The organism is Collimonas sp. OK412 (genome assembly GCF_900112135.1).
Lineage (GTDB): Bacteria > Pseudomonadota > Gammaproteobacteria > Burkholderiales > Burkholderiaceae_D > Collimonas > Collimonas rhizosphaerae.
This window is the reverse complement of sequence record NZ_FOLC01000019.1, coordinates 57,487-105,430: the sequence shown is the minus strand read 5'-3', so window position 1 is coordinate 105,430 and position 47,944 is coordinate 57,487. Positions and strand designations below refer to the sequence as shown.

Annotated in this window: 46 protein-coding genes (1 of these 46 cut by a window edge); 18 read left to right on the top strand and 28 right to left on the bottom strand. The window is 59.3% G+C overall.

Annotated features, from left to right (window positions below; all coding sequences use genetic code 11):
- On the top strand, window positions 1–323 hold a 323-nt coding region (locus tag BM062_RS18475), incomplete at its 5' end, for a transposase (RefSeq protein WP_139220108.1).
- Window positions 324–386: 63 nt separating this feature from the next.
- Here BM062_RS18475 and BM062_RS18470 read toward each other — a convergent pair.
- Window positions 387–2,462: a Kelch repeat-containing protein gene (locus tag BM062_RS18470; RefSeq protein ID WP_092399510.1), complete on the bottom strand. Its 2,076-nt coding sequence runs from the start codon at window positions 2,460–2,462 to the stop codon at window positions 387–389.
- A gap of 183 nt (window positions 2,463–2,645) precedes the next feature.
- Complete coding sequence (locus BM062_RS18465; RefSeq protein ID WP_092399508.1) at window positions 2,646–3,134, bottom strand: GFA family protein; 489 nt, start codon at window positions 3,132–3,134, stop codon at window positions 2,646–2,648.
- Between the two features lie 248 nt (window positions 3,135–3,382).
- On the opposite strand from BM062_RS18465, the gene BM062_RS18460 reads away from it, so the two are divergent.
- The 4 genes from BM062_RS18460 to BM062_RS18445 all read left to right on the top strand — a co-directional run bounded on the left by BM062_RS18460 (window position 3,383) and on the right by BM062_RS18445 (window position 8,310).
- Complete coding sequence (locus BM062_RS18460; protein ID WP_092399506.1) at window positions 3,383–3,694, top strand: hypothetical protein; 312 nt, start codon at window positions 3,383–3,385, stop codon at window positions 3,692–3,694.
- Window positions 3,695–3,950: 256 nt separating this feature from the next.
- A complete protein-coding gene (locus BM062_RS18455) occupies window positions 3,951–4,247 on the top strand; it encodes a hypothetical protein (protein WP_092399504.1) in 297 nt (98 codons plus the stop codon).
- Window positions 4,248–4,420: 173 nt separating this feature from the next.
- On the top strand, window positions 4,421–6,058 hold the full coding sequence (locus tag BM062_RS18450) for a VRR-NUC domain-containing protein (protein WP_175501077.1): 1,638 nt from the start codon (window positions 4,421–4,423) through the stop codon (window positions 6,056–6,058).
- On the top strand, window positions 6,037–8,310 hold the full coding sequence (locus BM062_RS18445; RefSeq protein ID WP_092399500.1) for an ATP-dependent DNA helicase: 2,274 nt from the start codon (window positions 6,037–6,039) through the stop codon (window positions 8,308–8,310). Before BM062_RS18450 ends, BM062_RS18445 begins: the two co-directional genes overlap by 22 nt.
- Window positions 8,311–8,331: 21 nt before the next feature.
- Here the strand turns inward: BM062_RS18445 and BM062_RS18440 are convergent, their stop codons facing one another.
- The 8 genes from BM062_RS18440 to BM062_RS18405 all read right to left on the bottom strand — a co-directional run bounded on the left by BM062_RS18440 (window position 8,332) and on the right by BM062_RS18405 (window position 16,798).
- A complete protein-coding gene (locus BM062_RS18440) occupies window positions 8,332–10,155 on the bottom strand; it encodes a phospholipase D-like domain-containing protein (protein WP_254785149.1) in 1,824 nt (607 codons plus the stop codon).
- A gap of 193 nt (window positions 10,156–10,348) precedes the next feature.
- Window positions 10,349–11,143, bottom strand: a complete 795-nt coding sequence (locus tag BM062_RS18435; RefSeq protein ID WP_092399496.1) for a phosphate/phosphite/phosphonate ABC transporter substrate-binding protein — start codon at window positions 11,141–11,143, stop codon at window positions 10,349–10,351.
- The gene (locus BM062_RS18430) at window positions 11,140–11,904 is read right to left on the bottom strand and encodes an ABC transporter permease (protein ID WP_092399494.1); all 765 of its coding nucleotides are present in this window, start codon (window positions 11,902–11,904) and stop codon (window positions 11,140–11,142) included. The genes BM062_RS18435 and BM062_RS18430 overlap by 4 nt, the downstream gene beginning before the upstream one ends.
- Window positions 11,901–12,833 carry an ABC transporter ATP-binding protein gene (locus tag BM062_RS18425; RefSeq protein WP_092399492.1) on the bottom strand — a complete coding sequence of 311 codons (933 nt, stop codon included), beginning with the start codon at window positions 12,831–12,833 and terminating at the stop codon, window positions 11,901–11,903. The genes BM062_RS18430 and BM062_RS18425 overlap by 4 nt, the downstream gene beginning before the upstream one ends.
- On the bottom strand, window positions 12,826–14,031 hold the full coding sequence (locus tag BM062_RS18420; protein WP_092399490.1) for an ABC transporter permease: 1,206 nt from the start codon (window positions 14,029–14,031) through the stop codon (window positions 12,826–12,828). The genes BM062_RS18425 and BM062_RS18420 overlap by 8 nt, the downstream gene beginning before the upstream one ends.
- Entirely contained in the window at window positions 14,028–14,957 is a 930-nt protein-coding gene (locus BM062_RS18415; protein ID WP_092399488.1) for a glycine betaine ABC transporter substrate-binding protein OsmF, read from the bottom strand. Before BM062_RS18415 ends, BM062_RS18420 begins: the two co-directional genes overlap by 4 nt.
- 31 nt (window positions 14,958–14,988) lie before the next feature.
- Window positions 14,989–15,960, bottom strand: a complete 972-nt coding sequence (locus BM062_RS18410; protein WP_254785148.1) for a fatty acid desaturase — start codon at window positions 15,958–15,960, stop codon at window positions 14,989–14,991.
- A gap of 277 nt (window positions 15,961–16,237) precedes the next feature.
- Complete coding sequence (locus BM062_RS18405; protein ID WP_092399484.1) at window positions 16,238–16,798, bottom strand: cupin domain-containing protein; 561 nt, start codon at window positions 16,796–16,798, stop codon at window positions 16,238–16,240.
- Between the two features lie 135 nt (window positions 16,799–16,933).
- Between BM062_RS18405 and BM062_RS18400 the strand changes: the two genes are divergently transcribed.
- From BM062_RS18400 to BM062_RS18385, 4 genes are all read left to right on the top strand, one after another.
- The gene (locus BM062_RS18400) at window positions 16,934–17,368 is read left to right on the top strand and encodes a YeeE/YedE family protein (protein WP_092399530.1); all 435 of its coding nucleotides are present in this window, start codon (window positions 16,934–16,936) and stop codon (window positions 17,366–17,368) included.
- 10 nt (window positions 17,369–17,378) lie between these two features.
- Window positions 17,379–17,804 (top strand): DUF6691 family protein, encoded by a 426-nt coding sequence (locus tag BM062_RS18395; RefSeq protein ID WP_092399482.1) that lies wholly within the window; start codon window positions 17,379–17,381, stop codon window positions 17,802–17,804.
- Window positions 17,805–18,093: 289 nt separating this feature from the next.
- Entirely contained in the window at window positions 18,094–20,562 is a 2,469-nt protein-coding gene (locus BM062_RS18390; protein WP_254785147.1) for a pilus assembly protein TadG-related protein, read from the top strand.
- Window positions 20,563–20,582: 20 nt separating this feature from the next.
- On the top strand, window positions 20,583–21,734 hold the full coding sequence (locus BM062_RS18385; protein WP_139220107.1) for a hypothetical protein: 1,152 nt from the start codon (window positions 20,583–20,585) through the stop codon (window positions 21,732–21,734).
- Between the two features lie 195 nt (window positions 21,735–21,929).
- Here the strand turns inward: BM062_RS18385 and BM062_RS25655 are convergent, their stop codons facing one another.
- Window positions 21,930–24,104, bottom strand: coding sequence for an eCIS core domain-containing protein (locus BM062_RS25655; protein WP_175501076.1), 2,175 nt, complete (start codon window positions 24,102–24,104; stop codon window positions 21,930–21,932).
- Window positions 24,105–24,420: 316 nt separating this feature from the next.
- Between BM062_RS25655 and BM062_RS18375 the strand changes: the two genes are divergently transcribed.
- Complete coding sequence (locus BM062_RS18375; protein WP_139220106.1) at window positions 24,421–26,400, top strand: hypothetical protein; 1,980 nt, start codon at window positions 24,421–24,423, stop codon at window positions 26,398–26,400.
- A gap of 167 nt (window positions 26,401–26,567) precedes the next feature.
- On the opposite strand, the gene BM062_RS18370 is transcribed toward BM062_RS18375, so the two are convergent.
- Complete coding sequence (locus BM062_RS18370; protein ID WP_371326607.1) at window positions 26,568–27,062, bottom strand: SgcJ/EcaC family oxidoreductase; 495 nt, start codon at window positions 27,060–27,062, stop codon at window positions 26,568–26,570.
- 477 nt (window positions 27,063–27,539) lie between these two features.
- Here BM062_RS18370 and BM062_RS18365 point away from each other — a divergent pair, with 477 nt between their 5' ends.
- A complete protein-coding gene (locus BM062_RS18365; protein ID WP_092399477.1) occupies window positions 27,540–28,781 on the top strand; it encodes an alginate lyase family protein in 1,242 nt (413 codons plus the stop codon).
- A gap of 59 nt (window positions 28,782–28,840) precedes the next feature.
- A complete protein-coding gene (locus BM062_RS18360) occupies window positions 28,841–31,111 on the top strand; it encodes a carbohydrate-binding protein (protein WP_139220105.1) in 2,271 nt (756 codons plus the stop codon).
- Window positions 31,112–31,114: 3 nt separating this feature from the next.
- Here BM062_RS18360 and BM062_RS26265 read toward each other — a convergent pair whose 3' ends face one another.
- Window positions 31,115–31,219: an aromatic-ring hydroxylase C-terminal domain-containing protein gene (locus BM062_RS26265; protein ID WP_371326606.1), complete on the bottom strand. Its 105-nt coding sequence runs from the start codon at window positions 31,217–31,219 to the stop codon at window positions 31,115–31,117.
- A 204-nt stretch (window positions 31,220–31,423) separates the two neighbouring features.
- Entirely contained in the window at window positions 31,424–32,368 is a 945-nt protein-coding gene (locus BM062_RS18350) for a LysR family transcriptional regulator (protein WP_092399473.1), read from the bottom strand.
- Window positions 32,369–32,473: 105 nt separating this feature from the next.
- Between BM062_RS18350 and pcaD the strand changes: the two genes are divergently transcribed.
- Complete coding sequence (gene pcaD / locus BM062_RS18345; RefSeq protein WP_092399471.1) at window positions 32,474–33,265, top strand: 3-oxoadipate enol-lactonase; 792 nt, start codon at window positions 32,474–32,476, stop codon at window positions 33,263–33,265.
- 35 nt (window positions 33,266–33,300) lie between these two features.
- Here pcaD and BM062_RS18340 read toward each other — a convergent pair whose 3' ends face one another.
- The 11 genes from BM062_RS18340 to BM062_RS25650 form a co-directional block, all read right to left on the bottom strand.
- Window positions 33,301–34,623, bottom strand: a complete 1,323-nt coding sequence (locus BM062_RS18340) for an FUSC family protein (protein ID WP_254785153.1) — start codon at window positions 34,621–34,623, stop codon at window positions 33,301–33,303.
- 102 nt (window positions 34,624–34,725) lie between these two features.
- Window positions 34,726–35,355, bottom strand: a complete 630-nt coding sequence (locus BM062_RS18335) for a glutathione S-transferase family protein (RefSeq protein ID WP_175501078.1) — start codon at window positions 35,353–35,355, stop codon at window positions 34,726–34,728.
- A 168-nt stretch (window positions 35,356–35,523) separates the two neighbouring features.
- Complete coding sequence (locus BM062_RS18330) at window positions 35,524–36,096, bottom strand: DUF6529 family protein (protein ID WP_092399465.1); 573 nt, start codon at window positions 36,094–36,096, stop codon at window positions 35,524–35,526.
- Window positions 36,097–36,160: 64 nt separating this feature from the next.
- Complete coding sequence (locus tag BM062_RS18325; RefSeq protein WP_092399463.1) at window positions 36,161–36,859, bottom strand: CDGSH iron-sulfur domain-containing protein; 699 nt, start codon at window positions 36,857–36,859, stop codon at window positions 36,161–36,163.
- 19 nt (window positions 36,860–36,878) lie between these two features.
- Entirely contained in the window at window positions 36,879–37,262 is a 384-nt protein-coding gene (locus BM062_RS18320; RefSeq protein ID WP_092399461.1) for a cupredoxin domain-containing protein, read from the bottom strand.
- A gap of 3 nt (window positions 37,263–37,265) precedes the next feature.
- Complete coding sequence (locus BM062_RS18315; protein WP_092399459.1) at window positions 37,266–38,171, bottom strand: metallophosphoesterase family protein; 906 nt, start codon at window positions 38,169–38,171, stop codon at window positions 37,266–37,268.
- A gap of 80 nt (window positions 38,172–38,251) precedes the next feature.
- Window positions 38,252–38,641 (bottom strand): c-type cytochrome, encoded by a 390-nt coding sequence (locus BM062_RS18310; RefSeq protein WP_217647609.1) that lies wholly within the window; start codon window positions 38,639–38,641, stop codon window positions 38,252–38,254.
- A gap of 107 nt (window positions 38,642–38,748) precedes the next feature.
- Window positions 38,749–39,453 carry an anti-sigma factor family protein gene (locus tag BM062_RS18305; RefSeq protein WP_092399457.1) on the bottom strand — a complete coding sequence of 235 codons (705 nt, stop codon included), beginning with the start codon at window positions 39,451–39,453 and terminating at the stop codon, window positions 38,749–38,751.
- On the bottom strand, window positions 39,453–40,082 hold the full coding sequence (locus tag BM062_RS18300) for an RNA polymerase sigma factor (RefSeq protein WP_092399455.1): 630 nt from the start codon (window positions 40,080–40,082) through the stop codon (window positions 39,453–39,455). Before BM062_RS18300 ends, BM062_RS18305 begins: the two co-directional genes overlap by 1 nt.
- A 335-nt stretch (window positions 40,083–40,417) precedes the next feature.
- Window positions 40,418–40,930 carry a dethiobiotin synthetase gene (locus BM062_RS18295; protein WP_254785146.1) on the bottom strand — a complete coding sequence of 171 codons (513 nt, stop codon included), beginning with the start codon at window positions 40,928–40,930 and terminating at the stop codon, window positions 40,418–40,420.
- 103 nt (window positions 40,931–41,033) lie between these two features.
- Window positions 41,034–41,171, bottom strand: a complete 138-nt coding sequence (locus tag BM062_RS25650; protein WP_175501073.1) for a hypothetical protein — start codon at window positions 41,169–41,171, stop codon at window positions 41,034–41,036.
- Window positions 41,172–42,169: 998 nt separating this feature from the next.
- Here BM062_RS25650 and BM062_RS18285 point away from each other — a divergent pair.
- From BM062_RS18285 to BM062_RS18270, 5 genes are all read left to right on the top strand, one after another.
- Window positions 42,170–43,483 carry an ATP-dependent helicase gene (locus BM062_RS18285; RefSeq protein ID WP_175501072.1) on the top strand — a complete coding sequence of 438 codons (1,314 nt, stop codon included), beginning with the start codon at window positions 42,170–42,172 and terminating at the stop codon, window positions 43,481–43,483.
- 87 nt (window positions 43,484–43,570) lie between these two features.
- Window positions 43,571–44,062: a hypothetical protein gene (locus BM062_RS18280; protein ID WP_092399447.1), complete on the top strand. Its 492-nt coding sequence runs from the start codon at window positions 43,571–43,573 to the stop codon at window positions 44,060–44,062.
- Entirely contained in the window at window positions 44,063–44,548 is a 486-nt protein-coding gene (locus BM062_RS25645; RefSeq protein ID WP_175501071.1) for a DUF7665 family protein, read from the top strand.
- Window positions 44,502–45,023 (top strand): Mov34/MPN/PAD-1 family protein, encoded by a 522-nt coding sequence (locus BM062_RS18275; protein ID WP_175501070.1) that lies wholly within the window; start codon window positions 44,502–44,504, stop codon window positions 45,021–45,023. The genes BM062_RS25645 and BM062_RS18275 overlap by 47 nt, the downstream gene beginning before the upstream one ends.
- A 2-nt stretch (window positions 45,024–45,025) precedes the next feature.
- Window positions 45,026–46,411 carry a ubiquitin-activating E1 family protein gene (locus BM062_RS18270; protein ID WP_092399443.1) on the top strand — a complete coding sequence of 462 codons (1,386 nt, stop codon included), beginning with the start codon at window positions 45,026–45,028 and terminating at the stop codon, window positions 46,409–46,411.
- Between the two features lie 310 nt (window positions 46,412–46,721).
- Here the strand turns inward: BM062_RS18270 and BM062_RS18265 are convergent, their stop codons facing one another.
- The 3 genes from BM062_RS18265 to BM062_RS18260 all read right to left on the bottom strand — a co-directional run.
- Entirely contained in the window at window positions 46,722–47,459 is a 738-nt protein-coding gene (locus tag BM062_RS18265; RefSeq protein ID WP_092399441.1) for a DUF5677 domain-containing protein, read from the bottom strand.
- A 9-nt stretch (window positions 47,460–47,468) separates the two neighbouring features.
- Entirely contained in the window at window positions 47,469–47,750 is a 282-nt protein-coding gene (locus BM062_RS25225) for a hypothetical protein (RefSeq protein ID WP_139220104.1), read from the bottom strand.
- A 97-nt stretch (window positions 47,751–47,847) separates the two neighbouring features.
- Window positions 47,848–47,944, bottom strand: partial view of an HNH endonuclease gene (locus BM062_RS18260; protein ID WP_092399439.1) — the 3' portion only. It continues 545 nt past the right edge of the window; 97 of the gene's 642 nt are visible here — the last part of the coding sequence; its start codon lies off the right edge, out of view — the gene reads right to left on this strand; its stop codon occupies window positions 47,848–47,850.

Below are 47,944 nucleotides of genomic sequence, written 5' to 3'. Positions count from 1 at the left end.
CCAATACCGACCGCTTCGGCAATGCCAGAAAAGCGGTGGCGTTTGCGGGGTTAGATCCTCGTCACCACGAATCTGGTAGCAGCGTGAAGGCAAAGCCACGCATGTCCAAGGTGGGGCATACATTTCTGCGCAAGGCCCTCTATATGCCTGCTATGGTCACTCTCTACAGAACCGCCTGGGGGAAAACATTCCGCGCACGCCTTGCAGCATCAGGAAAACCACCTATGTTGATTATCGGCGCCATGATGCGCAAACTCATTCATGTCGCCTTCGGAGTGCTCAAATCACAAAAATCTTTCGATGCTTCCTTGCATATCACTTGACGCGAATAACAGTATCTACCGGGTACGCCTTACAGTGTTCACCTTTGAAAGTGGTGGATTAAATTACGGGGTATAGAGTTCCATTCGATTGGTAAAGCCTCCTGCGATCAGTACCTTGCCGTTTTTCAGTGCGATCGCCGTGGGATAGGCGTGAGAGGTATTGAGGTTTCCGGTTCTTTCCCAGGTATTAGTATTTGAGTTGTAAAGTTCTGCCATGAGAGTCGCTCCGTAGCCGCCGGCAGCGAGTACATTACCGTCTTCCAGCCGCACTTGAGAATGATCGGGGCGAGCATAATTCATTGGAGAAGCTGGCCGCCACTCACCGAGATTTGGATCATAAAGTTCCGCTGTCTTCAACTGATAGTCCGCAGCATGGAGACTATCGTAGCCGCCGGCGACCAGAATCTCTCCATTTTCCAGCTCAGTCATGGCGTGATCGCGGCGAGGGCCAGTCATGGGGTCTGTTGACGTCCATGTATCGGCATCTGGATCATAAAGCTCCGCCGTAGCTTGAACCGAGTATACCGAGGGATTGGATAGTCCCCCGGCGACCAGAACTTTGCCAGTTTTCAGCAACACAGCGGTGTGACCCCTAGTACGAGAGTTCTCCATCAACGTTTTGGTGAACTCCCAGCTGTCGGTGCTGGGATCATAAATTTCTGCCGTGTTATCGGTGCCGAAATATCCTCCCCCAACAACCAATACATTGCCATCTGGCAGCAAGGTTGCGGTGTGTTCGGCGCGCGGCTGCTTCATATTATTCATTGATTGCCAGCTGTCAGCAACGGGATCGTAAAGCTCTACAGTCCCTAGCGTGATGCTGACGTTCCCTTCTTTTAAGCCTCCGGTCACCAACACCTTGCCGTTCTTCAGCAAGGTAGCGGTGTGCAGATAACGAGCGGTTTTCATCGTTCCGGCAGGCTTCCAGTTGTTATTCTCTGAGTCATAGAGTTCGGTTGTAGCCCAGCCGCTTGTCACGTTGCTTCTTCCTCCGGCGACCAGTATCTTGCCGTCATCCAGCTTGGTGGCGGTATGGTAGTAACGCGAAGTAGCCAGGCTTGCGCCTGGTTCAAACGCCCCTGAACTGACGACGGCGATGGTAATGGTTGCCAAAGTGCCGCCGTCCTGATTGTTGCCAGTAATGGTGTAGAGTTTTTCTTCCTGCAGGGTAGTTGGCGTACCGGTGATTTCCCCGCTATCCGTGTTCAGGCTCAGTCCTTCCGGCAATGGCGGATGGACGCTGAATTCGGTAATGGCGCCTCCAGTGGCAGTGGGCAAATTCGGAGCGACGACTTTGCCTTGTGGATAGATAGCCACTGGCTGGCTATAGGTGAGGTTATCGGGAGGCTGTAAAGAATCGGCAATGCCGATTATCAACGCCCGCGACACTGCGCCGACAGCATTGCTGGCGCTGATGACATAAGTAGCGGCAGGTTTCGCCGTGCTGGAGGCGCCGCTGATCACGCCGGTGGAGGGATCCAGCTGCAACCCGTCCGGCAAGGCAGGGGAAGCGCTGAATTGCGTAACCGCGCCGCCTTCGGTGTATGGCAGGTTGGGATTGATATCTGCATTGACCGGATAAGAGACCGGGTTTTCTTTGTAGCGCAGCAAGGTTGGCGCAGTGACGGCGGCAGTCACTTCAATTTGCAGATAGGCGGTTGCCGCGCCGTGCGCATTGCTGCCGGTGACGGTATGGATAACCGCGGGGGCGGCCTCGACTGGCGTGCCGCTGATGACGCCGCTTACCGCGTCCAGCACCAGGCCGGCCGGCAGGGCCGGTTCCACGCTATAGTCGGTGATCTTGCCGCCGCTGTTGCGCGGGACATTCGGCGTGATTGCCTGATGTTGTGCATGACTGGCCGAGCTCACGGCATAGACCAGGCCGGTCGGGGGATTGACGCCGGCGCCTGGGCCGGGATCAGAACCAGTATCAGAACCGCCGCCGCAGCCATACAGCAAACCGAGCACGGCAATGCCCAAGAGTAAATGCAGTTTCTTGAAAAATTGCCGCGGCGACACTAGCGTTGGCAGACAATTTTCTGTGATGTCATTCCAATTCAGGCGATGAATTCGATTCATTTTGCGTCCTTGCAGTTTGGCTGCTGGCTGTCCGGCAACAGAATCGAAAACAATACGCATTTGCTCAAAATGGAGACATAGGAATTGTCTTAAAAAATTTAATTAACGGAAAGTAACGCGGTAAGGCGTGGATACTGTTATTCACGTCGCGTTTGGAGTGCTCAAACCAGAAAAATCTTTCGACTCTACTTTGCATATCACTTGACGTGAATAACAGTATCTACGGAGTGTTTTACAGGCTCGTCATTTCAGCAGGTTCAGCCGCTGATGCCATTCAAACAAGGACTCGCGCGGAAACTGCTTGAACTGCTTGTCCTTGCGGCCCGCCTTGACTTCCACCCATGGCGCCTTGTAATCCAGCAGCAGGTGGGTGTATTCAGGCGGCGCCGGCAGCGGCGTATCGATGGCCGATGCGAATGGATGGACCAGTTCCGGCCATTCCGGGCTGTAGAGCCACAGCGCGCTGCCGCAACGCCGGCAGAAATGGCGTTGCGCGGTGCTGGTATGGACGCGCGATTCGCCTTGCCGCTTGAGTTTTGCGTGATAGATGCTGACGTCGTCCCGGCCTTGCACTTTCAGGGTGCGGGCGTCGCCGCCGATGTTGACGGCGTATCCACCGCCGCCCTGGGTCTTGCGGCAAATCGAACAATAACAGCGCTGGTAAGGGTAGGGCGTGTCGCTTTCCAGGCTGAAGCGGACTGCGCCGCAATGGCAGGATCCCTTGAGCTTCATGGTTCTCTCCTAGTTGTCGCTGCCGCCAGTATCGCCGATCCCGGTGTTCAGGGTGTGTTAAGCACCGAACATACATGCCAGCTGTTGAAGCGCATCATGCTTCCTTGTTTCATCCCCCTCATCGCAGACCTTGCCGGCCGGACAGCAGCCTGGGCTCAAGCGCGTGAACGTCGATGGCAGTATAGTTAAACGAACTTAAGCGAACTCAAATCAACCCAACTCAAGGTAGTCTGATCAAGGAAATTGTCATGGCGCTGGACCGTACTTACATGATTGAAACCACGAATGCGCTATTTACGCTGGTCATCACCGAAACCAGCGATGGCGGCCGCTATAAGGCGACGTATGTCGGCACGCGGCAGAAAGTCGAGCTGCCTTGGGTCGATAATCCCGGGCTGGGGCAGAAAGACCTTGACGGCGAAGCGGAAGACGTCGATTTTGACGCGCTCATCGCGACTTGCCACCGCCAGATCGCGGAGCGCGGCGGCGAGATACTTGGCATCCAGGATATTTCCGTCATCGACGAGCGTCCCCGCAGGGACTGGGGAACCAGCCGTTGACAATCCGGCCGCCGTCCGGAAACAGCATTACCTCCCGCTAGCAATGATTATTTGACAGTAGCCGACGTCGGCAAGCGTGGCCTTGTCCGCAAAAAAACTTGCGGAATCGCTGCTGATGGAGAATTATTTAAGCTCCGATCCGTCTCACTCCCAATGACACTGTCAAGGCCTGGCACAGCAGAACCGGGCCGGCCGGCGCTCGCCGGCGTTGTGCGAGCGTAGTTCTTTCATCGCCTGGATAGACAAGGAGATCTCCATGAGGCCAGTCAGCACCTACATCATTGAAACCGACAATGCGCTTTTCACGCTGGTGGTCACGGAAACGGATGAAGGCGGTCCATACAGCGCCTCGTATATCGGGACCAGCCCGAAATTTGAACAGACCGAGATCGACGATGACGACAGCGGCCCGGCGCAGGAGGACCTGGAGGGGAAATTGGAGGACGCGGATTTCGATGCGCTGCTGGCAGCCTGCCACCGGGAGATCGTCGAGCGCGGCGGCGAGATCGTCAGCATCGAAGATATATCTGACGACGATGATGAGGAACGCTAGCATTTCACGCGGGAACATCGGATTTTTGCGACGGAGCGCGGCTTCCCCCTGGCCGAAAGCGGAAATCCTTCAGGGTTGATATATACTGCAGCATAACTGTATATCCATACAGTCAACCATCTTCAATTTTGCCTGGCGCTCTTCGCAATGCGCAGAGCTGCGGCGGCCGCAACATGATCAGAGTGCTGGAAAACCGTTTTTATTATCTCGACAATTTCCTTGCCGTGGTGGCGTCGGTGCGGGCCCGCTATCGGCACTTGCTGGATAGCGAAGAGTGGGATTTCGTCGACGGTTTCGAGGCACTGCCGCTGGCATCGCGCGCGCTGCTGGTGCGGATGGTGATGCGCAAGGGCGAGCTGTTTCGCCTGGACCGGCTGCGCTACGGTGAAATCGGCTGTCCGCGCAGCGCTGCAGCGCCTCTGGTCGCCGCCGGCTGGCTGGACGGAGAGCCGGCCATCGACATCGGACAACTGTGCAGCCTGCTGACGAAGACCGAGCTTGCAGAAATATTTCCGCTGCTGCCGCGCAGCGCGCGCAAGGCAGGACAGCTGGAAATCCTGCGCGGCGAGCATGGCGACGCGGTGCGCACGCTGGCCGGCTGGGGTATCGACGACCAGCTGTTGCAGCTGCGCATTGCACCTTTGTGCGACCGGCTGCGGCTGATGTTCTTTGGCAACCTGCACCAGGACTGGTCGGAGTTCGTGCTGTCGGAATTGGGGATTTTCCGGTACGAACAGGTCGATTTGTCGCTTGCGCAAGGTTTCAGCAGCAGGCAAGACATCGACGATTACCTGCACCTGCACGCCTGCCGCGAACGGTTCAGCAACGGCGCAGCGCCGGCAGCCGTGCTGGCTGACCTGCCAGGCATGCCTTATCCGAATGACTGGCTGGAACAGCGCCGCAGCAAGCTGCTGTTCCAGGTTGCCCAGCACTACGAACGCAGCGCCGAACTGCCGGCCGCGCTGCGCCTTTATGCGGAATGTGCGTGGCCGGGTGCGCGCCTGCGTGCGATCCGCGTGCTGGAACGTTGCGGCCAGCCCGATGCGGCTTTCGCACTGGCGCAGCAGGCCGAGCGGCAACCGGAAAGCGAAGCTGAAAAACAGCAGCTGCTGCGCGTCATGCCGCGTTTGCGGCGGCAGCTGGGCCACGGCAAGATGCCGCAGGTCGCCGCCGCGGCTATCGTCCGCCAGGATATGGCGTTGCCGCGAGCCGAGTCCGGCATCCCGGTCGAAACCGTGCTTGCCGGCCATCTGTCGCGCCCCGATGCGCCCGCCGTCTACGTCGAAAACACGCTGATCAATTCGCTGTTCGGCCTGCTGTTCTGGGATGCCGTCTTTGCGCCGCTACCGGGCGCGTTTTTCCATCCGTTCCAGAGCGGCCCGGCCGACCTGCACAGCGCCGATTTCCAGCAACGCCGCGCCACGCTGTTCGAGGCCGGTTTCGCCCAGTTCGACAGCGGCGGCTATAAGCAGGCCATCTGGCGCAATTTCCGCGCCAAGGCCGGCATCCAGTCGCCATTCGTGTTCTGGGAGTCCATCGATGAAGCACTGCTGGCAATGGCGCTGGATTGCCTGCCGCCGCTGCACCTGCGCAAATGTTTCGAGCGCATCCTGCAGGATATCAAGACCAACCGTTCCGGCTTGCCGGACCTGATCCAGTTCTGGCCGGCGGAAAAACGCTACCAGATGATCGAAGTCAAGGGCCCGGGCGACCGCCTGCAGGACAACCAGGTCCGCTGGCTGCACTATTTTGCCGAACACGGCATTCCGGTCGCCGTCTGTTACGTGCAATGGGCCGGAGAGTGCGCGTGAACCAGGCCGCATACGTAATCGCCGTCCGCGCCCTGTGCGAGTTCACGGCCAAACAGGGCGACCTTGACCTGCGCTTCACGCCGGCGCCGACCGCGCTGGAAGGCATCGCCGGTCACGCCGTGGTGGCGTCACGCCGCGATGCCGCTTATGAAAAAGAAGTCAGCCTCAGTGGCAGCTACGGGCCGCTGCTGGTGCGCGGCCGCGCCGACGGCTACGATCCGGTCTTGAACCGGCTGGAAGAAATCAAGACTTTCCGCGGCAGTCTGGAGCGCATGCCGGACAACCACCGTCATCTGCACTGGGCGCAGGTGCGGATCTACGGCCACTTGCTGTGCCAGGCGCGCAACCTGTCCGAGCTGCAGCTGGCGCTGGTGTACTACGACATCGGCAAACAGAAGGAAACCTTGCTGACGGAATATGCAACTGCGGCTTGCCTGCAACGGTTTTTCGAAGAGCAGTGCGGCCGCTTCCTGGCCTGGGCCGAACAGGAGATGGCGCATCGCGCCGCACGCGACGCCCAGCTCACCGCCTTGCGCTTTCCGCACGCCGATTTCCGCCCCGGCCAGCGGATCCTGGCGGAAGCGGTGTACAAGGGTGCCAGCAGCGGCCGTTGCCTGCTGGCACAGGCGCCGACCGGCATCGGCAAGACGATCGGCAGCCTGTTCCCTTTGCTCAAGGCAAGCCCCGGCCAGGGGCTGGACAAGATATTTTTTCTTTCAGCCAAGACGCCGGGGCGCGCGCTGGCGCTGGAAGCGACGGCGCGCATCAAGCAAAGCGCGGCGGGATTGCCGTTGCGCGTACTGGAGCTGGTCGCGCGCGACAAGGCGTGCGAACATCCCGACAAAGCCTGCCATGGCGACTCCTGTCCGTTGGCGCAGGGGTTTTACGACCGCCTGCCGCAGGCGCGCAGCGCCGCCATCGACAGCGGTGCGATGGACAAGGAGGGCTTGCGCCAGGTCGCCGCCGCACATCGCGTCTGTCCCTATTACCTGAGCCAGGAGCTGGTGCGCTGGTCGGACGTGATCGTCGGCGACTACAACTATTATTTCGACCTGAGCGCCATGCTGTACGGCCTGGCTAGCGCCAACCAGTGGCGGGTCGGCGTGCTGGTCGACGAAGCGCACAACATGATCGAGCGGGCGCGCAAGATGTATTCCGCCGAGATGGAACAAGCCGGCTTCAAAGCCGTGCGGCAAGCGGCGCCGCCGGCGCTCAAGCGCGCGCTGGACCGCGTCAACCGTCAATGGAATGCGCTGTACAAGGAGCAGGAAGCTGAATACCAGCGCTACGAAGACCTGCCGGACGGCTTCATCCAGGCGCTGCAGCAGGCCGTGGCCGATATCACCGACTACATGGTCGATCATCCGGCCGCCCTCGACAGCGACCTGCAGCGCTTCTATTTCGACGCCATGCACTTCACCCGCATTGCCGAGCTGTTCGATAGCCACTCGCTGTTCGACATCACCCGGCGCGGCGCCCATGGCGCGACGCTGTGCCTGCGCAATATCGTGCCGGCAAGCTTCCTGGCGCCGCGCTTTGCCGCTGCGCATTCGGCCACGCTGTTTTCCGCCACGCTCAGCCCTTGGCATTTTTACAGCAAGATACTGGGCATGCCCGACAACACCGCCTGGCTCGACGTGCCGTCGCCGTTTACCGCCGACCAGCTGTCAGTGCAGCTGGTCACCGGGATTTCGACCCGTTTCCAGCATCGCGAGCGGTCGCTGGCGCCGATCGTGGACCTGGTCGCCAGGCAATACCGGGAGCAGCCGGGCAACTACCTGACGTTTTTCAGCAGCTACGACTACCTGGAGAAAGTCGCCGCCATGTTCGCTGCGCGCTATCCCGATATCCCTTTGTGGCAGCAGGCGCGCCGCATGGATGAGCGGGAAAGGGAGCAGTTCCTGGCGCGGTTTACCGATACCTCGCAAGGCGTCGGTTTCGCGGTGCTCGGCGGCGCGTTTGCGGAGGGCATCGATTTGCCCGGCGCACGCCTGATCGGCGCGTTCATCGCGACCCTGGGGCTGCCGCAGGTCAATCCGGTCAATGAACAGATCATGTTGCAGATGGAGCGCACTTTCGGCCAGGGCTACGACTGCACCTACCTGTATCCCGGGTTGCAGAAAGTGGTGCAGGCCGCGGGCAGGGTGATCCGCACCGAGCGGGACCGCGGCGTGGTGTACCTGATCGACGACCGTTTTGCGCGGCAGGAAGTCAGGCAGCTGCTGCCCGCATGGTGGCAGCTCGGCAGCTGAGCTGCCGAGCTGGCGCAGGCATCAGGCAAACAGCAGGCGGTCGGTGCAATGGGAATCGTTGGGATCGAAATAGGGGCGGGCCCAGCTGTCGCTGGTGGACAGGAACCAGCCGACGGCAAGCGCAGCCTGCTGTTTCGAGGCCGGCACCGGTTCATTGGCCGCCGCCGGCGCGACGGCCGCCATCCGGTTCAGGAACTGGAAATGATCGACCAGTCCCACCGCTTCGATGGCGAACACCGTTGCGACGTCGCCGTCATGGATCGCCAGCAGGTTGTCGCCGTTGGCCTGTTCCCCGCCAAGGGCAAGGTTGGACGAGCCGCAGAACACAACTGGACTGTCGCCGCTGAAACCGCATACGACGAATTTATGATGGATCTGGTGGCCGATGCCGCTGATCGAGCGTACTTGGTCAAACGGCGGCGGCAGTATCGATTTGCCCGGCTTGCCGGTCACCAGCACACCGGTTTTCTTGCCCGGCGCATACAGGGAAATGCCGGTGTTGCTATCCGAAATGCCATAGCTGAAGACATTGCTGTCGGCGTGCAAATCCTTCAGCGCGGTATAGACCGGGCTGGTGCCGTTGTCGATCTCCATGACGGCAAACAGTACGCTGCCGTTCTTGGCGGGCTTGGTTTGTTCCTGCTGGATGCGGGCGGCGATGTCGCCAAGGTTCTTGGCGACGAATTCTGCCGTATGGGGCGCGAAGGTGATATCGGCGCGCGGCGAAATACCTTCGGGAATCGAGAACGTTGTGGAGGAAAACGGCGATTGCAGGTAGGCGCCGAGCTTGACGCCGCCTTGCCATACGGTCTCGAACAATTGCCCGTATTCGGCTGCGACGCCGGGATCGTCGAACACCATCACGTGGTTGGAGTTGACGTACAGGCCGGTAACGGAAAAATTGGTCGACCCGGTCAACACCTTCAGCGCGCTGTCCTTGTTGAAGGACACGAATACCTTGTCATGCGCATAACGCTTGAAATGGCCGCGCAGGATGGCGGCAGGGCTGGCGGCCACGGCCAGGAACTGCGCCTCGAACTCGTCCTCGGGCATCGGTTTGGCTGCGGAGTGATGCAGGGCTGCGTTGTCGAGGATGATGCGGACCCGGCCCTGCTTGCCCAGTTCCAGCAGGATCTTGCACAGGTCAGGCTCGTTCAGGTCGTAGGCAAACACATCGAGGTATTGCGCCGGATCTTGCAGCACTTCATTCAGGAATTCAAAAATCCGCTCCCTTGCCGTCAGCCCTAGCCATGCGTATTCGTCGGCAAAGGTGTACTGCTCGCCGGCGGCATTGGCGCCCGATACCTGCGTCGTATCGAACAGCAGTTCCTTGGTGTTGGGCCGGATCAGCGCGTTGACGCCGAAATGGTGGGCAAACGCCTGCGACTGCGTGTAGCCGCGGGTAAACCCGAGCTTGAACTTGTCTTTTGCAAACGGCCCGACATAAACGCTGACCGACACGCCCAGCGCCTCGTCAAGGGCGGTCATCGACTGCTTGTCGTCAAAATAGCGGGGGATCACCGTATAGGTGTATTCGCCGAAAAACGGCGTGAGCCCTTGGTGGACCGAGCCCGGCACATGCAGCCAGCGGAACTTGTGTATCGGCGCATTCACCGTTGAATTCGGCGGCTCGACCGGGTCCTGGGCATGCGCCGCCGGGGTTTCAAACTGCAGCGTGTTATAGAGGTAGTAGGGCGGCAGGCCCTTGGGCTGGCAGCGGATCGTGAAACCCGCCAGGTTGGCGGCGCCGTCAGGCTGGAGCAGGCTGAACGCCAGCAAGGTCTTGCAGTCGCCGACATGGGCGGTCACCGACAGCAACTGGGATTGATCTTTGACAGACGCCATGGCGATCCTCCGAATTCAGTTAGACATGTTCCGGTTCTCGAAGCACGAACGAAGAAATTTCGCCTGGCACACGGATTCAGTGCAGGAAGTCCAACCCGATTCAGGAGGAGTTGCAAAATACTAACGAAGAAATATGACTGGATGATGACCGCCTTGCGCCGGCCCGGAAAGAGTACTGCGTGCCGGCAAGGCGCTACCAGTCAGCCAGGCCATCGGCCAGGTTCTGCTCCGCCTTCGATGCGCAGATGCGGTAATCCTGCTCGCCCAGCACGGAAAAACCGCTGATGCGCATGGCGCTGCGAGCGTGTTCAAGTCCGGGAGCCTCGATGCTGGCAGCCAGGGCCCGGCGCAGGGCGGCCAGCACGGCAGGCGGCGTGGCTGACGCGGTGATGAGCGGCAGGCCCGGCATCGGCGTGGTGAACCCGATGGCGGCGAGCCGGGAAAAAACCTCCGGTTCCTGGCGGCTCAAAAAATAGGCGCTGACACAATCGAGCGCGGCAATATCGGCCTTGCCGCCGGCGACCAGCCGCGCCGACTGCCGGTGGGCGCCGCTGAACAGCACTTCCGAAAAAAACCTGCCGTCGCTGGCAAACCGCGCAACCGCGCTGCGCAGCGCGTGATAGCCGGATTGCGAATGGCGCTCGTTGCAGGCGGCAACCGCGCCGTGGAACGCCGGCAAGGGCTTGGCAGCATCCTCTTTGCGCACCCACAAGCTGCTGCTGTAGTTAGCCTGCTCGCAGCCGGGCACGTCGAAATGAAAGGCGCCGACTACCTGGACTTGGCCATGCAGCAGCGTGGATACCGGATAACCGCAGGCCTGGCTTAGCAGCAGGCCGGGCTCTTGCCAGTGCTGCAGCAAATCCTGCGGCTGCTCAAGCTGGTGCGGCACATCGGCTATGCCTTCGCGCTGCATGCAATCGAACAGCCCGTGCCAGAACTGGTCCAGGCTGGCGGCCGGAAACGGGTACATCGGCAACGCACATCTCATGCACTGCCTCCGCCGCGCAATGCGGAGTCTGCCTGCGGCGTCCAGCGCTGCCCCAACAGGTCGAACAGCTGGTCGGCCACGATGGCCAGCAATGCCACCAGCAGCGCGCCCTGGATCACATAGGCAGTGTTGAAGCCGCTCAGGCCGACGATGATCGGCAACCCCAGCGTCTTGGCGCCGACGGTGGAGGCGATCGCCGCCGTGCCGATATTGATCACCACCGAGGTGCGCACGCCCGCCAGTATCACCGGCGCCGCCAGCGGCAGCTCCACCCGGTACAGGATCTGCCAGCGGTTCATGCCGATGCCGCGCGCAATTTCCAGGATCGCCGGCGAGATCGAAGACAATCCGGTCATCGCGCCTTGCGCTACCGGCAGCACGCCGTACATGACCAGTGCGATCAGGGCCGGCGTTTCGCCGAAACCGATCAGCGGCACCGCCACCGCCAGCACCGCCACCGGAGGAAACGACTGGCTGATCGCCAACACCGTTTCAAGTGAAGAGCGGAACGGCCGTCCCGTCGGCCGGGTGACCAGCAGGCCGGCCGCCACGCCGCCCAGCACCGCGATGGCGCCCGACAGCAGCACGATGCTCAGGTGCGCTAGCACCAGCGTGGTGAATGCGTCTTGCAGGTACATGGGGCGCGCCAGCTGCGGGAAGGCGCTGGCGAACAGCGGCGCCGTCAACGGCATGCCAAAGGTGAAGCCCAGCAGCAAAAGGCTGCTGGCAGCGAGCCAGCGATAGCGGTAGAGCCGCTTCATCGCGCCGCCTCCAGCAAATCGGAGAAATGCAGCACGCCGGCAGCCTGGCCGCGCTCGTCGACCACCGGCAGACTATGCGCCTTGCGCGTGATGAAAGCGGACAAGGCTTCGCGCAGGGTGCTGCTGCTGGAAATCGGCTCACCGGGTATCGCCGCTTCGCTGCGGACCCGGCCGGCGATCTTGTCCAGTCCGAGCAGGCGGATGCCGACATCGCTCTGGCCGACAAATCCGCGCACGAATTCATTTTCCGGCGACAGTAGGAATTCGCGCGGCGTGCCTTGCTGCACGATGCGTCCGTGATCCATCAGCACGATGCGTTCGCCCAGCGCCAGCGCTTCGTCGATGTCATGCGTCACCAGCACGATGGTCTTGCCGGACAGCTTGTGGATATTGGCCAGTTCCTGCTGCAGGCTGGCGCGGGTGACCGGATCCAGCGCACCGAAAGGTTCGTCCATCAGCAGCACGTCGGGATCGGCCGCCAGCGCGCGCGCGACGCCTACCCGTTGCTGCTGGCCGCCCGACAGCTGGTCGGGATAACGGCGGCGGAATTTTTCAGGAGGCAGGTGCAACAGCTCCAGCAGTTCGCTGACGCGCTCATGGATCTTGGCCTTTGGCCATTTCAGCAGGACCGGCACGGCGCTGATGTTCTGCTCCACCGTCCAGTGCGGAAACAGGCCGACCGACTGGATCGCATAGCCGATGCGGCGCCGCAATTGCTCCGGCGAGTGCTCGACGATCGGCTTGCCGTTCAGCCTGATGCTGCCGCTATCCGGTTCCAGCAAGCGGTTCAGCAGCTTCAGCATGGTCGACTTGCCGGAGCCGGAAGTGCCGATCAGGACCACGAATTGGCCGTCCTTGATCGTCAGGGACAGCTCGCTGACCGCTTGCCAGCCGTTGAACGATTTGCTGACTTCGCTGATTTCAATCATGGTTTTGCCTCCGCAAGAGAACGATCGCTACCTTGAACAGCGTATCGACGCCGATGGCCAGCAGGATCACCGGGATCACGCCCAGCAGCACCAGGTCCAGCGCGCTGCTCGACATGCCCTGGAACATGAGGACGCCGAAACCGCCGGCGCCGATCAAGGCCGCCACCACCGCCAGCCCAACCGCCTGCACGGTGGTGACGCGGACGCTGGTCAGGAACACCGGCAGCGCCAGCGGCAATTCGACGTGGAAGAATATCTGCCAGGGCGACATACCAATGCCGCTAGCTGCTTCGCGGACGTCGGCCGGCACCTGTTCCAGTCCTGCCAGGGTGCCGTGGGCCATCGGCAGCAGCGAATACAGGCTCAGTGCCAGCAATGCCGGCGGCAGGCCGACGCCGCCGATCCCGGACTGCGGGAACAGGCTGCCCAGCAACGCCAGCGGACCGATCAGCAAACCGAACAGTGCAATCGAGGGGATCGTCTGGATCACGTTCAGCACCGGGAACAGCAGCTTGCGCGCCCGCCGGCTGCGGAAGGATAGGGCGCCCAGCAACGCGCCGACCAGCACCGCGGGCAATACCGAAAACACGACCAGCTGCAGATGGCGCAGCAGCGCCAGGTTAAAGGCATCCTGGTGATTCTGGTATTCCTTCAGCAGCGACAGGCTATCCAGGTATCCCGAAACGATCAGCGCCACGATCGGCGCCAAGGCTGCCAGTATCACCGCAACCCGCGCCGGCAAAGCCAGGGCTAGGCCGCGCAGCGCCTCCGCCAGTTGCAGCCAGGCGGTCAGCAGCAACAGCCAGAACGCGCCGCCGAACGAGATGCGCGCCAGCGAATCGGCGTCGCCGCTGCGCAGCTGGGCTTCGTGTCCGGCCAAGGCCAGCAGGCCGCCGCTCAACCCTGCCGCCGCGAGCAGCAGGACAATGCAGCTGAAACGGGACGGCCGCAGCCAGGGCGCCGCCAGCAGCGGCAGGGCCGGCAGCGCCAGCAGCCAGTAACGCGCGGCCAGCTGGCTCAGCAGGATGCCTTGGCCGCTGAGCAGCCGATTGGGCGCATAGGTCAGCAAGGGCAGGTTGGTAGCGGCGACGATCGCGACGATCACCAGCAGCAGGTGCACCGGATTGTGCAGCTTGCGGGCTTGCAGCGCGTTGTTGCCCACTCGCCATGGCTGGTCGGCCAGACGCGCCATGGTCATTTGATAAAGCCTTTGCTGCGCAGGTAATCGCCGGCGACCTTGCGGCCGTCGCGTCCTTCGATGGCGATGCCGGCGTTGAGTTTTTGCAGCGTCGGGCTATCCAGCGACAGGAACACAGGTTTCAGCAGGTCGGCAATCCTGGGGTACTTCGCCAGCGCCTCGCTGCGGATCACCGCTGTCGGCGCGTAGACCGGCTGTACCGACTTGATATCCTCCAGCGCCACCAGCCCCAGCGCCGCCAGCGAGCCGTCGGTGCCGTACACCATCGCCGCGTTGACGCCGGAAGTCTGCTCGGCGGCAGCCTTGATCGTTGCCGCCGTATCGCCGCCGGCCAGGGTCAGCAGCTGGTCTTGTTTCAATTTGAATCCGTAGGTGTTTTCAAAGGCGGGCAAGGCATCCGGGCGCTCGATGAATTCAGCCGACGCCGCCAGCTTGAAATGCCCGCCCTGGCCGATCCAGCGGCCCAGGTCGGCCAGGGTTTTGAGCTTGTTGGCCTGCGCCACCTCCTTGCGCACTGCGATCAGCCAGGTATTGTTGGCGGGAGACGGCGTCAGCCACGTCAGCTTGTTTTTATCGAGATCGAGTTTCTTCACCAGCTGGTAGCCGCTCTCGGCGTTTTTCCAGGCCGGGTTCTTTTCATCGGAAAAGAAGAACGCACCGTTGCCGGTGTATTCGGGATAGATGTCGACGTCGCCCGAGATCAGGGCGCCGCGCACCACCTTGGTGGTTCCCAGCTGCAGGCGGTTGACAGTCTTGATGCCGTTGGCCTCCAGCACCAGCTGGATCAGGTTGCCCAGCAGCGCGCCTTCGGTATCGATCTTGGAACTGACCCGGACCGGTTCGGCAGCCTGGGCATAAGGAGAAAAGAGGGCGGCAGCCAAAGAAGTGGCCAAGGCAGCGGCCAGCAGGCGGGTGTACAGACTCATGTCGACTCCGTTAGAAGATAGCGATGCCGGTTCAGGCAAATGGATGGATATCGGCAATCACCGGTGTGCTGCGATGGCGCCACAGCAGCGGCAGGTAGCCGTGCTCGACAAAACCGTCGCTGCGTTCCTGGTAGGTCTCGCGCTGGGCCAGATAGGCTTGTCGTAGATGGAACCATGGCAGTCCGGGATGCAAGTGATGTACAAGATGGTAATTCAAATTCAGGAACAGCAGGCGCCAGGGCCATGCAGCCTCGTTGATCACCGAGCGTCCATGTGCGGCTTCGACCGCCCGATGTTCGTAGAAAGAACGCACCATGGTCAGGCTCAGGGCCGGATAAGCGACGGCAAACAGGTAGAACCAGGGGGATATGCCGGCGCGATGCAGGAAAAGCAGCAGCATTGCCAGCAGCCACAGGTGCCAGGCCCAGGTAACAATGGTTTTGCGGTCGCGCTGCCGCCATGCGGCATGGACCGTCTGCGACCACACCAGCGCCGGCCCTGCCAGCAAGCGGCCGCCGGATGTATTGCGGAAGCGGCGCAAGGACCGTCCCAGCCGGCCGCCGCCCTTAAGCGCTGCATAGTAGGTTTCCGGGTCGGCGCCCGGCAGCGTCAGGTCCTTTTCATCGCGATGATGGGCAAGATGGCTGTCGCGGTATAGCGCGTAGGGATACCACACCGCCAGCGGCAACTGGCCGAACAGGGCGTTGAAGCGGGCGTGGCGGGTCGGATGGCCGTGTATCAGCTCGTGCTGCAGCGACATGTACCAGGCGCTCAGTCCGATCAGCAAGGGCGTGCCGAGCCATGGACCCACTTCACGCCAATGCAGCACGGTCGCCAGCCAGCCGCCGTAGATCACGGCAATCAGTCCCCAGGTAGGCAATTCCAGGCGGAATCGCCATGCCGCGGCCGGCGGCGTCTTTTCATCGTCCCGGGCAGCGGTGGCGGCCGGCGGGACGGCTTGGCCGAGGAAATGGAATGCAGGGTCGTAAGGTAAAAAGTACATGCGCGGCTCTCTTTCCATTAGCCGCGAATATATAGTAGGTATATGCCAAGAAAGAACGAATCATTTTGAACAACTATATATGGAATAAATATATGCTTTAGGCGCCGGCGAAAGCCTTGGCCACGAATTCCTCGCCCCGAATTCCTCGCCCATTACCTGCTTGCGTATTTCCAGGCCGTCTTCGAATTGCTTGTCCATGCCGTTTGTCCTTTATGCGGAAAATTGATTTTGCCTTCCTTGGACGAGCTTACATCGTGCCAGTCCAGGATTTCCGCATTCAAGGCCGCGTGAGCCTGATGATCACATCTTTATGCTGCGGGAACAGCTTAAGCAATTCTTCCCGCGTCAGCGTCACCATGTCCTCCATCTCCCATCCGGGCGCGACCGCCTCGCTGACCAGGCCGTACTGGCCCTTGGTCAGCTCCGCCGCTTTCCAGGTCCCGCCCTTGACGGCCAGCTGCAATTGCTGGCCATGCCGGATATCCGGCCCGACCACTACCGCCTCGTAGCGGCCGTCAGGGTAGATCAGGTGGTAGGTGATGGGCGCACCCATGTGGTAATACTCTATGCCGTCGGAGCTTTTGGTATGGAAATGGTCTACCGGCGTGTCGTCCGTCAGCATGTAGTAGATCGTGGTCAGCGTGCTGCGCGGGCCGCGCGCGGTGCTGATCTTGTCGCGCTGGTCGGCTTTGAAGGTTTGCCGGAAATAGCCGCCTTCGAAATGATGTTCCAGCTGCAGCAGCTTGATGACCTCGTTCTTGTCCGGGATGGCTGGACTGTCGGCCCGGCAGGCGCCGGTCAGCAGCAGGCCGCTGCAGAAGATAGCGAAAAATTTCATGGACCGCCTTTTTGAAAGGGATGTTGCGGAATCGGGCGCGGCATCAACCGTGCGAAAATAGGCAAGCTTCATCAACGGCTTGGTAAAATAACTGAGCAAGAACCGGGCCAAACATTCATCTTCAAGGGAAATATGATGTCTATCGACTGGGGCGCGTTTACCCCATGGCCAGCCTTGCTTGGCGGCTTGCTGATCGGCCTCGCCGCAGCGATGTTCGTACTGCTGAACGGCCGCATTGCAGGCATCAGCGGCATCCTGGGCGGGCTGCTGCGGCCGGCGCGCGGAGATATCGGCTGGCGCACTGCCTTCTTGCTAGGGCTGATCGGTTCGCCGCTGGCGTATGGCTTGTTTGCGGCATTGCCCGCCGTGCGGATTGACGCCGGCTACGGCGCCTTGACGATAGCGGGGTTGCTGGTCGGCGTCGGCACCCGTTACGGCTCCGGCTGCACCAGCGGCCACGGGGTCTGCGGCCTGTCGCGCCTGTCGCCGCGTTCGCTGGCAGCCACCGCCGTCTTCATGGGGTGCGGGTTCGTCACCGTATATGCGATACGCCACCTGTTTGCCGTTTAAGGAAAAAACCATGCTTATCATCACATCGCTGCTTGCCGGCCTGGTGTTCGGATTGGGTTTGATCGTTTCCGGCATGGCGAATCCGGCCAAGGTGCTTGGCTTCCTCGATCTCGGCGGCGCGTGGGACCCGTCGCTGGCGTTTGTGATGGCTGGCGCCATCGCGCTGGGACTGGTGGCGTTTTCTTTTGCAAAAAAACGCACCACGTCTTTGCTCGGCGCCGAGATGAAGCTGCCGGCCACGCGCCAGATAGACCGCCGCCTCGTGATCGGCAGCGCCTTGTTTGGGGTGGGGTGGGGGATTGCGGGCTTCTGCCCGGGACCAGTCCTGGTAGACCTTGGCATGGGCGAGACCAAAGCGCTGGTGTTTGTTGCGGCGATGCTGGTCGGCATGGGCGTGTTCGAGATTGCCGAAAGACGCTTGCGCGCGGCCAGATAAGCGCATTGCATGCGGCATGACCCCGACTGCTGTTCTGCAGTCTTTTAAGTTTCCTTAAGCGATTCACCCTGGGTTGACTGGAACGCGCGCACCTGTGCGTTCGCAAACCGGCGCGCAGGCTGGTTCTCGCCAGCGTCATTATCCGGTAACAAAGTGCAGTTACCATCCGGAAAGATTTTTAACGCGTCTTACCAGGAACGGTGGATCCATCGTTCATTCGCGCAAATTTAAATTCCATCCGGAGTGTCGACATGATGCTGATATCCAGCGTGTCCTGCGCAGGCGACTCTTGCCCAGCTTATTTGTCCAGCGCGCTTGCCACGGCGCCGGCGTCGAGGCCATTTCGATGAAACACGACATGGCCAGGCGCTTTCATTCCGGCCGCCGCCGCCGCTTGCCGCAGCGCGCCAGCCACACATACAGCCGCGGCGCGGTACTGCCGATCGGGATCTTTTTCCTGGCGGTGCTGTGCGTCGGCATATTTTCCGTCTACAACCTGTCGCAGGTGACGAGCGACAAGCGGCGCCTGGTCAACGCCGCGGATGCGATTGCCTACAGCACCGCCAATATCGCGGCGGAGGGCCTCAACTACACGGCCTACACCAACCGCGCCATGATCGCGAACTACCAGGCGGTGGGCCAGATGACGGCGATGTGGTCGAACATGACCATGTCGGACCAGTACTGGAAAAACAATACCAAGGTGATGAAGGCCACCGCTGCGCTGACCAAATTCATTCCCTATATCGGCGCCGGCATGTCGGGCATTCTTAACGCCGTCTCCACGTTCGGCAAGTACTGGGAAAAAATCGTCGACGGCGTGCGCGTCACCAGCCAGGTGCTGGCCAATGCCGGCACCGCCACCACCTCGCTCACCAACTACGCGATTTTCGCCTCGCAGCAGGTGCACCTGGCCACCACCACCTCGGCCATGATCGCGATGCAAAAGGAACTGCTGACGGCCAATGCGCCGCGCGCCGAGTTTGTGCCGCAGACCATCATGTACCAGGTCGCCAAGAGTGTGGTGGACTTCGGCAGCATGATCAAGCTGCACCAGCCGCCGCGCAAGTTCATGGGTAGCACCGAGATGAAGACCAAGCTGCCGGACAGCACCGGCACCGCCGATTTCAACCTGGTGCACCGGGTGATGATGCAGGACATGATCAAGCTCACCAGCGCCATGGGTGGCCGCCGCCTGTTTCCTAACGCGGTCGGCCTGTGGGCGGTGGACGGCTGCAACCTGAGCGGCATCAACGGCATCCTGACAGGGCTCTCGGCCAACGGCCTGGAACAGATCGTGCCGGCGCTGCAAGGCAACGTTGCGGCGGACGTCATCGGCCCGGTGATCGAAGCGTTCATGAACACGGTGGGCCTCATCGTCAGCCCGATCATGTGCCTGTACGAGCGCACCGGCGGCACCCGCATGATCCAGATGCAGGACGGCACCTATGCCTGGAGCAATATCGACATCATGGAGATCAATCCGCACCTGTTCAATATCCACATCCCGATGGCCGGCGCGGTGACGATGTCCAAGGTCGGCCGCCAGGGCCTGGACAAGAACCAGGAAGTGCCTGAAGACCTGGCCAAGTTCGTGGACGTGGTGAAAGACACTTCGTCCTGGAAGAAATCGTTCTGGGGCGAGGCTACCGGCATCGACGATTGCCTGTATTTCACGTTGCCCAGCGGCGAGCTCTATGCGCCGCGCATCAGCGGCGCCTGCGGCTCGCTGTCCGCCGGCGCGGCCAAGAAATACTACGAGCGCGGCGTCATGAATATCGCCGGGTCCTCCGGCGAGCGCGCAATGAAGGGCCAGCCGCAGATTGCCACCGCCAGCCAGACGCTCAACAACGCCGCCATGGCGACCCTGGAACCGGTAATCAATGCGGCCGGCGCCGGCGTCAATTCCTCCAATTCATCCCAATCCGCGGTAAATCTCCCGGACGCCAACGCCGGCAACCTGACCGGCGTGCTGGGCGGCGCGCCGGCCGGCATGCCGGCTTCCGGCGCCGCGCTGAATGCGCCGAATCCCGGCAGCGCCGACGCCGAAGTGGCGGTGGCGACAGCGATGGCGCAGCAGGCAGTGAATTTCCAGCAGCTGTCGAGCCTGGGCGGCAATGTCGCCACTTCCATTTCGAATATGCTGGGCAGCGGTTTTTCGCTCGCCACCTCGGCGTTCGACGATCCGCTGGACGCCCCCAGCGGTTTTGTCCAGTTCATCCTCAAGGCTTTGGGCCTGGGCGACTTGATCGATGTCCTTAGCATGCGCACCTCGCGCGGCACCGAAACGCTGTTCCAGAAACCCGGCCTGGGCGGCGTGGTGGCGGCCGACATGGGGTTGCCGGCGGAACGTTTCGGCCTGTGGGAAATGCGCGGCGCCAACATGGGCAACTACCAGCTGGGCGACCGCGCGGCCAGCAACCTGTTTGTGGCCAGCAAGGAAGTGCAAGACAACGCCTTGAAGGACCTGGGGCCGTCGTTCGTGGTGGCGCTGCAGCAGACGGTCGACAAGACGCCGCTGCGGCCGGAAAGCAAATTCAACCTCGGGCGTGCCCCCATGAACGATTACGACACCGAACTGAAGCAGGACTACCTGAAGGCGATCGGCAAGGCGCGCGTGTATTACCGGGCGCCGGTGGAGCGCTGGACCACGCGCGGCCAGATCGTCTCGCACGCCAACCTGATGCTGCCGTACTGGAACGCTCGCCTCGAAGGCTTGAACTACCCTGAGAAAGCGCTGTTCTTCATCATTAACTGATACCCAGCCGGAACCATTTCATGCCCATGCCGCTGCCCGCCCGATCCACCGCATCGCCCAGCTTGCGCCGCCAGCGCGGCCAGGCGCTGGTCGAATCCATCATTGTCTGCAGCCTGTTCATGGTGTTCCTGTTCGGCCTGCAATGGGTGTGGCGCTTCGGCGAACTGAGCCAGCTCAATGCCGAGGCCGCGCGTTTCGCGATCTGGGAGCGCACCGCTTACAAGACAGGCGCCGGCGCCGAAACGCAAGCGCTCTACAGCAGCGACGGCAACCTGGGGCCGCAGGTTTTTCGCAACATCTACCTGACGCCGCGCGGCGCGCGCCAGTCGCAGGGCGAGGGCGGCACCGCCTTGATGCAGGACCATCCGGACTGGATGAACACGGCGGCGCGCTTTTTTACCGGCACGATGAAGGGCGCGACTTTCGGCTCGCTCTCCGGCAATGCCTTGAGCGTCGTCACCAATTCGGACAAGGCGCCCGGCGGTCCGATGGGCTTCGATCCGACCCATAACACCTTGACCCGCCTGAAGCTCGATGACAAACCCTACGAACGGGTGCAGGTCAACGGCGCCATCGGGCTGGGCGATTTCATCACCGATTTCCTGCAGCAGCGCTTCGGCATCGCGCCCGGGGTCGACAGCGCCGCCGCCGGCGGCACCAACGTCACTGCGCTGGGCAGCCTGACCATGGTCACCAATTCCTGGTCGGCGCCGGGAGCGGTAGCGATCAAGCGCATGTTCGACGAGCTCAATCCGCTGGCTTCCAGCAACAACGTCGGCATGGTGGTAAATAACGGCAAGTATGGCAACTTGTCGCAGCTGATCGGCGGCGCCTCCGGTTTCGGCAGCAATTACCGGGTCGACAAGGTTGGCATCAACCCGGCGCAAGTATCGACGCTGGTGTCGCAGGGGATGGGTTTTGACTACAACAGCCTGAAGAACCCGGGCGACCTGATAAAGATATTCAAGCCTACCGATGAATACAAGGAAAGCTTTGTGTTCAAGGCGGCGACCATCGAACCCGAATACGTCGGCATCATCTGCAAGGCAAAAGTGCCGAATTCGATCCGGCTGACGCAATACACCCAGGATGAACTATGTCCATCCGGCACGGTGCGCGCGCGTACGATTTCCATGTTCGATAATCCGGCATGGAGGTTTGTTGCGCCGTAGGGCAACATTCTGGAAATGGCGTTAATTTGATGTAAAAATCATTGATATTCAATGTATTACAGATCAATTTTAAGAATTTAGATTAAATATCGAATGCAATCAAAAGACGTTTTTATTCAATCACTTGTGTAAATTACCTAGAATTAAGATGAGATAGCGGCGAGCATTTCCCGCGACTGCGCGCATGCGGGTCAGCTACTGCAGCTGCTGCCGGGTGTTGCGGGTCGAATCATAGTGGGCGTTGCCGTCGTAGACGATGTTGATCTGCTGGTTGCGGGTGATGAAAGTGTTGTTGTGGTTCAGGACCAGCCCGCCGATCGGATCGATGACAAGCGGCCCAGACGGCTGGATGATCTGCACCGGCCGCTGCAGCACGGTAGCCATCAGCTGCGGCGCGAAATCGCCGCCGACGTTGCGCCAGCTGCGGCTGGTGAGGATGTCGTCGACAATGCGGTTGAGCTGGTTGCCGGTGACGAATACCTGGAAATAGGCAGCATTGTCGAGGATCAGTTGCGCCACCCGTTGCCTTAATGTGGCCGGATCGGCGTTGACGCCGTCGAGATAGAGGATCTGGTCAAGCACTGCGGCATAAAAACAATTGCCGTCGCCGGCTACCGTTTGCGCTGCCAGGCCGTCCCTTTGCAGGTAGATATCCAGGTTGCGCTGGTTGAGATCGATGAAACCTTGGTTTGAAAACTGGGAAATCAGGTCATCCAGCAGGTTTCGGGCGTTGACGATGCGATCAAACGCCTCCTGGCTGCCGCCTTCTTTATCCGGATGGTTCTTCAGCAGGAGTTTCAAGCTCTGCTTCTTGACCAGGGCGCCGATGCCAGGCAGCAGTACCTGCTGGTTGATGTTGCTGATGCGCCGCGGAATCTGCAATGTCTCCAGCGCTGCATTGATCTCTTCCAGGGACGCATTGTCTTTCTCGTCGATGCTTGGCGCCAGGTCTTCGTCGTCGTCCTCGGTGTCGCTGTCGTCGCTGTAATAGCCGTCTATGGTCTCCAGCAACTCGTCCACCAGCTTGTCGCCGAGGTATGCCTCCAATTTTTCAAGATCGTACCTGTCGGCGTCTTTGCTGAAACCGAACAGGGCGCGGCCGGCCACTTGTCCGCCCTGGGGAGCACCGCCTTTTTTTGCCCAGGCCGAAACGAACAAGCCGTTCTTGCGGTTGAAGGCTTGCTGGAAGGTCAGCTGGCCAAGGGCAATGCGCCGCAACAGGGCGCGCGCAAGCTTGTCGGATCCGGGGACGCGAGAGCTGTGCGCTTCGATGAATTGGGTCAATAAAAGAAACAGGGACTTGGCCTGGGCTTCCTGGTCTTTGCCGCTGCTTTGCCCGGATTCGATCGCGCTGAGTATCTCGAAGGCTACTTCCGCGTCGTTGCCCTTAAAGCGGGCAATGACGTCATCGTAATTGCTGGGAATCTGCTTGTCGTCGTACGCCTTGGAATCGAGGTATAGAAAAGGCTGGTTGCCGAATCCTTTGCGATAGTAGCCTTTGGTGTCGCCGATGCCGATTTGCGAATAGGCCGGGTTGATGCCTGGATTGAGCGCGGGGTTATACAAAGTCAAGGCGGTGCTTGCCTCGGGATTACTGGCAATCAGCCTGGCGATGTCCGCATTCTTGTAACCGTAGTTGTCCTTTGCCTGCTTGCGGAAGATACCTCGCTTGCTCTTCGGAGTGGCTTTCTTGAACCTGTTTCGCAAGCGTGACCTGCGCAGCTTTTGAATAAGGGTTTCTTTTCTCTTTTTTTTCCCAAGCTGGGCCGTGCCGTCGGTGTCATTGCCTAAGGCGCTTGGGATTGGCGTCAGCATCCTGGGAACGTCCTTCGTGGAGACTTGCCTGAATCCAGCCGCTTTGCGGCCCATCACGTCCGCTTCCCGTTCAAGGGCGGTGTCGTCATTGACCGGCGTGCCATCCGCCTCGGTCGTCGGCGCTACCCGGCCTTGCGCCTGCTGCACCAGGTGCCAGGCTTCATGCGGCAGGTGCGATTGCTGTCCCGGCGCCAGGTGGATCTGGCTGCCTTGCGCATAGGCATGCGCCATCAGCTGGGCCGGCCGGGCCGAGTTGTAATGTACCTTGACGTTGTCAAGGCTGAGGCCGGACAGCGATTCGATGCCCGCTTTCAGCTGGTCCGGCAAACCGGTGCGGTTGATTCCCGGGCTGTACGTAGCCGGGCCGGTCATCGGCATCGGCGTAGCTGGCGCGTTGGTCGCGCGCCGCTGCAGAGGGCTGTCGGCATAGTGAAAATCGCCCATCGCGACCAGGCCGTTGCCGCTATCCGGCGCCGCCTCGGCGCGGGCCGGCAATTCCTGGCGCGGCAAAACCTCCGGCGCCAGGGCTGGAGCAAGCGTGCTCATTTCTTTCATGCCTGTCATCGCCTGCTTGCTCCTTGCCTGTCAGGATAGGTCGCGCTTCGTCGTAGCCATCTGCTCCGCTTGCCTTGTTTTTTTTGACACAGCGAAATAAATGATCCCTTGTGGAGAATATATATATAATTTCCGCAGGGCAAATTTTGCCCCTCATTATTCAACGCCGGCCTTCCCCAGGCCGAGTGGATCTTGATTCAACAGGCACGCCACAGGATTTTACGGATCATCTTTTGGCTGCCGCATTGCGGTCTGCAAACCAGGTTTTTTCTTTCCCCTGACAAGGGCTCAAAAATGATGGTTTTTGGAGAAGAAAATGAATCGGAATTTTAGTGGATTAGCGTTAATTCTCAGCTTCGCCTGTTTTACCTCAAGCCTTGCCTTGGGCGCCACCATCACCAGGCAAATACCCAGCAGCGGCACAGTCAAGATTCCCGCCACCACCGTCGGCGTCGACGGTTTGTCCTCGCCTGAAGTCTCGCCGGTATTTTCGAACGCGCCAGATCTTGCCGACGGCCCCACCGCGGCGGGTACGGCGGGGTTGACCGGTAAAAGCGGGACGCAAAGTACCGCCGGCGTGCTGGCGCGGGTGGCGAAGTTCAAGATAAACCGCAGTATTGCCAGAACCCAGGGCAAAGGGCAGTGGACCGAAGCAGTCGGCAGGGACGCGCCAGACCGCCGAGTGCAAGTCAGCTTCGACGGCGAAAACTCGCGCAACCAGCGGCTGGCCAGCAACGGCAACCAGTTTTCCATCGAGCCGCCGGACCAGGGGCTCTGCGCCGGCAACGGTTACGTCATGGAATCGTTGAACGACGTCATGAAAGTTTACAACCGCAAAGGCGCCGCATTGAGCGGCGATATCGCGCTGAATGCGTTTTACGGCTACGCGCCGGCCATCAACCGCCAGGTCACGCCACGTGTCTTTGGGCCCTCGATTACCGACCCGGCCTGTTATTTCGATCCGGATGTAAAACGCTGGTTTCACCTGGTGCTGACCTTGGACACCGATCCTGCCACAGGTGCGCAAACCGGCACGAACCATCTCGACCTTGCGGTCAGCTCGTCCGCCGATCCGCTCGGGAGCTGGACGGTATACAAGATCGCCGTGCAGGATGACGGCACGCAAGGCACGCCCCAGCACCCAAATTGTCCATGCCTGGGCGACTATCCGCATATCGGAGCGGACGCCCACGGCATCTATTTGACGACCAACGAATTCCCGTTTTCCGGCGGCTTCAACAGCGCGCAGATATATGCCATATCGAAAAAAGCGCTGATCAGCGGCAGCGCATCGATACAGGTGGTGCAGCTGGACACGGCCGATTATCTGCTTGAAGGCAATCCAGGATTCACGGTATGGCCGGCAGTCTCGCCAGCCGGCGACTTTGAACGGAGCAACCACGGCACCGAATACCTGTTGAGCTCAGTCGCGGTATTTTCCAATTCCGGCAACGACAATCGCCTGCGGGTATGGGCAGTCGGCAATACCAGGTCGCTGAATGACGCGGCTCCTGCGCTGACGCTCCTGCACAATGTAGTCAGCGTCGACAGCTATGGCGTGCCGCCTGCGATTCCGCAGAAAACGGGCAGCGCGCCGCTGCGAGATTGCCTGAACGACCGGAGCATGGTGACGCCGGCCGGCGTCGGCTGCTGGCATTACCTGACCACTGTCCTGCCGGCAGTGCCCGAAACGCTGGCGGACCTGGATCCGAACGATTCGCGCATGCAGCAAGTGTTTTTCACCGGCGACCGCCTGTATGGTGCGCTCGATACCGTCGTCAATGTCGCCGGCCAGGAGCAGACCGGGATTGCCTACTATGTGCTGAATCCGGCCGTTTCGGCCAGCCAGGTTGGCGCATCCGTGACCAGGCAGGGGCAGGTGGCGCTTGCCGGCAACAGCGTTACGCGGCCGGCCATAGCGGCGCTGCCTAACGGCAAAGGCGTGATCGGCTTTACCGTGGCCGGCGCGGATCACTACCCGAGCGCCGGTTATATTCACTTCAGCCGCGACAACGGGCATAGGGGTGAAACGGCCAAGATCATTGCCAACGGGCTCGGGCCGGATGACGAATTCGGCGCCTATAACGCCTTCGGCACGCCACGCAGCCGGTGGGGCGATTATGGTGCGGCGGCAGTCGACGGCAACTATATCTGGCTAGGCGCCGAATACATTGCGCATGGCTGCACGCTGGGGCAATTTGCCAGCCTCGCCGATCCGGTGGCGCAGTTCAGCTGCAATGGCAGCCGCGTCGCCCTGACCAACTGGGCCACCCGCATCAGCAGGATCCAGCCTTGAAGTCTTGACCGGGAAGAGGGACCTGGAGTCGTTCGCCAGGTCCCTCGGCTAACCGGCGCAGGATGCTGGCATGCATGCATCTGAGCCGGCGCCGGGCAGCCGCTAGCGAGTGGCGCCCATGGCGACCAGACGATCCTCCATATCCGGACACCGCTGCTTCAGCATTCTTACTTTTCTTTCTCCGGCATCATGGATGAATGATGGGTCGAGATGAGCCATTGCTTCCCATCCCATTTGTAGGTGAAGGTATAGCGCGCTTTTACCTCTTGCCCCGTTTTCCCTAGCGTGAACGTATACAGGCCGATATCGATGGCGGTAGTGCAATCGATCTTGATGGTGCGCCAATTGATTTTCCCGCTCGGCTTGTTTTCCAGGAAATGTTCAAAATAATCGATTTTCTCTTCGCGGGTAACGCGGGGCTTGTTTGACAGGGTGGCAAGCAATACCGATTTATCCGCATAATTTGCGGCAACCTCACGCGGGTTGCCGGTCTTTAGCGAATTGTTCCAGCGATCAAACAATGACGCGATGTCAGGCTCGCTGGCTGCGGGACAGGCTTGCGCATTTTGCGGTCCTGGAGTGTCGCTTCCTGTTGGCGTCGTGGCGCAGCCGGAGATCGCAAAAGCGATGGCTGCTGACAGTGCTATGCGGCTCATTTCCATGGTTTTCCTATCGGGTAAGAGAGTTTGCCCACTTTCGGCACGGCTTGAAATTAATGCAAATAATGCCATATGGAAACATTGAAATGTGGAACAGATGCATATCGGCTGTGCATATTTTTATATGAAGGCCTGACCAGGCAGCCATCCTCGCCAACAGCAGCAAGTCCACCTGGAAAAACAACAGGTCAGATGACTTGTGGAAAAATTAATGTAAACAACGGCTTGTGCGCGTATCCGAGATACCGGAACAGGACCGGATCGCCTCTCTTGCAATACCACTCAAATACAGGTTGACAGTATTTTTTGCAGCTCCTACAGTCATCAGACAAGTGTTTCCGCATGGAAATATCGAGGATAGATTAAACCGGCGCAACAAAAAAACGAGGCCCGCAATGTGTTCGACCTTGGCCATCGCAAACCGCGCCGACAGCAGGCAAGCCATCCCAATCTATCTAGGAGAATCAATTGACATCGAAAATGATAAAAGGCCTTGCGATCGGCCTTTCATGCATGGCGTTCTCAGCGCATGGCGCCGAACAGGCAGATGCGGCGGGAACCAGCGCCACCAGCTTGAGCAGCTTTAAACATCCCGGCGTGCTGGTCGACCTGGCGCGCCTGAATTACATAAAAAGCCGGATCAATGCCGGCGCCGAGCCTTTTTCCTCGGCTTATGAGGCGGCCAAAAGCAGCGCGCTGGGATCGCTGAGCTACAGGGTGCAAGGGCCGCCGTCGAACCACCTGATCGAATGCGGCTCCGGTTCGGTGCCTGACCACGGCTGTTCGACCGAGGACAGCGACGCCGCCGCGGCCTATACCCAGGCGCTGCTGTGGTTCATCTCCGGCAACGCCACCTACGCCAAGAACGCGATCGCCATCATGAACGCCTATGCACGCAACCTGACCGGCGGGCACACCAATTCCAATGCGCCGTTGCAATCCGCATGGACTGCGGAAAAGTGGCCGGCGGCAGCTGAAATCATCCGTTATACCTATACCGGCTGGGCGGCTTCAGACATCACGGCCTTCCAAAAGATGCTCTCGACCCAGTACCTGCCATATATCAACGGCAACCAGGCCGCCGGCAAAAACGGCAATTGGGAATTGAGCATGATCGACGGCATGATCGGCGTCGCCGTGTTCACTGAAGACAAGGCGCTTTACGCCTCGGCGGTTGCGCTGTGGAAGAAATGGGTGCCGGCCTACTTTTACAACCATGCGGCAGACGGCGGCGCACCGGTGAAGTTCAGCGGCAGCCCGAGCGGCTGGAACGGGCAAACCGTGTTCAACGCGGCCACCAGCGGCGTGTCGCAAGAAACCTGCCGCGACACCCAGCATGTGCAGCTGGGCCTGGCTGCCGTCTTCAACGCTGCCGAGACCGCCTATGTCCAAGGCACGGACTTGTACACCCCGATGCAGGCGCGCCTGACCACATCGCTGGAATACCTCGCGCACTCGCTGCAAGGCGTGCGCAATACCTCGCAGACAAACACGGTCAACGTGCCTGCCGGGTTTCCCGGCCTGTGCGACGGCAGCTACATCCCGGTGCTGAAGGGCACGATGGAACGCGCCTACAACGGTTATCACAACCGCCTGGGCGTTGCGCTGCCGCAGACATTGAAACACCTGGTCAATGACGTGCGTCCGCATGCAAATCCCAACGATGAGCATGACGTGATCCTGGAAACGCTGACCCACGGCGGCAGCCCGGCAAGCAAATAAATCCATTGCCGGCCCCCGGCCGCAACCAGATACCGAAGAAAATCCAACAGGAGAATATTTTGGAGAATGCCCCCGTTGCATATTTATTCAAAAGCATTACGCTGGCCCTTGCAAGCGCCTGCATCCTGAGCGCTTGCGGCGACGGCGCGACATCCGCTTCCAGCTCGGCCGCCAGCGCTGCGAAACTCGCGGCAGCCGCCGGCACGCCTTACGGTGGAACCGCATGGCAGCTGCCGGGAACCGTCCAGGCTGAAAATTTCGATAGCGGCGGACAGAGCGTCGGTTACTTCAACGCCGCCAACACCAACCAGGGCGGCCAGTACCGCAGCGCCGAAGGGGTGGCGATCGAAGCGTCCACCGATGCCGGCGCCGGCTACGATGTCGGCTGGACCACGGCGGGCGAATGGCTCAACTACACCGTCAATGTAACGGCCGCCGGCAGCTATACGGCGCAGGTGCGGGTGGCCAGCCTCGGGCAGGGCGGCACTTTCCATTTCAATGTCGACGGCGCGCCTGCGACCTCCCAGTTCACGGTTCCCGATACCCAGGGCTGGCAGAACTGGCAAACGGTGTCGGCCGGCATCACCCTGAGCGCAGGCCCGCATGTCGTCCAGCTGTTCATGGATAGCGCGGGCAGCGGTGGGGCGGTCGGCAATTTCAACTGGTTCGCGATAGGCAGCGCCGCCGCGGCGCCGGATTTCGGCCCCAATGTGCTGATCTTTGATCCGTCCATGCCGAGCTCGGCTATCCAGGGGAAACTGAATACGGTCTTCAACCAGCAGCAGAGCAACCAGTTCGGCGCCGCACGTTATGCGCTCTTGTTCAAGCCTGGTTCATACAGCGTCGACGTGAATGTTGGTTTCTACACCCAGGTGCTGGGCCTGGGCAATTCTCCTGACGATGTCAACATCACCGGCGCGGTGCATGCCGAAGCCGACTGGTTCCAGGGCAATGCGACGCAGAATTTCTGGCGCGGCGCTGAAAACATGGCGGTCAATCCGTCCGGCGGCCTGGACCGCTGGGCGGTCTCCCAAGGCTCGCCGTTGCGCCGCATGCATATCCGCGGCAACCTGGCGCTGGACGACGGCGGCTGGTCCAGCGGCGGTTTCCTCGCCGATTCCAAGATCGACGGCCAGGTGCAGTCCGGCGGCCAGCAGCAATGGTTTACCCGGAATTCCCAGATCGGCAGCTGGAGCGGCTCCAACTGGAACATGGTGTTCGCGGGCGTTGATGGCGCACCCGGCGGCGTCACCTGGCCGAATCCGCCCGATACGATCCTGGCGACTACCCCTGTGGTCCGGGAAAAGCCATTCCTGACGATCGACGCCAGCGGCAAATACAGCGTTTTTGTCCCGGCGCTGGGCAGCAACGGCCACGGCGCCACCTGGGCCAGCGCAGCGGCGCCGGGCCAGGCGATCGCCATCAGCGAGTTTTATGTGGCGAAGGAGGGGACCGATACCGCCGCCACCATCAACGCCGCGCTTAGCCAGGGCAAGAACCTGATACTGACCCCCGGCGTCTACCACCTCAACGATACGTTGCGCGTGACCCGCGCCAACACGGTCGTGCTAGGCCTCGGCCTTGCCACGCTGACGCCGGACAACGGCGTGGCGGCGATGTCGGTAGCCGATGTCGATGGCGTCAAGATCGCCGGCATCTTGTTCGACGCCGGCCCGGTAAGTTCGCCGATCTTGCTGGAAGTCGGCCCCTCGGGAAGCACGGCCGGCCATGCGGCCAATCCGACCTCGCTGCATGACCTGTTCTTCAGGGTCGGCGGCGCGGCCGTAGGCAAAGCCGCCGTCAGCCTGAAAATCAACAGCAGCGACGTCATCGGCGACCACTTCTGGATCTGGCGCGCCGACCACGGCAACGGCGTCGGCTGGACCACCAACACGACCACCAGCGGCCTGATCGTGAACGGCGCCAACGTCACCATCTACGGCCTGTTTGTCGAACATTTCCATCAATACCAGACCTTATGGAACGGCAACGGCGGCCGCGTCTATTTTTACCAGAGCGAGCTGCCCTACGATGTGCCTAACCAAAGCAGCTGGATGAACGGCAGCAAGAACGGCTATGCATCCTATAAGGTGGCGGACTCGGTGACCAGCCACCAGGCGTGGGGCCTGGGCATCTACTGCTATTTCAGCAGCAACAACAGCGTAAAACTCGGCAGCGCCATTGAAGTGCCTGCAGCCGGCCTGAACGGGGCGATGATCCACGACATGACGACCGTGTCGCTGGGCGGCGTGGGGGAAATCACGCACGTCATCAATCAGTACGGCAACAGCGCGAACTCGGCGGCCAATGTGGTCAGGCTGGGGCAGTAAAGGTCAGGCCGGCGCCGGGATGAACCAGCGCCGGAGCGCTTCCTTCAATCCGTCCATGCTGTCCTCGTCGCCAGCCCAGGCGACGCAGGCATCGGGACGGATCAGCATCGAAGGCCCTGTGTCGACCGCTACGCAGCGTATTCTCTGCGTGGCGGCCGACGTGCTCCTGGCAATATGGGCTGTGGCCCTTATCCAGGCTCATCGGACTTTTCGGCAGAAGCGAGATGCAAAGGAAGCGGAAGCCGCCTTTCTCGCTATTGTCGATAAGGGAAGCATCGGGTTAAAAGCGGCAATGGCGAGCACGCCTTACGCTTAAGCAATCGGCTCCGGTCCAATGGCCGGTTTCCGAGGTTCGAGCGCGCGGCGCAATTGTGGCGCCTCTTGCTGGATATGGTCCCACAAGCGGTTCGCGACCGGCCCGTGCGGCCGGTCGCGGCGGCGCGCCACCGCCAGTTCCTCGATACGGCCTGGCAGATGGCGGCCGGCAATCGATTGCAGCCGGCCGTCGTGCAGCTCGTCTTCGATCAGGAAGCGGGGCATGTGGCCCCATCCGAGGCCCTGCAGGATGATTTCCTTCTTCATGCCCTGGTCGGCAACCATGCATTGAGGCGCGCCTTCGATCATGAAGTAGTCTTGTTGCGGTGAATGGCGGGCAGTGTCGCGCATGATGCATTGGGTGAAAGCGTGCATCCGGTCCGGCGTAATGGGGCGCTTGGTGCGCTCTGGCAGAAAGCCCGGCGCCACGACGGGAATGAACGGCACCTTGCACAGGTCAACCCATTCCACGCGCGGGTCGCTCTTGTCGATCCAGTGCAGAATCAAATCGGCGTCACCGTCGAATAGCCGCTCCCACGGGCCACCCACCGCTTCGAAGTGCAGGTGCAGGCGCGTGCCAGGACACTGGGCGAAGAACCGTCCGAGCATCCCCAGCGCCTGCGGGCGCGGGCACAGGTCGCCGATCACCACATGGATATCGCTTTCCTCGCCCATCGACAGCTGGGCGGCATGGATGCGCAAGCCGTCCAGTTCGCGCAGCAGCGATTGCGCCCGCCGATGGAACGATAGCCCCGCCTCGGTAGGATGCACGCGATAGCCGCTGCGATCCAGCAGGACAAGGTCGAGTTGCCGTTCCAGCTTGGCGACGGCGGCGAACACCGCCGGGTGCGAGCGATGCAGCATGGCCGCAGCAGGCTGAAAGCCGCCGGAGCGGACCACGGCGTCGAAGCACTGCAGGTCGTGCAAGGTGAAATCTGACATGTCATTTTTTCCTACAGAGATCATCATATCTTTGTAATATCATACAAATTGTGCCGCAGCTAGAATTTGCTTCATTCATCAATCAACAAGGAAGGTGTTTCCATCATGAATGAACTGAATTTTGTCAGCGCCGGCGACGGCGCCCGCATCGCTTATCGCATCGACGGCGACGCCGGCAAGCCGGTGCTGGTGCTGTCCAACTCCATCGGCACCACGCTGCGGATGTGGGACGCGCAGGTCGACGGCCTGTCCGCGCATTTCCGCGTTTTGCGCTATGACTTCCGCGGCCATGGGGGATCAAGCGTTCCGGCCGGCGCCTACTCGCTCGACCGACTTGGCCGCGACGTGATCGAGCTGCTCGATGCGCTCGGCATTGAACGGGCGCACTTTCTCGGCCTGTCGCTGGGCGGCTTCGTCGGGCAATGGCTTGGCGTTCACGCTCCCGAGCGGATCGACCGCCTGGTCCTGAGCAACACCTCGTCCTATCTTGGACCGGCAAAGCAGTTTGATGAACGGATTGCCGCCGTGCGGCAGGCGCCGGACATGGCGGAGACCGCCGAAATGTTCCTGGGTAACTGGTTTCCTGCACATATGCTTGCGGCGAAGGACCCCGTCGTCGAGGGGTTTCGCACCATGCTGCAGGCGATAGACAGGCAAGGCCTGGCTGGCTTGTTCGCGGCAGTGCGCGATGCGGATCTCCGTCGCACAATTGTGCTGGTCTCGCGGCCGACGCTGGTGATCGCCGGCCAGTACGACACTGTGACTGCCGCCAGCCACAGTGAGCTGATCGCGGCTACGGTGCCCGGCGCAAAGCTGGTTGTCCTGCCGGCGGTTCACTTGTCGAACGTGGAATATCCCGCCGAGTTCATGGAGGCGGTGCTCGGCTTTCTGCGCTGAATTACTTCGATGGCGAGTACGATGACGTCGTGAAACTACTCTGTCATCGAACGATGCAAATCCTGCAAGGCCGGCAGGATATTCCGGGGCTCATGCATGGATTTGCGTGCGGTGCCGACAGCTCGGCGCACGCTGCCCGGTGTCTCGCCCTTGTCGATCAGTGCGATCGCACGGGCCTTGCACGCCATCAGTATGTCCACCCAGTCCGCAGGCTGCATCGGCTGGAAGCGTCGCGTCACGAAACGGCTTGCACGGAACGCCGGACGCATCTGTTCCACCCCTGCGACTGCGACAGCGAAGCCCTCGGAAGTGCGAATGGCAACCGCGGGATCTAGGGCGTCTGCAAGGGCTGCCAATGCATCTGCCAGGCGTCGCCGCAGTGCGGCGGTCGACCGTACCGGCAGTACGAACCAGGCAGCGGCGACGCCTATGATCGCGCCGATCATGATTTCCTCCAGGCGCGGCCACAGCATGTGCGGCGCCGGCGAGCCTGCGAAGCCTTGCAACAGTGCCAGCGCGATGGTGACGAACAGCGCCCACCATGCGTAACCCAGCGGCCGCAGCCATACTCCAAGAAAGATCGCGACGAGGATCTGCACCGCGGTGATCTGGTCGTGGGATCCGCTTTGCATGCTGAGCGACAAGGCAATGATGGTGCCTGCCGCCGCTCCCAGTACGCGCAGCACACTCTTGTAGGCAACGTCCAGCCGGCCGCGATTGCCGCTGTTGACGATGAAGGCGGTGAGGACGATCCACGACCAGCGTTCGCTAAAGAAGACATAACCAATCACAAACGATGCTGCAAGCGCCGCGGCCATCTGGATTGCCATCCTGGTGGAAGCTGCCGGCCTTGACGAACTGGCACGTGCTGGTACCGGCAGCGGATATTCCGGCACCAGTGCTGATGCCAGAAAGCCAGCGCGGCGGGCGAGCGCGTGCAATGCGCCTACCCACAGCAGGGCGAGCAATGCGACGATCACGGGCATCAATGCCGCCAAGGCAGGGGTCACCCGCGTTGCCGGGATATACGGCGCGCTGAGCAACGCGACGAAGGGCAGTGCGATGAGAGAGCCGGCGCGGCGCGCCATGGGGCTGAATCGACGCAACCAGATCGACAGAAACATGCCTGCAATAAAGACGAGTGCGCCGATCCATGGGGCGACCCGCAATAACATGCCGACACCGACTGCGACGAGGCCGACAGCCGGGAGTACGATGGCTGCTTCGATCCTGCCGCGGCGGTCGCGATCCAGCTGGCTGCGCGAAAGTGAAATGCAGAGCACCACCGCCAGCACCGCAGGACCCGGTTCCGGGTCAATCGCCAGTGCGCACAGCAAGGTGGCAATGGCGGCGAGCATGGTCACTACGGCTTCCCGCAATGCACGGAAGACAGTCGCCGCATTAGGCATGCGTCGCGCCAAGGCTGGAAAGGTCACAGATCGATCCAATAGGTTTTCATGTCAATTTTTCAGTTGAAGATTGGCAAACGCCTCGGCAATCCGCAGGGGAGCAGTGGGGCGGGCATACATTCTATCCAGATAAGTGCGCAGTCGCGGGTGTTCATTGATCAGATGATATTCATTGGCCCAATCCATCAGGTACGCGGTCACGCAATCGGCTATAGTAATGGTGTCGCCAACGATGAACTGCCGTCCTGCCATGTGATTATCCAATATGGTCGCCATGGCAATGAATTCCTGGCTCGCGATGGGAATTTCTTCAGGAATCCGCTTGTCTTCCGGATATAACCAGGAATGGCGCGTGATACGCCACAACGGCTGTTCCAGTTCCGTCATGGCAAACATCACCCAGCGATACGCTTGGCCCAACTGCTCGCGGTCAGCAGGAAGCAGCCCTTTATCCGGGTATTTTTCAGCCAGGTACATGACAATCGCTGCTGATTCGGTGAGGACCATGTCGCCATCGACGAGCACAGGCACCTTGCCGGCGGGGTTGATGCGGAGGAACTCGGGATGACGATGTTCTCCAGCCAAGATGTTGACCGGTACAAATTCGAACTCGGCACCGAGTTCATTTAATGCCCACAGCGCGCGAATTGAGCGGGTGGCGGCAAATCCATAGAGTTTCATCATGATATTTCCTTTCAGGTTTAGATTGGTTGCTAATGACTAGTCGAATGGCGAAGCGCAGGATCGACAGCCGGATGGTTGAAGATTGCGCACCGCATTGACTCTCCAGACTGGCTTGTTAGCAACCTTTTCCTGAAAGAACTCCGTGGAGCCTGATGGTTGGATATGCTATATGCCAACCCCGAAGGTACTGAAGTACCAGAATGCCGATGTAAGCCACAACCCCAGGAGAATGGAGAACAGTGCACTTCCGGCAAGTGGCAGCGCCCAGCCTCGAAAGCCGTTTGAGCGGACAATGAGAACCTTTGCGAGAACGGTCCCGTAGAGCAACGACCCCAGCAATGAGTGAATGTAGGCACGGGCATCATATGTCCCGAAACCGAGCAGGAAGATGCAGTGGTAGGCCACTGGCAGTGTCAGCAGGATGGCTGCGCGCCCCGACCAGCGATGCACCACATGGTAAAAGCGCCCCTTCGGCGGGAAGCGCAGCACTTCATAGATGCGCGACGCCGTCAGCAACTGGCCCAATGCCAGTAGCAACGCAACCGTTATCAGCCACGCCTTCATATGCAGGGTATCGCTGAAGAAGAGGTGAAAAAAAGGAGTTTCGTAGGGCTGCCTGACGGTCTTGCTTGCCGCAAGACCGACGGTGATTGCGACGAATGCGACGAGTACAAGGGGGAGCACAAGGAACACTCGACCGAGAACGGTCCGCCTGCCGGGAGAGGCATTATCGCTCATTGATCTATTAAACATGATCCGCACCTCATCTTGCGCCACCGAGCGCTGCGATCAATTTGTCGGCTCAGTTCTTGTCGCTGAACCTGATCGACACGTGCGTACCGTCGCAGAAAGGCTTGTTCTGCGACGCACCGCAGCGGCACAAGGTCACGCGATTGCGTATTTCGTATTCGAAACCGTCGCCCCCGATCAGCTGCACTCCGCCACGCAACCATAGCGGCCCGGAACACTCCTTGGCGGGGTCTTCGATCAGGCATATGGATGGCGCATGCATCGGCTCGATCGGTTTGCCGGTCTGGTTGTCCCAAGCCACCAGCCGCCCCGAAGGGCAGTCGCAGGCCTGGCTTGCGAAATGTTTACTCGCTGAAGGGTTGTCGGTTGTGCTGACGAGATTCCATACCCCTCCATGTGGATCGCAAAAGCGCGCGAACGCGCACAAGCTCTCGACGTCCGTCAATGACATTGTCGGGCCTCGTATTACCTTGGCCTGATCGAGATACGGCTGGCGGCTCGCGGTTTCGGTTCCGTCAAATCCGGTTTTTGTATGCGAGCCGTCGCAAAATGGCTTGTTCGCGCTGCGGCCGCAGCGGCACAGCGCGTATCGTCCCTGAGGCGGATATTCCTGTTTCCGCTCCCACTTTACCGATTCGCCATCTTCGTTTGCGCCGATGATCTCCTTGCTCAGAGGTACATCGCCCGAGACGATATACGGGCCGTTCTTCGAAATCTGGACTTTCGCGCCTGCGGGTTTCTGCTGGTTCATCTGAGGCCTCCGAAACGTATCAGCCTGTTACGGTTATTTTTCCACTCATTTCCTCATGGCCGCTGCCACAGAAATTGTCACATAAAAAATCGTATTCGCCGGCCTTGTCAGGTGTCAGCCTGACCTGGGTGACCTTGCCTGGCGGCAGGTCGGCGCGGATATTCATGTCTGGTATCTTAAATCCATGCACGAAATCCACTGAGGTGAACTCCAGCACTACCGGCTCGCCCGTTTTCAGGACAATTTCGTTCGGTGTATAGACGAATTTTCTGGCCTGAATTTTTATGACCCTTTCTTTTGCAACCTTCTTTGTCTGCCCCTGGGCGTTGATGACCGCCCCCGATAGAAGCGCCCCGATGCCATAGACGGCGCGTAAACATATCTGCCTTCTTGAGCGATCCATGGCTTACGTCCTTGTCACAGGAAACTCAGTGATCTTGTAATCGCTATCCTTGCGTTCAGCTTCTACCTCGCGAAAACCGAGTCCGTTATTCGGCGCAGCGGCATCCCACGGCAAGGGGGTGCGCTTGTCTTGCGAGCCTGGCGCCGGCAATGGGAAAATGAGCGACTTGGCCGCGTGGTGCGCGATCTGCCCCGTCATGTGGTGATTTTCCTGGTGAATGTGGCCATAGAACACCGTTACATTGCTGTATGGCGTCAATAACCCAATCGCTTTGTCGCCATCGCGGGTGGCCCAATCCCATTTGGGTACCAGGTCGAACAGGGGACGATGCGTGAAGACAACAATTCGCGCATCTTTTGCTTGTTTGGCTAGATCGTTTTTAAGCCAATCCAGTTGGGCATCGCCAATACTTGCGCCGGGATCGGACACGTTATCCAAAGCGATGAAATGTACTCCCTTATGATCAAACACGTAGTTCGTCGGGCCAAAGTTTTCCTTGAATGCCGCGCCGTTATCGAGCGAAGCGTCATGCTCTCCCGGGATAAAACGCACGGTTTTCACTTTCAATCCGGCGGCAATCTCTTTGAACTCGGCCATACGTTTCCGGCGTTCCTTCGGATCATCCGTGGTGTGGGTCAGGTCCCCGGTAAAGATAATGAAGTCCGGTTGCACTTCAAGTGCATTGACAGTCGCAACCGTCTTCTTGAATGTGTTGAGCGCATCCGGATTGGCCGCGCCGCTATACCCCCAATGAATGTCGGACAACTGAACGAAGTAGAAATCGTCGTAAGCGGATGCCGCCGCCTTCTTGTCGGTAGTTGCAGCTTGCGCCTGGCCATATAGCCCGGAAATAAATACCGCACCGCCGCCGACAGCGGTCAGTTTCATAAAGCTTCTGCGATCAATCATGATTTTTCTCCTTTAAATGGTTGGAATAGCTGTAGGGCAGACCGTTGCAGGACATTTTGCGCAACAGGTCGGTCGCGTGGTCAGGGCTTCTCTTCTCGTCCCGCCTCTTTCTTCAAATAGGCGATCAAGTCGGCGCGGTCTTTTGCGTCAGGCACCATGAAACCCATTTTTTGGCCCGGAATCAGTTTCTCGGGATTGGTCAGCCATTTATCCAGCGTTTTTTCGTTCCAGACAATGCTGGATGCCTTCACGGCTGGTGAATAGAGGTAATCAGCGCGACTGCCAGCCTTCCTGCCAAACAGCCCCTTGTGTGCCGGCCCCACGCCGTTGTAGTCAATCGAGTGACAGGACATGCACATGCTTTGGTAGAGCTGCTGGCCGCGCATCGTATCGCCGGCAGCGGCAGCGGCGCCGCTGAAGCCCATCAGCATGGCCAAGCCCAGGCCAAGGAATAAGTGATCTTGTTTCATGTGGAAATCCTTTTGATTTGCAAGTTTGCTGGTGCCCGATCAATGTCATCCATTCCTGTAAACGGTATAACTTGGAACGAGAGGAAAATATTCCCGTAAATCGCGATTTATTCTTTTAACGGGTTTTCTTCATGGTCTTCCTCTGCCAGTACCGCTTGCTCGAATGCATGCAGATGGCTGGATTGGGCATCGGTGATGGCCCAGTAAGCCATGCCGTTGCGCTGCCAGTGAGCTATCGCATAACCATCCGAGGCCCGTGCCGCGGGAACCGGCGTACCGCCGGCATCGGGAAACACGTACAGGTCGATGGGGTGCTTTTGGTAGTGATAGATCAGTACCGCGACGGTGCGGTGCCCCACGTAGTCGATTCGTCCGCCGACGAGCGGAAAACCTTGCGCGGCGAGATCGACGACCGGCGGCGTATAGTCGAGTCTGCCGTTGAACCACGGCTTGACGGTGTGCTGATCGGTCGATACGACGTCGATCGGGTGCTGCGACAACAGCGAGCGTACGTGGCTCGACACAATCTCCTGGGCGATTGAGCCGGTTGGCGCCGGCCGCTGGATCAAGGTGACCGCGCTCAATGCCAGCGCACAGACCGCGATCCCCGCAACACTGCCGTTAAGCCATGCCCGCACGCCATCCGTGGTGAAGCCGCCCCATGCAAAGACGGTCCGGCGGGGCGACTCGCGCGGTAATTCGCGCGGCAACTCGGCGAGCACGCGCGCGCGCAGATGGGGTGGGGCGCGATGATAGAGCGATCCGTCACGCAGCACACTACCAAGCGAGCTTAATGTTTCTTTCTTGTCCATTATTTAACTCCTTTTGGTGAACCCGGTACAGGCATCCTGACCAGGTTGCCGTCTACCTTGCCGCGCACGGGCGCAAGCCCGGAAGGTCTCGCCTCCTGCGCCTTGCGCACTGCCGCACAAAGCAGGCTGCGGCCACGCGCCAGCCGCGACATCACTGTGCCGATCGGAACGCCCGCGACGGTCGCAATGTCGCGGTAGCTCATGTCTTCCAACTCGCGCAGGACCAGCACCTCGCGATATTCGACCGGCAATAAGCCGAGCGCGCGATGAATCAAGTCCACGTCGTCGCGCCGCACAGCGAGCGTTTCGGGATCGCTGCCGATCTCGTCGGCCCATCCTGGGAGTCGCTCGTCGTCGTGCAGTCCGTCGTCATAGGGTGTGTCGTCGGCTGCGTCGTTCCGCCTGCGCCATTCGGTAAACCAGGTGTTCCGAACGATCGCGAGCAGCCATGCTCGCGCATTGTCGCCATGGAAGCCGTCGAAGAACCGAAAGGCGCGCAGGTACGCATCCTGCACGACATCGTCGGCATCACTCGCGCTGCCGGTCAGCCAGCGTGCCAGGTTGTAGGCGGCATCCAGGTGCGGCAACGCCAGTTCTTCGAATCGGCGTGACTTGTCGGCCGCGATCACGGTGATCTCCCGCTTTCTCCGATTTGCGCCTGGTCTATTTGGCGACTACGCCAACCATATGGGGGTGTCTTGTAATCGTTTCTCATGGGTCCCTCCATTGCCTGTCCGGTGGGGAGATGCTCGCAGCATCCGAGCGCCGCAAATGCCGACGTTCATACACCCATAACCGTCAGTGGCCAGGATTTATTCCCGCGATATTTTTTAATCACCGCGACAAAGCCGGGAATAAAACGAAGAGCGCGACGGTATACGCGGAGATCCTCCCGCCACTTGTCTCATGGAAACGCATCAAGGCAGCAGTGGCCAGGGCGGAGCAACCCGAATCACGATCATTTTCAATTCTGTTCCTCTTCCGGATCCGGGCCGGCTTGGGTAAGGCGCAAAATGCCATCCGGATCGAAGTAAAAATGCATCATCGAATACCACACGCCGTCTTGCAGGAAGCGGTAACTCCAGACATGGCGCCGCATGAGCGGGAAATAGGCGGTTTCGACCGGTCGCCCAAAATGCACCAGCACATCCTGCGTGGTCCACTGGCCGATTCTGGCCTGGCCGAATTCCTCGATGGTCAATACCTGCTTGATGCTGACAACTCGCCCATGCCCGTCGATGTCAGCTGCCCACGTGTATTCGCCGGCAGGTTGCGTGGGATAAAGCCAGCGTGTGGTGCCATCCGGCAGGTGATAGACCTCGCGCGGAGCGCCGAGCCGCGCTTGGACGTCGGCCTGGCTGGCGCCGGGCGGAATGGATGCCGGCGTGGCACAACCGGCTACCAGCATGGCGACGGCGATAGACGCGTAGTGAGCGTTCGACCACCAGTCGTACTTCATGGAGTGGATGGGACTCATGGTTTGCCTCCAACGAATAGTCATATGAATCGGATCGCGGCTGCCAGGGAAAATAACCGGGCAGCCGCCGTCAGGCCGCCTCAACAGACTGTTGCAGCTCGCGTCACTGTCCGGAGTACATGCTGCCCTGATCTGACGGCATGCCCGAGGCAGCATTCATGGGATCAAGCTGTGCGCATCCGGCAGCGGCAAGAGTGAGGAGGGTGACGCCAATGGCGAGAATGGTTTTTGCGAATTTCATGATGATCTCCTATAAGATCGAAATACATGGCAAACCGGGAAAAGCGTTGGTTTGCCAATCAAATGAACACCAGTGTGTTATCTGGTGCCAGCCGGGGGCGGCACTGCGCCGCAGCGCCTCTTTTGCGCTGTGGGCCTATCCATGTTTCCGGTTCTGGAAACACTGGTGCGTGTCGTCACTTGTATAACTGCCGGCCGTCGAAAGTTATTCTCGTCATATTTTTCTGCTTGCTCCCCATGGCCGGGAATAAAATCAAGCGCGCGCACGTATACCGGCGCCAGGAATACACAGGAATCCAACCAAGCGCGTCTTGGCCGATTTTTTCATCTCCAGACTTACTGAGGCAGCGTGGCGTGCTGATTAGGTTGCCGTACCTGATATTCGGATATTTCATGTTTTCCTCTGCACGGCTATAACTTCGCATAATTTGTATTATGTAAAACGAGATCCAATGTTATTGATGTTCACTAAGCGCTCTAACTCATTGAATTGATTATGTTCTGCATTGGACCCGATTCCCCATTAACCCCAATGTTTGACATGTTCATATACGACTCTATCTTCATGAATCTAAAGGCTTTATAGCAGTCGTTCAAATACACGCTTGCAATCAACGAGCTGCCGCCTATTATGGCGGCCATGAAAATATTTCCTTGTAGATTGTCCGATGGCCGACGCCTTCCCGTACTCTTCAGACTCATTCCGTCTCAGCCTGTCCTGGTTCCATTTCTCTTTGTAGTACTTAAGCGCCAATACAGGGCCTTCAATACGATCCGAAATGATCTCGTTGCTATTAAAGCATTTTATGAATTTCATTCGCTTCAGAATATAGACGTCGATGAAACGCTGATCAATGGACAGCTACCCAAAAGATTTCAATTTTCGAAGCATTGAAGCGGACGGCGGAAATCCCTGAGATATCCACTGGTGGCCGCACAGGACTTGCGAAGCTAGCTGTTCATCTTGATGGACTTGAGAATGCTTCCCCTTGGTCATTCTTGACCGTATGGCTATTCGAAAGAAGTGACTATCTACAACCACTTCTGAGCAAAAAAAATGCCAAAGCGCAGCAGAATCTAATTGCTATCTATCACTTCCTCAAGGTTTGCGGCGAGAACGCGAAAGCCGGCCGCGTCGGCAGGCGCGAGTTCTTAAAGCGTATCCGTCGCATCGAAGCGCTCAATCAAGACACGCCATTCCGCGCCGTTTCATCGGAGGCATCCGATATCGATGCAATTCGTGTCATGACAATCCACGGCAGCAAAGGATTGGAGTTCAGAGCAGTACATTTTCCGGTCATTGCCACCAGGTACATGCCGATGTCGCGAAGCGGCGGCGGCGTCCAATGCCCGCCGCCGCCGACACTCGCTCAACTAAAAATGGACAAGGATGATCACGACGCTGAAGAGGAAGGACTCTTCTTCGTGGGGTTATCGCGCGCGAGAGATTTTCTATCGCTAAGCCGAGCGGAAAAGTATGCCGCCAAAGTGAGCGCTAGCGCTTCAAAATTTCTTGACCATATCGGAACTCATGTCACGCACGCCGATTTCAAGGGCGCTGGAGCATCTTTCGCGGGCACGCCGCTCTACGTGCCGTGCGAGGCTTTCTCGATCTATCCCGAAAAGCAGCTTTCTCTTTATATGGAGTGCCCTGCGCGGTTTCGTTACGAGATCCTTGACCGGTTGAAAGGGGCACGTGGCGACAATCCTTATGCTCTCTTTCATCGCTGCGTATACATAACGGTCGATTGGCTGGAACAAGAAAGGATGGCCGGTAGCATGCCGACGGTCCAGGAGGGGCTGACGCACCTTGCTGCTGTATGGAGCGAGCGCGGCCCACTGACCCATGGATTTGAACTCTACTATCGTCGCGCGGCTGAAAGCATGGTACGCGCTATGTGCGAGGCTATATTGCGCGAAACCGGCCAGTATGCTCGCGCGGAATGGCAAATCCCGCTGTCCAATGGGATCGTTTCCATCACCCCCGACAGGGTACTCATTGAGCAGAGCGGACTTGTTCGTGTCCAACGGACACGCACTGGGAAAAAGACGAAAAGTGAGCTAGGGAAGCCGATCTACGCCTTACTGCAAAAAGGCGCGACCCTTCATTATCCGAACCACCCGGTCAGCATTGAGACATTCTTTCTCGCCTCCGGCGATGTGCAGGTCATTCCGTCCGGCGACGATAGCAAGAAGTTGGCGCTATATGACGAGGCAATCGCCGGGATAAAGAAGGGAGATTTCAATATTCCTTCTCCATTGCCAAGGTTTTGCCCCAATTGCCCGGCATACTTTGCCTGCGGCGCTCACTAGCAAAGGAAATACCCGTTTTTTTCGGAGTCGCATCGCTTACTTCTTATAGGCACCCAATTCGGGGCCACTTTATAGGAGTAAGTTAGTATGACCACCCTTGTTGTCTTCATCCAAGTCCAGGGCCGCCCTGGCATCATCGAGACCAAGCTTGGTCCGGCCACCACGATCGGCGAACTCAAAGCTGCGCTCGCCGCTGTCGGCGTAAATATTGACGTAGAGACGTTCATTTACGTCGAGGATGCCGAGAACCACCTGCACGGGGAGCACCACGAACCCGCGTATGGCGTTAAGCACGGGTGCCGCATCCACGTGAGCCGTTGCAAACGCATCCGCGCGACTGTCCACTACCTCGATAAAACGGAAACCCGCGATTTTGCGCCGGGTGCTCGCATTCGCGCGGTGAAGGCCCACGCGGTCGATGTGTTTCATATTCCACCTAAGGATGCCGGGGAGCACGTCTTGCAGCTCTGTAATTCCCTGGAGCGCCCGGCGAGCGATACGCCGCTGCACACGCTTGCCGATCACAACACCTGCGCCGTGTGCTTCGACTTGGTGCCGGAAAAGCGCATAGAGGGTTAGATGATCAGCGCTCCTTCTCCTGATCACTTGCTGCTAGAGCAAGATCTCGCCACCCCGGAAATTCGGTGCGGCGAGATCGAGGAGCGCTGGCGGCATATTCGCACGTCGTGGCCGCACGTCTTCTTTGCAGTATCCGCGCCGCAACGCCCGAATGGCCCGAAGGAATTCGGATTCCGATTCGAATACACCGGCTACCGCCAAACACCTGTGACCGCCCAGCTTTGGGATCTGGAGGCCGATGCGCCCCTTCCCCATGCGAAATGGCCAACGGGAACGTATGTTGTGCCGTCCGTCTTTCGCAAAGACTGGCAACAGGGTAACTGTCTCTATATCCCCTGCGACCGCATTTCGATCCAAGGTCACACAGCTTGGCTCAACGACCACCCTTCGCGCCTGTGGCAACCGGCGCGTGGAATCATCTGCTATCTGGAGCAACTCTATGAACTTTTCAATCAAGGCGACTATACGGGCTTGGTCAGCGCCTGAGCACAAGCTGGCCTGTCGGAAGCAACTGTGGCGGAAAATCGTAGCGGAACTCGAGCGGCGCGGTAAGCGCCGCCACGAAGCCGGAACCTTTTTGCTTGGTATCGAGCGCAATGGCCGCAAAGAAGTGCAAAGTGCGGTGTATTACGATGATCTCGACCCGAGTGCCTACGATTCCGGTGTGTGCATTCTGCATGGCGATGCATTTGCAAAGCTCTGGTCACATTGCCGCGAGAAAGGCCTGACCGTCGTTGCAGATGTCCACACGCACCCCGGCGCGGGCTTTCAAAGTGATTCTGACCGCACCAACCCCATGGTCGCGCGGCAAGGACATATCGCGATCATCCTTCCCAACTTTGCACGCTGGCCTATTCGTCAGGGCAATCTCGGCATTTATGAGTATTGCGGTCAGCATGAATGGCTGGAACGTAGCCCGGCCCATGCCCCCAACTTCTTTTACACGGGTTTTTGGAGCTAACTATGAACCTTACACTCGATCACACTACGTTGCACCGCGCTGCCAAATATTTCATGGACAGCGGTAAAGCCGCATCGCATGAAGCCGCCATGAATCTGCTTCAACAGTTTGGCCTGACAATCTATGTCGGCGAGGAAATCCGTAGTTCGGCTGCGCACCAGATTGCTCTCCTTACTATCGTGAACGTCACGCGACGTACGCTTCTCGGCGGCGTGGAAGTTATCGGGCTGCCGGACTGCGACAGCCTGACGGCACTCGCCCCCAACACGGGGTTGAAAGAGGCAGTGATGGCACTTGGCGGCACGCCAGTAGCCGTTGCTCGCCCCGAGTGGCCTACTGCACTGATCGGAAGCGTCGAAGACTACAGCAATAAAGACACTGCTTGGCGCGTTACCTGGGAAGGTTGGCGCGCAGGAGCAGCTCCGCTAATGATCGGTGATCGCCTGTCCGAGGACAATTCTATGGCCCTGGCACCGGCATTGGCGGCGGCAGTCTGCGCCGGCGAGGTTTTCTCTCATTATGCGGGTGATCATCCGATGGCCGGACGGCGGACGGCGGGCCTGTCCCTTTGGCAGCCGGGCGCCGATTGGCTGGACGTCGACGAATCAGAGCCTGAACTCGCTTTTCTTCCTTCGAATCTTTGGATAATTGGTTTGGGCAATCTTGGCCAAGCCTTTGCGTGGTTGTTGGCGCTAATGCCCTACGAAACGCCCCAAGAGTTGCAATTGGTCTTGCAAGACTACGACCGTATTGCCCCTTCAAATGACAGCACGTCGCTGCTTTCTTACAAACACGATACGAACAAAATGAAGGCCCGCGTCGTCGCAGACTGGCTCGATAAACGTGGCTTTACTACCTTCATCGAAGAACGACGTTTTGGCCCGTGGACGAAGCGGCATGCCGACGAGCCTGGCGTGGCCCTATGTGGCGTTGACAACGCTTTGGCACGCTCAGCCCTAGACCAGGCCGGCTTTCCGTTGATCGTCGAGGCTGGCCTTGGCGGTGGTCCGCAGGCTTTTCGCAGCCTTGGTATTCACACGTTTCCATCATCGCGCACAGCTGCGGAAATCTGGGCCAAACAGGTAGCTCTGGCCGATACTTCTACGGAAGACATGCCAGCGTATCAGGCGCTCAAGAAGAGCGGTATAGACGCGTGTGGCCTTACGCAGCTTGCATCCCGGACCGTCGGGGTGCCGTTTGTAGGCCTGATTGCCGCGTGTCTTGCCATGTCGGAGCTTCTTCGACGGTTGCATGGTGGAAAAGCGTTCGAATTTATTGCTGGATCTACTGCTACGCTACAGGACATCGAATTCGGGACACTACATGCCCCTCCCTACGCACATGGCTATACGAGAGCTATGCCGATGGGCTGGCCGACAGCCCCATAAGATCGCCCTAAGCAAATCGCGCAAGCAGTTCCACTTAGAGTTACGACCATTGGATTATGACGGGTCGTGTGATCGCGTCGCTGTCTTCGCAATGCGTTAGAAGGCGGATCAATTAGAGAGGGGTACAAACCTAGAAACGTGTGTGAAACCCCGAAGTTATGCAGCGCCACATCGCCGGCCAGTCGAAGCAAATAAAAACAGCCCCACGAATGGAGCTGCCGATGAATCAAATTATGGGATCAAGCGCCTGCCGCGTAAACCTCGTGCTTTCACCACCTTTAAGCGCCGTGCAGGCAGAATTTTGTGCCACTCAGTTAGCCACAGCGATGTCGTGGCGATCGTCGATATTTTTTGCAATGGCCTGAACGTTCTCGGCAGCTAGATCAGTAAAGTGACATGTCAATTCGATTAATCGGGTAAGCACGTAGATGCCTATGCTTAGCAACATGGATACTACTTTTGCATTGGGCGGCGCACGATAAACCAATTTGTATACACCCTCCACATTATGCATATGCCTGGAGCTCAAGCTTGTTAAATTTGGATGCACAAATGCACACATAACTCCATATGCAGCGTAGAGATATTCGTTCTGCGTAAGCTGAAATTTCTCCTCACGCGTTTGCCTCTTGAATCCCTCCTCCTTTAAGGAGTCACGTGTCGCGCTAGCGTACTTTAATACTGACGCAATTTCAGACGCCATTTCTGCCGGGATATCGGCTGCTATCGAATCTCGATAGTTCGCAATCGTTGAATTATCCGCTTTTGCATTGTCGAAGCGGAGCTGCTCTAGATACCGAGGATCACGAGTCAAAAGAATAATATCGGCCACCCCCTCAAGCATAGAGCGGATTGGTGCCGCAGCATGGGTTTCGCAATTATTGTCGATCAAGCACAGCATCGAATGGAATTGTTCGCCAACAGTTAGCGCAAGCGCTGCCGTAACACGCGCCTCATTGGAATCCGCAACATGCCATGCCGCGACGAGTGTGTCGAATTGCACAATTACATCCTCAGCAACACCACGTAACTGCTCAATTTTTGTCATAACATTCCTTCAAGAGATCATCGCATGAACAAATGCCACTGCGTCGCAAATAGGTGGAATTGCTGCGATGAATGCCGCTGCCGCACTGAATCCAGCGGCAATCGCATTTAGCCGCCCGCTCTTTTGGGCTTGAAGCAGTAACGGATTTGCACTCACTATCGTTATACTTGGACCCGCTGCAACACCAATCAGGTTGTCCGGCACAGATGTCCTGGAGGAGAGAAACCAAAACCACGCTGCAATCAGTGCTGAAAGAGCGGCGAGTAAATTTCCCACCATGGTCATAGACATAAATAAATTTTCCATTAAATACGATGAGTCGCGCATGCAAAAAAAACCGACTCGAAAGCCTTGCGCTTTCAAGACTGAGTAGGCAGCGCTCGTAATTCTATACGGCGTTACCAGTGCTACGCGCCAAGTCTCGAACAACGGCACGAATACCCTCTAAGGCCGCGGAAGCGTTTTCCTCCGCCCCTTCAATCTGG

Bases quoted from the DNA above. Each gene is read 5' to 3' on its own strand.
- BM062_RS18470 (WP_092399510.1), bottom strand. From the start codon at position 2,462: ATGCGTATTGTTTTCGATTCTGTTGCCGGACAGCCAGCAGCCAAACTG.
- BM062_RS18465 (WP_092399508.1), bottom strand. From the start codon at position 3,134: ATGAAGCTCAAGGGATCCTGCCATTGCGGCGCAGTCCGCTTCAGCCTG.
- BM062_RS18460 (WP_092399506.1), top strand. From the start codon at position 3,383: ATGGCGCTGGACCGTACTTACATGATTGAAACCACGAATGCGCTATTT.
- BM062_RS18455 (WP_092399504.1), top strand. From the start codon at position 3,951: ATGAGGCCAGTCAGCACCTACATCATTGAAACCGACAATGCGCTTTTC.
- BM062_RS18450 (WP_175501077.1), top strand. From the start codon at position 4,421: ATGATCAGAGTGCTGGAAAACCGTTTTTATTATCTCGACAATTTCCTT.
- BM062_RS18445 (WP_092399500.1), top strand. From the start codon at position 6,037: ATGGGCCGGAGAGTGCGCGTGAACCAGGCCGCATACGTAATCGCCGTC.
- BM062_RS18440 (WP_254785149.1), bottom strand. From the start codon at position 10,155: ATGGCGTCTGTCAAAGATCAATCCCAGTTGCTGTCGGTGACCGCCCAT.
- BM062_RS18435 (WP_092399496.1), bottom strand. From the start codon at position 11,143: ATGAGATGTGCGTTGCCGATGTACCCGTTTCCGGCCGCCAGCCTGGAC.
- BM062_RS18430 (WP_092399494.1), bottom strand. From the start codon at position 11,904: ATGAAGCGGCTCTACCGCTATCGCTGGCTCGCTGCCAGCAGCCTTTTG.
- BM062_RS18425 (WP_092399492.1), bottom strand. From the start codon at position 12,833: ATGATTGAAATCAGCGAAGTCAGCAAATCGTTCAACGGCTGGCAAGCG.
- BM062_RS18420 (WP_092399490.1), bottom strand. From the start codon at position 14,031: ATGACCATGGCGCGTCTGGCCGACCAGCCATGGCGAGTGGGCAACAAC.
- BM062_RS18415 (WP_092399488.1), bottom strand. From the start codon at position 14,957: ATGAGTCTGTACACCCGCCTGCTGGCCGCTGCCTTGGCCACTTCTTTG.
- BM062_RS18410 (WP_254785148.1), bottom strand. From the start codon at position 15,960: ATGTACTTTTTACCTTACGACCCTGCATTCCATTTCCTCGGCCAAGCC.
- BM062_RS18405 (WP_092399484.1), bottom strand. From the start codon at position 16,798: ATGAAATTTTTCGCTATCTTCTGCAGCGGCCTGCTGCTGACCGGCGCC.
- BM062_RS18400 (WP_092399530.1), top strand. From the start codon at position 16,934: ATGTCTATCGACTGGGGCGCGTTTACCCCATGGCCAGCCTTGCTTGGC.
- BM062_RS18395 (WP_092399482.1), top strand. From the start codon at position 17,379: ATGCTTATCATCACATCGCTGCTTGCCGGCCTGGTGTTCGGATTGGGT.
- BM062_RS18385 (WP_139220107.1), top strand. From the start codon at position 20,583: ATGCCCATGCCGCTGCCCGCCCGATCCACCGCATCGCCCAGCTTGCGC.
- BM062_RS25655 (WP_175501076.1), bottom strand. From the start codon at position 24,104: ATGAAAGAAATGAGCACGCTTGCTCCAGCCCTGGCGCCGGAGGTTTTG.
- BM062_RS18375 (WP_139220106.1), top strand. From the start codon at position 24,421: ATGAATCGGAATTTTAGTGGATTAGCGTTAATTCTCAGCTTCGCCTGT.
- BM062_RS18370 (WP_371326607.1), bottom strand. From the start codon at position 27,062: ATGGAAATGAGCCGCATAGCACTGTCAGCAGCCATCGCTTTTGCGATC.
- BM062_RS18365 (WP_092399477.1), top strand. From the start codon at position 27,540: ATGATAAAAGGCCTTGCGATCGGCCTTTCATGCATGGCGTTCTCAGCG.
- BM062_RS26265 (WP_371326606.1), bottom strand. From the start codon at position 31,219: ATGCTGATCCGTCCCGATGCCTGCGTCGCCTGGGCTGGCGACGAGGAC.
- BM062_RS18350 (WP_092399473.1), bottom strand. From the start codon at position 32,368: ATGTCAGATTTCACCTTGCACGACCTGCAGTGCTTCGACGCCGTGGTC.
- pcaD (WP_092399471.1), top strand. From the start codon at position 32,474: ATGAATGAACTGAATTTTGTCAGCGCCGGCGACGGCGCCCGCATCGCT.
- BM062_RS18340 (WP_254785153.1), bottom strand. From the start codon at position 34,623: ATGCTCGCCGCCATTGCCACCTTGCTGTGCGCACTGGCGATTGACCCG.
- BM062_RS18335 (WP_175501078.1), bottom strand. From the start codon at position 35,355: ATGAAACTCTATGGATTTGCCGCCACCCGCTCAATTCGCGCGCTGTGG.
- BM062_RS18330 (WP_092399465.1), bottom strand. From the start codon at position 36,096: ATGAGCGATAATGCCTCTCCCGGCAGGCGGACCGTTCTCGGTCGAGTG.
- BM062_RS18325 (WP_092399463.1), bottom strand. From the start codon at position 36,859: ATGAACCAGCAGAAACCCGCAGGCGCGAAAGTCCAGATTTCGAAGAAC.
- BM062_RS18320 (WP_092399461.1), bottom strand. From the start codon at position 37,262: ATGGATCGCTCAAGAAGGCAGATATGTTTACGCGCCGTCTATGGCATC.
- BM062_RS18315 (WP_092399459.1), bottom strand. From the start codon at position 38,171: ATGATTGATCGCAGAAGCTTTATGAAACTGACCGCTGTCGGCGGCGGT.
- BM062_RS18310 (WP_217647609.1), bottom strand. From the start codon at position 38,641: ATGAAACAAGATCACTTATTCCTTGGCCTGGGCTTGGCCATGCTGATG.
- BM062_RS18305 (WP_092399457.1), bottom strand. From the start codon at position 39,453: ATGGACAAGAAAGAAACATTAAGCTCGCTTGGTAGTGTGCTGCGTGAC.
- BM062_RS18295 (WP_254785146.1), bottom strand. From the start codon at position 40,930: ATGAGTCCCATCCACTCCATGAAGTACGACTGGTGGTCGAACGCTCAC.
- BM062_RS25650 (WP_175501073.1), bottom strand. From the start codon at position 41,171: ATGAAATTCGCAAAAACCATTCTCGCCATTGGCGTCACCCTCCTCACT.
- BM062_RS18280 (WP_092399447.1), top strand. From the start codon at position 43,571: ATGACCACCCTTGTTGTCTTCATCCAAGTCCAGGGCCGCCCTGGCATC.
- BM062_RS25645 (WP_175501071.1), top strand. From the start codon at position 44,063: ATGATCAGCGCTCCTTCTCCTGATCACTTGCTGCTAGAGCAAGATCTC.
- BM062_RS18275 (WP_175501070.1), top strand. From the start codon at position 44,502: ATGAACTTTTCAATCAAGGCGACTATACGGGCTTGGTCAGCGCCTGAG.
- BM062_RS18270 (WP_092399443.1), top strand. From the start codon at position 45,026: ATGAACCTTACACTCGATCACACTACGTTGCACCGCGCTGCCAAATAT.
- BM062_RS18265 (WP_092399441.1), bottom strand. From the start codon at position 47,459: ATGACAAAAATTGAGCAGTTACGTGGTGTTGCTGAGGATGTAATTGTG.
- BM062_RS25225 (WP_139220104.1), bottom strand. From the start codon at position 47,750: ATGTCTATGACCATGGTGGGAAATTTACTCGCCGCTCTTTCAGCACTG.